Origin of the sequence: Bacillus sp. TH19 (assembly GCF_016651075.1) — a bacterium.
GTDB lineage: Bacteria > Bacillota > Bacilli > Bacillales > Bacillaceae_G > Bacillus_A > Bacillus_A mycoides.
On the sequence record NZ_JAEKEO010000007.1, the window covers coordinates 1,907,089 to 1,964,759 of the forward strand.

Sequence of the window (57,671 nt, forward strand, 5' to 3'; positions counted from 1 at the left end):
CGTACGATATCAAAGAAATCAAAAATTTTCTCGAGTTACAAATGGAAGGATTGAAGGGGATAAAAATACACACGATTATACAACGATTCCTCATACTCATGAATGGGGGTATGGAATTGAAGTTGGAAATACGACTCCTGCTGAGGGGAGTAATATGAATTATATTTCAATAGATAATATGGAAATTTTAAATTGTACTGGCGATGGTATAGCAATGGAAAGTACATGGGGACAAATTGGAGAATATGATTTTGCTGGTACATTTGAAGTGGGTGGGATTAGTGATGTCAATGGTGCCCTAATAGTAGATGATAATAAAATTAGATCGAATTTAAAAATAGATTTACATCATAGTAGCATTATAAAATGGGGATATTTCGGTTTGTATGGAGATGGCTATGGCGGAACTGGTTCAGAAATATACACAGAATTATATGATGTGTTATTTTATAGGGCTGATAATACTTTTGTAACGGCTGCTAAGAGAGTAAAGTTTTTTGAAGAAGTGAGTGTTCCAGAAGAAGCAGATTATGCGAAAATAGTTCTTCACCAAGGTACAGTACCTACAGAAAACGGTTGTAAAATAACTGTTAGAATTCCGGAATTCTCTAAAAATGTATTTATTGAGAAATGTAAAATACATGATTGTAGAAGGCTTGGGGTAAGCGTATCTGGAGCGAAACAAATTTATATTAGAGATTGTGAAATTTACAAAATGAAAGGTACAGCACCTCAGGGAGCAATAGATATTGAAGATGGATATCGATTAAATCAATATATAAACATTGAGCGTAATAACATATATGATAATCAGGGATATAACGTTGTTGTAGTCGGTGGTAGATATATTAATATCATTCAAAATAAATTAGCTAACAATTCATTAGTAGTAGGCGAAAATGTAGAGAAAGTGATTATAAGCAATAATCACTTAAGGGAAGTAAGTTGTGTTTTAAGCGGAGAAGTAACTTTTACGAATAATCAAATGTATGCTACTCGAGTCACGATAGATCAAGGAGATAAAGAAGCGCTTATTGGTAACTGTACTTTCCATAATAGCGCATTGTTAATGGGAAGAGATAAAGCATATTGTATTCAAGTCAACCAATGTGAATTTTTTAGTGATCGAGATTTATTTCATACTTTTTCACAATTGGGTGCAATAATTGGTTTCTCAGCAGAACCGCAAACTATATCAGATTGTGTTATTAAAGGAGGGGCTGTAGAGGGTACAAGTTTGACAGGCGTATCACCTGGTATGAAAAATGGATGGAGATTAAATAATATTTCTTTTATAGATACGAAACACCCGCAAGGAATCATTATGAATTTACCACCAGGAGTATATACGGGATGTAAATTTGAGAACAGTGGTACAATATCATTTGTTACAAACACTCCTCAAGCAGAATATGAATTTAATGGATGTTCATTTAGTTGGGATGCTTATAATCTGTTTACTGTTGAGTCCTCTCAACGGATAGCGATGCTAAAAGTGAAAAATAGTAATTTTAGAGGGGGAAGATGGGGCTCAGCATTTTTTTTATGGGACATTGGGGGAAGAATAGAATTTAATAATAATGCATTTGAATACCTTAATTCGGAATCGACAGACAGTATAATTAATTTTTGGAATGAAACATTTACGAGTGAGTTTATGTTAATAGAAAATAATATATTTAGGTCAAATAAAAGTATGATAGGCTTGAATGCAATTCAGATTTCATCCTCAATCACTTTGATTTTTAAAGATAATATTGTGGACACAGTAGTTATAAAGTTAAGGGATGAACATATAAAAAAGGATAATTATATTAATGGCGTCTTTGATCCGTACGTGTAAAGTTATAGGGACTAATGGAGTAACAGATCCTTTGCAAGTAAGTAGTGATAGCGCATGGAAATATTCACTTAGGCTAGCTATGTTTAAACTATTTGATGAGATAGAAGTAATGATAGATGACGTAATTAAACAAAACAAGAGGCAACTAACTTTAGTTGCCTCTTGTTTTGTTTAATTGCATATAAAGTTTTAAATGGTCCTTCGTGTTAGGGGTATTAAACGTAAATAAGTAAGGAGGATAGTACATGAAAAGAATTTTTGATGTATGTATTTCTTTATTGTTATTATTTGTATGTTTGCTTCCTATTCTTGTAGTAGCAATCTTAGTTAGGCTGAAATTAGGGTCCCCTGTATTATTTAAACAACAGCGCCCGGGACTACATGGACAACCGTTTAATCTTTATAAGTTTCGAACTATGTTGGATAAGAGGGATAGTAATGGGGAATTACTTTCAGATCAAGATAGGCTGACTACTTTTGGGGAAATCCTTAGAAAATATAGTTTAGATGAGTTACCGCAGCTTATAAATGTTGTAAGAGGTGATTTAAGTTTAGTAGGTCCACGCCCATTATTGATGGAATACCTACCTTTATATTCTAGTAAACAGGCTAGAAGGCATGATGTAAAACCAGGAATTACGGGATGGGCACAAATAAATGGGAGGAATTCGATTACTTGGGAAGAAAAGTTTGAATTAGATGTATGGTATGTAGAGAAGCGTTCTTTTTTATTAGATTTGAAAATAATTGTACTTACAATAACAAAAGTATTTAAAACAGAAGGGATAAATCATGTTGGGCATGTAACAATGGGGCGATTTACTGGAGAGAACATAGAGATAAAGGGGGAGGGGAAATGAAAATTTTGATAATTGGGTGTGGTGGTCATAGTAAGGTTGTGAAGGATATCATCTTATCAAATGAAGGATACGAGATAGTCGGTTATTTAGATGATCTATATACAGGTATAACTATTATTGATAACCTTTATTTTGGGGGAATTGAAGATGCACGGGAAATTATCAACAATTTTAATGATATAAAGCTTGTTATTGCTATAGGGAATAACAAAATGAGAAAGAAAATTTTCGGAATATTAAATCAACCGATCGGCATATATGCTACAGTAATTCATAAAACAGCAATTATAAGTCCTCATGCGCATATAGGGAACGGAACGGTAATTATGCCGAATGTGGTTGTTAATGCTGATACTATCATTGGTAACCATACGATAATAAATACGGGCTCAATAATAGAACATGATAATATAATTGATGATTTTGTTCACATTTCACCACATGCTACACTTACAGGTTCTATCACAATAGAAGAGGGGGCACATATAGGAGCATCAGCTACTATAATTCCAGGTGTTAAAATTGGGAATTGGTCTATTGTTGGAGCGGGCTCTGTTGTAATAAATGATTTTCCATCTAATTGTACTGTTGTTGGCATTCCTGCAAAAGTTATTAATGTAGTAAATTAAGAGGGGGATGAAGAATCGTGATAAAAAGTAAGGAGAAAATATATCTTTCTGCACCACACATGAGTGGAAATGAACAAAAATATATTCAAAATGCCTTTGACTCAAACTGGATTGCCCCTCTTGGTCCAAATGTAGATGAATTCGAAAGAGAACTTGCATCTTTTGTAGGAGTGAAAGGTGGGGCTGCAGTTAGTTCAGGCACGGCTGCTATTCATTTGGCTTTGAGATTATTAGATGTTAAAAAGGGAGATACAGTGTTTTGTTCAAGTTTTACTTTTGTAGCGAGTGCCAATCCGATTGTTTATTTGGGAGCTGAACCGGTGTTTATTGACTCGGAACCAGAAACATGGAATATGTCACCGCAAGCGCTAGCGCTTGCATTATATGATGCTAATAAAGCAGGGAAATTACCGAAAGCTGTCATTCTTGTTCATTTATATGGTCAGAGTGCTAAGTTAGATGAAATTCTTTCGCTTTGTAATCAATATGATGTTCCTATAATCGAGGATGCAGCAGAATCTCTAGGTTCTACATATAAAGGAAAAGCGAGCGGTACTTTCGGGAGGTTTGGGGTTTATTCATTTAATGGAAATAAAATCATTACAACTTCAGGTGGTGGAATGCTTATATCAGATGATGCGGAAGCATTAGTGAAAGCAAAATTTTTAGCGACGCAAGCAAAGGATCCAGCACTACATTATGAGCATAGTGAGATAGGTTACAATTATAGAATGAGTAATATATTAGCTGGTGTCGGGAGAGGGCAATTAGAAGTGTTAGAAGATAGAGTGAGGACTAGAAGGTGTATATTTAATCGGTATTATGAAGAATTATCTCACATACCTGGATTTTGTTTTATGCCGGAATTAGAAAATACTCGCTCGAATCGTTGGCTTACAACTATGATGATTGATGAAAAGGAATCTGGTATCTCTATTGAAAAATTATTGAAAACCTTAGCAGAAGAGAATATTGAAGCACGTCCTACTTGGAAGCCACTACATATGCAGCCACTTTTTAAAGAAAGTAAGTATTATTCTCATCAGAAAGATAATGATGTATCTAAAAGATTATTTGAAAAGGGGATTTGTCTTCCTTCGGGTTCTAATATGATGGATGAGGATCAACGGAGAGTTATTGAGGCTATTATAAATATTATATAACAGGGAATAATTCACAGAGAAACAAGTGGATTAATGTTCATTATAATGAATGTTAATGTTGTTAATTTGGTGTATATTTCCATTATTGTATTGACGTGAAAGTAATATAATGATAATTTAGATGTATCTATACCTAGGTTTATAAGTGGATTAGGATGTGTGGTTGATTGGGAGTTGAAATGTATATTTTTGTTCTTTAAAAAGAATTAAATCAAGGGAGAAAAGTTGCGTTAAATAAAAAAAGAACCTTTGCGGTAACTTGTTGTATATGGGGTGGGGAAAATGAGTGCTATAACAGGTATTATTCATTTTAATGAAGAAACTATATCTATTCAGCATGGCACACAGTTAATGAGTGACTTACAAAAGTACCCTGCTGATGATATTCAAATATGGCATAAAGAAAATGCCTTTCTGGGATGTCACGCACAGTGGATTACACCAGAATCTGTTGGTGAACAACTACCCTTTTATAATTACGAAAAGCAACTGGCAATTACAGCAGATGCTATTATTGATAATCGTAATGAGTTATTTGAAAAATTACAAGTGGATTATGCAGATAGAAAAAACATGACAGATAGTGAGTTGATTTTACTCTCTTATCAGAAATGGGGGGAAGCAGCTCCAAAATATTTGGTAGGCGATTTTGCCTTTATGATTTGGGATGAGAAAAAACAAACCCTTTTTGGAGCCAGAGATTTTTCGGGAAGCCGAACCCTTTATTTTTATCGTGGTGAGGAAAAGTTTGCTTTTTGCACTAATATAAACCCGTTATTTACTCTACCATATGTTGAGAAAAAATTGAATGAGCAGTGGCTTGCTGAATTTTTAGCCATCCCGGTGAATTTTGAATCGATAGATGCTTCTTCAACGGTATATAAAACTATTGAGCAAATCCCACCTTCCCATTCTGTTATTGTGAGAAATGGGAAAGTGAAGTTATCGAGATACAATACACCAATCGTTGGAGAAAGGCTTCAACTCAAATCAAACGAAGAGTATGAAGAAGCGTTTTTAGAAGTGTATCAAAATGCGATAAGATCACGTTTACGTACTCATCATCAAGTAGGGGCTCATTTGAGTGGAGGACTTGATTCTGGTTCTGTAGCTAGCTTTGCTGCACGGGATTTAAGAGCAGCAAATAAACGTCTACATACATATAGTTATGTCCCAGTAAAGGGTTTTGTAGATTGGACGCATAGAAGTAGAGTAGCTGATGAAAGACCTTTTATTCAATCGACTGTACAGCATGTAGGAAATATTAAGGAGCATTATTTGGATTTTGAAGGAAGAAGTCCTCTATCAGAAATAGATGAGTGGCTTGAAATTCTAGAGATGCCGTATAAATTCTTCGAGAATACTTTTTGGCTTAGGGGAATCTATGAGGAGGCACGGTTACAAGGAATTGGAGTACTCTTAAACGGACAGAGAGGCAACTGGACGGTGTCATGGGGCCCGGCTGTGGACTATCAAGCTATGCTTTTGAAAAAGATGAATTTACGTCGATTTTTGCAAGAACTATATTCGTATAGTAGAAATATTGGGGTAAAGAAATCACGAGTATTTTCAGTAGTGAAAAAAAAGGCATTTCCGTTTTTGAATCGAATATCTTCATCAAAAAATCAAATTGTTTTCCCAAGGTTTATTAATCCAGAATTTGCAAATAGAATGAATGTGTTCGATAAACTTCTAGAGCATGATGTTGATATAACAGGAACCTCTATAACAGATGTATATGAAATAAAAAAAAGGCAATTTGAACAGTTATATTATTGGAGCATAACTGGTGCATACGGATCCAAATTATCATTGCGTTATTCTTTATGGGATCGCGATCCAACGAATGATTTACGGGTTGTTCAATTTTGTTTAGCTGTTCCAGAAGAGCAATACGTTCAAAATGGTTTAGATCGGGCACTAATTCGAAGAGCAACGAAAAATTTCTTGCCTGATGAAGTAAGATTGAACCAGCGCACTCGGGGTGTTCAAGGTTCTGATGGTGTTTACCGTATGGCTCATCAATGGAGTGAATTTATTGAAGAGCTTGAGCAGCTTAGTAAGGATCCTATAATTTCAGAATTCTTGGATATAGGGGTTATTAGAACTGCGATTTCTAAGATTAAAGAAGAACCCCATCCAGAATATGCATTTGATTTGGATTTTCGAATTTTAATGCGTAGTTTAATAGTATATCGATTTATGAAAAAAATTATTTGAAGGGAGGTGACATCATGAAAAAGGATTGGACAATGCCTACACTGGAAGTGCTTGATATCAATATGACAATGGCTGGACCGGGTATTAAAATACCTGATGCTGCCCAACCAGATGTTGATGAAACGATTCACCATAGCTAATTTATCAATTAGGATGCACATTGTTATTCCCTTATACAGTAAAAGTATAAGGGTTTTTTATAAAAATTTTGAAAGCTATTTGGAGTGAGAGAGTTGATGGAAACTACAAATAAAAATGTATATAAAGTTTTTGGGTTAAGAGTTTTGAGTGAAATGAAGTTGCCGGAATTACCTCAAATTAATGAACAAGAAGAGAATGTAGAAATTGTAATTCGACTAACTGATTTATCTCAGAAGTGGAGTGAACTTGCTAGCGCAAAACAAAACTTTGTAGTTGATAAAAACGTAGTTATGATTCGTATTCCTGATACTGCTATATTTTCTATACAAGGAGGAAAGCAAATATTTGTTTCACCAATGAAGGAAGCTTGTGAAGATAAGATCCGTCTTTATATACTTGGAACTTGTATGGGTGCCTTACTAATTCAAAGGGGAATATTACCATTACATGGTAGTGCAATAAATATTGATGGGAAGGTTTATGCCTTTGTAGGTAATTCAGGAGCAGGTAAATCAACTCTTGCAGCGGCTTTTTTAAGTAAAGGATACAAAATTTTGAGTGATGATGTAATTGCTGTGACAGTTTCGTCAGATAAGACTCCAATTGTGATTCCATCTTATCCGCAACAAAAATTATGGGCGGAAAGTTTGAATGCTTTTGGAATGGGAACGGCAAGTTATAATCCATTGTTTGAGCGAGAAACAAAGTATGCTGTGCCTGTACAATCTCATTTTTTCTCTGAACCATTACCTCTTGCTGGTGTTATTGAGTTAACGAAAACAGAGGGTGAGAACGTTGAATTGATTCGAATTGAAGGACTTGAACGACTGCGTACATTGTTTTTTCACACGTTTCGTAAGTTTTTAATTACGCAATTAAAATTGACAGAGTGGCATTTCACTACTTCTACAAGTGTGATAAACCAGGTAGATATGTTTCATTTGAAACGTCCAAATAATAGGTTTACAGCGCATGAACTTGTATCAATTATATTAAAAACTATACATGGAGGAGTAATAGATGATGTATACAGAGAGAATTTCTCTAGAGTGTCAGATTGTGCAAAGTGAAGGGAATATTGTGAGTGATATGGATGGGGAAAAAGTAATGCTAAATGTTCAAAAAGGGAAATATTATAATTTGGGAGAAACAGGAGGAGAAATTTGGGAACTAATAAAAACTCCAATTATGGTTACTGAACTTGTCAGTACATTGTTGTCAAAGTACAACATTGAACGGGGTGATTGTGAAGAGCAAGTTCTTTCCTTTTTAGAGCGTTTATTTCAAGAAGGTTTAATTCAAATAAAAGATCAATCTAATAGATAGATTCGCAATTTCAAGAGAACTGTTAGGAAGGGATTAATGAATATTGTGAAAAGGTTAAGGGTATTTTTATCACTGAACATGGAAACAAAGCTTTTATTTTTAGAGGCTTTTATTTTTTTAGGATGGGCGCGTGTACTGAAAAGTATTACCTTTTCCAAAGTTGCACCTTCTTTAGGGGATTACATGAACGAAACATCAGTTGCTCAAATTCAGCCACACGGTGATACACTAAAGAAGGTGTCTGAAGCTATTTCTATTATGAGTCGTTATACTTTTTGGGAAAGTCAATGCCTTGTTAAAGCTATAGCTGGGATGAAAATGCTCGAAAAACGTCACATTGAGAGTACTCTTTATTTAGGAACTGCTAAGGATAGTCATGGTGAATTAATTGCGCATGCATGGTTACGGAGCGGTTCTTTTTATGTTACTGGATCGGAAGGAATGGAGAAATTCACTGTCGTTGGATCATTTGCAAAGAGGCTAAGTGAGAACACTATTAAAGGAGAGTAAAATGGAGAAAGATTTTGGTCTTAATGTAGAGTTCATGTCTAAGGAATTGAAACTTCTTTTTGCAATTTTGAAGTTACAAGATGACGAAACAATGCAAACTTACAGTAATGAATGGTTTTCGGATATTGATTGGGAAGTATTTCTTGAGCAAGCCGTGCATCATCGCGTTTATCCGGTGATATATCAAAAACTTAAACAGGTGGACAAGGAGCTGATTCCTTCACATATTGTACAAACCTTGACTAGAAAATATAAAAGAAATACATTTCAAATGCTTTATTTAAGTGCTGAAATAGAAAGAATAAATAAATTATGTAATGAAAATGAGATTCGTACGATTTTTCTAAAAGGGCCTGTACTATCTCAGGACTTATATGGAGATCTTTCTTTACGAACATCCTGTGATTTGGACGTTCTCATCCCTATTCAAAATTTAGAAAAAGCAGAAAAACTACTTTTAGAGCAAGGGTATGTGAAAGATGATTATATTCAAACGATATTAAGTGATTGGAAATGGAGGCATCACCATATAACATTTTTCCACCCAACAAGGCGGATCAAACTTGAAATTCATTGGAGATTAAATCCCGGACCGGGTAAGGAACCTGGGTTTGAAGAGCTTTGGAAGCGAAAGAGAAAAAGTGCACATACAAGTAATTCGGTATATATGTTAGGGAAGGAAGACTTATTTTTATTTCTTGTATCTCATGGTGCCAGACATGGTTGGTCCAGGCTACGTTGGTTAGTAGACATAAAAAAAATTGTCGATCAAGATCTTAATTGGAGTGAGATTCATAAATTAATGAGAAAATATCAAATGCTTCATTTAGGAGGACAAGCGTTAATTTTGGCATCTCAATTGCTAGGTGTACGACTAGATGAAAGAATGATGGAATTAGTAACTAAAAAACATTCAAAGCAGTTAGCGCAAGAAGCGCTGTTTTATTTCAAGCAAATGATAAACTTGCATACCGATCCTGTTCCTGAAGAAGTACTTGCTTATCATAGTAGGCATTTATTTTCACTGATGTCTAATCAGCAAAAAATTTTATTTATTATGAGCCAACTCTATCCTTATCCGATTGATGCAAAAACATTGCCGTTACCTAAATTCCTTCATTTTTTATATTTTCCTTTACGTCCGTTTCTATGTCTTTGGAGGAAAACAAAGAAGCTTGCTTTGTCATAGGGGGAACATCGATGAATCATATTATATATTTTATGAAGAAATTATATTCTTCTGCAGGGAAAATTCTGTATGTGAATTTGTTTGGTATGGTTTTAATAAGTTTACTTGAAGGGATAGGTATTATTTTATTAATTCCTATGATAAGTATGGCTGGAATAATTAATATAGGCGAGGAGGCTGCTTTTATTGCACCTGTTTATAGATTTTTGCAGGATTTCCCTAAAACAACAAGCCTAATTTCTATTTTAGGTATATATATACTAATAGTGTTAGGGCAAAATCTATTACAACGAAACATAACGCTAAGGGATGCGAGAACGCAACAAGCTTTTGTACGAGAATTAAGAATAGAAACATATAATATGATTCTAAAAGCGAAGTGGAGTTTTTTTTTAGAGAAAAGGAAAACAAATCTAATAAATATATTAACTACAGAATTAGCTCGCGTAAGTTATGGGGTTAATTTAATTTTACAATTGTTAGCTGTTATTCTGTTTACATTCATACAGGTGGGGCTTGCGTTTTTATTATCTCCCCAAATAACTATATTTGTTTTGGTCTTTGGCTTATTATTCTTAGTAGCTTCTCGTGCTTTTATAAAAAAAGCACGAATACTAGGCGGTAAGACCTCGAAATTAGCACAAGACTATCTTTCTGGTATAACAGATCATTTTAATGGAATTAAAGATATAAAGAGTAATACTTTGGAAGCATCACGTTTAGATTGGTTACAATCTATAACAGAAAAGATGAGTAATGAACAAATGGAGTATATGAGAATAAGGTCGAACTCTCAATTGTTTTATAAAGTTTCAATGGCTATTTTAATTGCATTTTTTATATTATTATCAGTAAGTATATTTAAAGCTCAACCTACCCAATTACTATTAATCATACTCATCTTTTCGAGACTATGGCCACGATTTATGACAATTCAGTCAAATTTAGAACAGCTTGCTGCAAGCATTCCTGCTTTTAAGTCATTATGGGACTTACAAGGGGAATGTAATGAAGCAATTGAAATGCAGGATATACATCAGCAAAAACATATAAAGCCGATTTGTATAGAGCAGGGTATTGAATGTAAGGGTATTTATTTTCGATATAATAAGAAGGAGCATTTGTATGCACTTCAAAATATTAATGTGAAAATACCAATCAATAGTATGACGGCTATTGTGGGACATTCGGGAGCTGGGAAGAGCACATTAATCGATGTTTTAATGGGATTGATTCAGCCAGAGAAAGGTCAAGTATTAATAGATGGAACTCCTCTTACAAGTGAAAATTTATTGTCATTGAGACGGGCTATTAGTTATGTGCCACAAGATCCTTTTTTATTTAATGCAAGCATAAGAGAAAATTTATTGATGATTGAGCCGAATGCGAGTGAAGAACAAATTTGGACTGCATTAGATTTTGCGGCGGCAGCTGAATTTGTACGAATGCTTCCAAAAGGGCTTGATACTCTCATTGGAGATCGTGGAGTGAGACTTTCAGGCGGTGAACGTCAACGACTTGTACTAGCTCGAGCTATTTTAAGACAACCATCCATTTTAGTATTAGATGAAGCTACGAGTGCATTAGATACTGAAAATGAAGTAAAAATTCAATCAGCAATAGAAAGGTTGAAAGGAACGATGACTATTGTTGTTATTGCGCATCGGTTATCTACGATCCGCAATGCAGATCAAGTTATTGTTTTAGGAAAAGGTGAGATTGTTCAAAAAGGTGAATTTAATCAATTGGCTAAAGAGAGAAAAGGTGTATTTCGAAATTTATTAGGGTCACAAATGGAAGTGGGTTCATAGAGGAGAAAGATTGAATGAAATCTTGTATTATTGTAATTCGAGTTGAATGATAGCCCGGATAATGGTCAGTTACAAAAGGTCTTATTCGGGCTTTTATATTTGTGTTTTCTAAATTTAGGGAATAAATATAATTCAGTACCTTGCAATAAACAATACTAAGTGGTATATTATGGATAAAACAGGTATCGTGTACTGAACAGTACTAAAATGAGAAAGGGGGATTGTCCTTGAACGTTCAGTTTAAAAAAGGTGTGTTAGAACTATGTGTTTTGGCACTAGTGAAACGTAAAGATAGTTACGGTTATGAACTTGTTCAGCAAATCTCTAATAAATTTTTAATATCGGAAGGTTCTGTATATCCGTTATTACGTCGTTTAACGAAAGAGGGATATTTTCAAACGTATTTAAAAGAATCGACGGAAGGACCGCCCCGTAAATATTATCAACTAACAGAGCAAGGGGAGATGCAACTTACGTTATTAGTAACAGAGTGGCGTGATTTTGCTAAAGGTGTTCAAGAAATTATTGAAGGGGTGGAATGGGATGAGTAAAGAGCAGTTTCTTAAAGAATTATCAAGTCATCTTAGAAAGTTACCAGAAGAAGAGAGACAAGATATTTTATTCGATTATGAAGAGCACTTTCAGTTTGGGGTAGAAGAAGGGAAAACTGAATCAGAAATAATAAAGGGTCTTGGCTCTCCGAAAGTAATTGCGAAAGACTTACTTGCGATGTATCGATTTGATGAAATGAAAAAAGATCCGTCGACTTCAAATGTGACAAGAGCTGTCATGGCAGCGGTTGGACTTAGTTTGTTTAATTTTATTATCGTGTTAGGCCCGTTAGTTGCAATTATAGCTTTTATATTTTTCTTTTGGGTCGGTGGTATTGCTAGTGTAGTGACACCATTTTTCGTTATTGTAAAAGTATTTATGGGCACTTTTATATGGTTGGATCTTTTCGTTAGTATAACGTTTGTCGGAGTAGGTTTGTTGTTATGTATTGTAGCTTATTATAGTACGAAGTGGTTTAAAAGATTATGTGTACGATATGTAGTCTGGAACTTCAAAATGATAAAAGGGGAGTAGATGATGAAAAAGATATTATTAGTAGCTATCGCTTGTATCATTATTGGAGTAATAGGGATTTCACAAACATATGAAAAAGCAGTACAAACTGCAGAAAAAGGAGATAAAGAGGACGTAATTAAAAACGAAACGCTAAAAAATGTAGAAGTTAAGTTAGATGCTGGAGATATTGTTGTCCAAAAATCTCCTGATTCCTCTTTTTATGTAAAGCAAAAAGGAGACGTAAGTAAACAGGAGATTCGTATTGCTGAAGATGGTGATACATTAAAAATCATAGGGGAAATAGAAAAAGGTGTTTCATTTGATTTTTCATTTTACAATTTCGGATTTCAAACGCCTACATTGACTATATTAGTACCTGAACGTTCTTATCAAGAGATAAAAGTAAATTCATCCGCTGGACAAATAGAAATAAGTAATGTGAAAAGTGACCGCGTAAGTGTTGAAACACTCGCCGGAGAAGTGGATTTGAAACATGTAACAGCAAAGAGTGTGGAGGGGTCTACAAAAGCTGGTGAGGTGAATTTTAAAAAAGTAATAGGGAAAGTAACAGCAAAAACGGCTAGTGGGGATATAGATATTATTGATCATGATTCTAAATATGATTTAGAGGTAAGTTCAACTGCTGGAGATGTAGATATTACTTTATTGGAAAAACCACAAGATGCAGTTATAACTGGGCAAACTGCTGCTGGAGACGTGACAATTTTTAATGAAGACAATAAAAATATAACGATTGGTAATGGTAGTAAAAAGATTAGCGGTAAAACCGCTGCTGGAGATGTTACTATTGAAACGCGTTAATAATTAATGAAACGCATTCTTTTGAATGAACAGAAATCTATCAAAATATAAAAAGAAGATAATTACCTATATAAATAAGGGAATTATCTTCTTTTTATTATTTTTAATGTAAATCACGATATACGCCAATTACTTTTCCAATAACTGACACTTGTTTTAAAATAATAGGTTCTAGTGAAGAGTTTTCCGGTTGTAGACGGAAATGATCTTTTTCTTTATAGAAACGTTTAACAGTTGCTTCGTTATCTTCTGTTAAAGCAACTACAATTTCACCGTTGTATGCAGACTGTTGTTGGCGAACAACAACTAAATCACCATCAAAGATACCGGCTTCAATCATGCTATCTCCAGAAATGCGTAGCATAAACACTTGATCTGCTCCAGCAACGATACTAGCTGGAAGTGGGAAGTGATCTTCTACACTTTCGACTGCTGTAATCGGTAAACCGGCAGTAACTTTTCCGATGATTGGAACTTGAATAACAGATTGTGTTTCCGTTCGGTTGTCACCTAAAATTTCAATTGCGCGTGGTTTTGTTGGATCGCGTCGAATATATCCCTTTTCTTCTAGTCGTGATAAATGTCCGTGCACTGTAGAACTAGAAGCAAGGCCGACTGCTTGACCGATTTCACGTACGGAAGGTGGATATCCTTTTTCTTGTACTTTTAGCTTAATAAAGTCGAGAATGTCTTGCTGGCGTTTCGTTAACTTTTCCATGTTTTCTAACACCTCGTTTTCTTTCATTTTTCTTATTATTAAGTATAACATGCGAAAAAACATTCTACAAACATAAGTTCGAACGAAAGGCAAATTTATGATACACTATAAGGAAAATATAGTGAGAAAGAAGGGTTCAAAATGAATGCAATTATTTATGCACGTGTGAGCACAACAAAAGAAGAACAGGAAACATCATTATTGCGTCAAAAAGATGAATTATTGCATTTAGCTGAGCGCTATCAAATGGATGTTACAAAGGTAATTGAGGAGCAGGCTAGCGGTTATACAATTGAACGTGATGGCATATTAGAAGTGCTAGATACAATTCGAGATGAACAAGTTGATGTACTACTTATACAAGATGAAACGCGTCTTGGTAGAGGAAATGCAAAGATTGCATTAATGCATTGTTTACATAAAGAGGGGATAAAAGTTTATACGCACACGCATAGTGGTGAATTACAGCTTTCAGATTCTGATTCGATGGTGCTAAATATAATTGGGATCGTTGAAGAGTATCAAAGAAAGATCCACAATTTAAAAATTAAACGTGGCATGCAAAGAGCAGTGGAGAAAGGATTTCGTCCAGAAAATAATTTGAAAAATCGTCATTTAAGCGTAGGACGTGAGAAAAAAGAAGTGCCAATTGAGGAAATTGTACGTTTGCGCCGGAATGAATTAACTTTTGAAGAAATTGCAGCAACACTTCGTGGTTTTGGTCATGATGTTTCAAAAGCAACTGTACATCGAAGGTATGTAGAATATACAAAGCAATTGCTTGATAAAGAGGAATAACTATTGTATGATAATAATCAGTTTTGAGTAGAAGGGGGATTCGAGATGCCAAGTCAAGAACTCATTGAACGCATTAACTTCTTAGCGAAAAAAGCAAAAGCTGAAGGCTTAACTGAAGAAGAACAACGTGAGCGCCAATCGCTTCGTGAACAATATTTAAAAGGATTTCGTCAAAATATGTTAAACGAATTAAAAGGAATTAAAGTCGTTAACGAAGAAGGCACGGACGTTACACCGGCGAAATTAAAAGCTTTAAAAAAGCAGGATAATGCAAAATTAAATTAAAAGATGGGCATAGCCCATCTTTTTTTATTTGTTAAAATTGTTATTTAATAACTTTCCAGTTTTCATTTTTCGTTGCTTCTATCCTTTTATGCTTCAATATATAGTTAGCGATAAGTTCAGACATATCTGTTGGTATGTCTTTTACTACTGGTTTATTTTGAAACATAAAGAAGTTCCCGCCACCGCTTGCACGATAATTATTCATAACAACGTCATATTCTTCATTCATATTAAGAGGAGTGCCTTTATACTGCAAAGACTCTACTCTCTCTCCAATTGGTTTTGAAATGTTTAATACATACGAAATCCCTTCCCACATATCGTAATTATAGTGTTGTGGTTTTGGTTCTATATAGGTAGGGTTTACGATGATGGTTCCATCTGCTTTTAATGTGAAATAAGAAGCAGAGAGTTCGAGAGCATCTTTTATATCCGCTCCAGTTATTCTAATTACTTTTAATGTATTTGGATAAATATAATTAGAAACGATGTCACGCATTGTTACATGTTTCGGGAAACCTGGAGATGTATTATGAAACAAACTTGTACAAGAAATTGAAACATTAGCTATATCCATCTGTATTTTATTTATGAATTCAATAAAAGGATGGTCTTGCAAACGTGTTTGCATAGCATCGGAAATTTGCATATCCCCATAAATTATTCCAATAGGTTTATCAAGCCAATTTTGTGTTTTCTCTTCATAATTGGCAACCAAGGAAAGAACATCTTGGTCTGCCGCAATTCCTTGTACGGGCAATAACTCTGAATAACTCTCTTTTTTCAACCATTTTTGTTCTGCTTTTTCGAATGTTACTGTTACTTTTCCAACTGAGTGTCCATTGCATCCGGTCTGTAAAATTGTTACACCATTAATCACGGTGTGAGCGATTTCTCGGTGTTGGTGGCCTGTTAGTAAAATATCTATGCCTTCAATTTCATGGCACATTGCATATCCTTGGTTTTCACCTGTTAAAACTTCAGTCGGTACTCCGGTTTGTAAATCACGTTCAAATCCCCCGTGATAGGCTACGACTAGTAAATCTGGTTTTTCATGTTTACGGATGTAAGAAACCCATTTTTTTGTTGTTTCAAATGCATCTTCAAATTGTAAATCTTTAATATGATGTGCTTGTTCCCAATGGGGGATGTAATGCGTTGTCACCCCTAAAATAGCAATTTTTATATTTGATTCAATATGTTTTATTATATATGGTTTCCCGAAATAAGGTTCTTTTCTGTTTTTATCTAAAATGTTTGCTGATAGATAAGGGGAATTTGCAGTAGCCACAGCATTATTTAATATATCCATTCCGTAATTAAATTCATGATTTCCGATAATTGCAATGTCATACTCTAAGTAGTTGGCTAATAAGGACATTGGGTTTTCCATATCTTTTTCGTATGTAGCGTAATGATAAGTAAATGGTGTTCCTTGAATGAAGTCCCCGTTATCAATCAGAAGAACGTTTGCATTTTGAGAACGTTCTTTTTTTATGAGAGTAGAAATTTTAGCTAAACCAATTTCTGCTTTGGAGTTATCTTGGTAGTGAATTGGATACACAGTACCATGTACATCGCTTGTTAATAAAATATTTAAAGTTACAATTTGATTTTGATTCAACGCCATTCACCTTTTCTATAGTTATCTTTCAATTAATCATATCAAATATATGAAAAGAATTTTAATGTGAATGTATAGAATGTGTAAAGATTCTGTAAATAAGCAATTATTTGTAAAAATATGTGATATATTTCTTCATGTTTATGGAAGGTTATTTTATAACAACGAAAAATGGGGGCATTAACATGTTGAAAAAAGTTTTTGCAATGAGCACAACAGTTGTACTAGCAGCGGGATTATTAAGTGGATGTGGAACGAAGGAATCAAGTGCAAGTAAAAATGAAGATACGAAAAAAGGTTATGTACCGAAGACACTAAATGTTCAATTTGTTCCTTCTCAAAATGCAGATACGTTAGAGGCGAAGGCAAAACCATTGGAAAAGCTATTAAGTGATAAATTAAACATTCCGGTAAAAGTTAGTATTTCAACGAATTACAATACAATTGTAGAAGCGATGGCATCTAAGCAAGTAGATGTAGGCTTTTTACCTCCAACAGCGTATGTGTTAGCGCATGAGAAAAAGGCTGCAAACGTAATTTTACAGGCGCAACGTTTTGGGGTAGATGATGAAACTGGAGCTCCGACAAAGGATTTAGTAGATGTTTATAAATCAGAGTTTGTTGTTAAGAAAGATTCTAATATTAATAGTGTAAAAGATTTAAAAGGTAAAAAAATTGGCTATCAAGATGTAACATCATCGGCGGGTTATGTATGGCCTGCGGCTGTATTGTTAAAAGAGGGAATCGATCCGCTAAAGGATGTGAAACCTGTTACATTAAAAGGTCATGATCAGTCACTTATTGCTCTTTTAAATGGTGATGTAGATGCAGCTGTTGTATTCCAAGATGCTCGCAATATTGTAAAAAAAGATTATCCGAATATATTCGATCAAACGAAAATAGTAAAATTTACGGAGGAAATTCCAAACGATACGATTTCTGTACGTTCTGATTTAGATGCAGAGTGGAGCAAGAAATTACAGGATGCTTTCATTGAAATAGGAAAGAATGAGGAAGGGCACAAAATCATTAAAGAAGTATACTCACATGAAGGATACGTTAAATCTGATGATAGTAAATTTGATATCGTTCGTGAATATGGAAAGAAAGTGAAAACGCAATAATACATATGGAAATGGCGACTAACTGGAAAGTGTGTGATTTCAGTTAGTTTGCCGTTTTTCAGTTATTGATAATACATAGAAGGTAGGTAAGATGTGTGATAGAGTTTCGAAATGTTTCCAAAGTGTATCCGAATGGTACAAAAGGATTGAATAATATAAACTTGAAAATTCAAAAAGGTGAGTTTGTTGTAATGGTTGGGCTATCCGGGGCTGGAAAATCTACACTTCTCAGATCGGTAAATCGCCTTCATGAGATTACAGAAGGAGAAATCATTATTGAAGGGGAGTCTATTACTGCTGCAAAAGGAAAAGGATTACGACGCATGCGCCGAGATATTGGTATGATTTTTCAAAGCTTTAACCTTGTGAAGCGATCAACGGTACTGAAGAATGTATTAGCTGGGCGGGTTGGATATCATTCTACATTGCGTACAACGTTAGGTCTGTTTCCGAAAGAGGACGTGGAGCTTGCATTCCAGGCGCTGAATAGAGTGAATATCTCAGAAAAAGCATATGCACGAGCTGATGAATTATCAGGGGGACAACAGCAACGTGTATCAATTGCTAGAGCATTGGCACAAGAAGCGAAAATCATATTGGCAGATGAGCCTGTTGCTTCGTTAGATCCTCTGACAACAAAGCAAGTAATGGATGATTTGAAGAAAATTAATGAAGATTTTGGAATTACGACAATTGTAAACTTACATTCTATTGATTTAGCGAGGCAATATGCTACTCGTATTATTGGATTACATGCTGGTGAAATTGTTTTTGATGGATTAGTAGAAGAGGCAACGGATGAAAAATTCGCTGAAATTTATGGGGACGTAGCTCAGAAAAGCGCATTATTAGAGGTGGCAGCTAAATGAATGAAGTGACGATATATTCGAAATCGATACCGAAGCCGCCGAGTAAATTGAAACATATGTTAACGGTTATTTTAGTTATTTTACTGTTGTGGGGTAGTAGTGTACAGGTCGACGCATCATTTTCAAAACTAGTAGTTGGTTTTCCAAATATGATGGATTTATTGAAGGAAATGGTGCCACCAGATTGGAGTTATTTTCAAATTATTACAACAGCAATGTTAGATACAATACGTATGGCGATTATTGGAACGACTTTAGGGGCGATTTTAGCCATTCCACTTGCACTATTTGCGGCAAGTAATGTATTTACTAGTGTATTTTTGTACAGTCCAGCTCGATTGATTTTAAATTTTATACGAACAATACCAGATTTATTATTAGCGGCTATTTTTGTAGCGATTTTTGGAATAGGACCACTTCCAGGTATTTTGGCTCTTACTTGTTTCTCCGTTGGACTCGTAGCGAAATTATTGTATGAGTCAATTGAATCAATTGATCCAGGTCCATTAGAAGCGATGACAGCTGTAGGAGCGAATAAGGTGCAATGGATAGTTTATGGGGTCATTCCGCAAGTGAAAGCGCACTTCGTCTCCTATGTACTTTATACATTTGAGGTGAATGTACGTGCAGCAGCTGTTCTAGGTTTAGTAGGAGCAGGTGGGATTGGATTATATTATGATCGCACACTTGGATTTTTACAATATCAACAAACTGCTTCTATTATTATTTATACCCTTGTTGTTGTATTGCTAATTGATTATATAAGTACAGTGTTGCGGGGGAAATTATAATGAGTAAAACGACAATAATCGTACCAAAACCGAAGAAACCGAGTATATATCGCTGGATTATTTTTATAGCACTTACAGTTATATATGTATGGGCCTTTTCAGGAGTCCCGCTAGAGGGAATAAAGAATACGGCGGGAGAAATTACAAAAGCAATTATGACAGGCGTATTGAACCCAGATTGGTCGTATGTATCTTTGCCAGATGGTGAAGATTTATTACACGGTTTAATTGATACGTTGGCAATTGCGATATTAGGTACATTTATTTCTGCTTTTTTATCTGTTCCATTTGCTTTTTGGGCGGCAACGAATATGAGTAGTGGAAAATTAACTTCAGGAACTGGGAAATTTGTACTTAGTTTTGTTCGTACATTTCCTGAATTAGTTATGGCTCTTTTATTTATAAAAGCTGTTGGTCCAGGCTCTTTTGCCGGAGTTCTAGCTTTAGGGTTACACTCTATCGGAATGTTAGGGAAACTATATTCGGAAGGAATTGAAAATATAGATAAGGGACCGACGGAAGCGTTAATAGCAACGGGTGCAAATCGGTTTCAAATACTTTGGTATGCCGTATTACCACAAGTGTTACCGGATTTTCTATCGTATACGTTATACAGGTTTGAAATTAATGTACGATCCGCTGCGATTTTAGGTGTTATTGGAGCAGGTGGTATTGGTACGCCATTAATTTTTGCACTTAGTTCACGTAATTGGTCTCGTGTGGGAATTATTTTATTAGGTATCATTTTAATGGTAATTATAATTGATTTTATTTCAAGTTCTATTCGTAAGCGGATTATTTAATTTGTTTTAAAAGCATCTAATTCAGATGCTTTTTTGTATTTTTAAAGGTTATCAAAAAGGAGATATATCAGAAATTAGTATATTTGTATAAATATACAGATAATTATATTTATTTTTAAAATAAAAACAATTAAAAAGTATGTCATATTGAATGCCCATACATTCCCTAAATCAATGTGTTTTTTATGGAAAATCAAAAAAACATCAACATATTTGTCGATACATGTTGTATAATCTTGCGTGGGAAGCTATCATATAAATGTATAAAACGTTTACTAACATACGCGAAGGGAAGAATAGCATGTCACATTCAATCGAACAACTTTCTATCAACACGATTCGCACATTATCCATTGATGCGATTGAAAAAGCAAACTCTGGTCACCCAGGAATGCCAATGGGTGCAGCACCAATGGCTTATACATTATGGACTCAATTTATGAAACACAATCCAAATAACCCAACGTGGTTTAACCGCGATCGTTTCGTATTATCTGCAGGTCATGGCTCAATGTTACTATACAGTCTACTTCATCTATCTGGTTATGACTTAACAATGGATGATTTAAAGAACTTCCGTCAATGGGGAAGCAAAACTCCAGGACATCCTGAGTATGGTCACACAGCAGGTGTAGACTCAACAACTGGTCCACTTGGACAAGGTATTGCAACTGCTGTAGGTATGGCAATGGCTGAAAGACATTTAGCGGCTAAATACAACCGTGATGCGTATAATGTAGTAGATCATCATACATACGCTATTTGTGGTGATGGAGATTTAATGGAAGGCGTTTCTGCTGAAGCATCTTCATTAGCTGCTCATTTACAATTAGGTCGTCTTGTTGTACTTTACGATTCAAACGATATTTCATTAGATGGCGATTTAAATCGTTCATTCTCTGAAAGTGTAGAAGATCGTTACAAAGCATACGGATGGCAAGTAATCCGTGTTGAGGATGGAAATGATATTGAAGCAATCGCAAAAGCAATTGAAGAAGCGAAAGCTGACGAAAAACGCCCAACGCTAATTGAAGTAAGAACGACAATTGGTTTCGGTTCTCCAAACAAATCAGGAAAATCAGCTTCACATGGTTCTCCACTTGGTGTAGACGAAACAAAATTAACGAAAGAAGCATACGCTTGGACTGCTGAACAAGACTTCCATGTAGCAGAAGAAGTATATGACAACTTCCGTAAAACAGTACAAGATGTTGGTGAAACGACACAAGCTGCGTGGAACACGATGCTCGGTGAATATGCACAAGCATATCCAGAATTAGCAAACGAACTGCAAGCAGCAATGAACGGTCTTCTTCCAGAAGGTTGGGAACAAAGCTTACCAACTTATGAATTAGGATCAAAAGCAGCAACACGTAATTCTTCAGGTGCTGTAATTAATGCAATTGCAGAGTCTGTACCATCATTCTTCGGTGGATCTGCTGACCTTGCTGGTTCTAACAAAACATACATGAATAACGAAAAAGACTTTACAAGAGCTGATTACAGCGGAAAAAACATTTGGTACGGTGTACGTGAGTTCGCAATGGGTGCAGCAATGAACGGTATCGCACTTCATGGCGGTTTAAAAACTTACGGTGGTACGTTCTTCGTATTCTCTGACTACTTACGTCCAGCAATTCGTCTTGCAGCATTAATGCAATTGCCTGTAACGTATGTATTTACACATGACAGTATTGCTGTTGGTGAAGATGGTCCAACACATGAACCAGTTGAGCAATTAGCAGCGCTTCGTGCAATGCCAAATGTATCTGTTATTCGTCCAGCAGACGGTAACGAATCAGTTGCAGCTTGGAGACTAGCTCTAGAATCTACAAAAACACCAACTGCATTAGTGTTAACTCGTCAAGATCTTCCAACATTAGAAGGTGCAAAAGACGATACTTATGAAAAAGTAGCAAAAGGTGCATATGTAGTTTCTGCAAGCAAGAAAGAAACTGCTGATGTAATCTTAATTGCAACTGGATCTGAAGTAAGCTTAGCAATCGAAGCGCAAAAAGCTCTAGCAGCAGACGGCGTTGATGCAGCTGTTGTTAGCATGCCATCTATGGATCGCTTCGAAGCTCAAACTGCTGAGTACAAAGAATCTGTACTACCAAAAGCAGTAACGAAACGTTTCGCAATTGAAATGGGTGCTACATTCGGATGGCACCGTTACGTAGGCCTTGATGGAGATGTACTAGGTATCGACACATTCGGTGCTTCTGCTCCTGGTGAGAAGATTATGGAAGAGTATGGATTTACTGTAGAGAACGTTGTTCGTAAAGTAAAAGAAATGCTTTAATGATTTTAGAAAAATCTCTCCAGCATGGGGAGATTTTTCTATGTAATTGAGTTTTTTCGACAGGAAAAGTTTTTTCTCTCTCCGTAGTCAGACAATCATTGCAAATCTTCTCTTATATAATGTAGGGAAAAGGTTGTCCAGATCGGGAGGGGAAAAATGAAAACGTATGAATTGTATTTAATTCAAGAGGATATTGCGAAAGCTTACTTTGGTCGTGAATATTTGTTTTTTGATTTATTTGCTCGATTTTCAGAATCTGGGTTCCTTTCGGAGAAGAAAGTATTATATAAACAAATGACGTATATTACGATGCCGTTACAAGTAATGAAAATTCATCATAAATTAGAACAAGCTTTGCGTGTTCTTGGTAAATATGAAAGAACAAATCATACTCATACGCTTTATACAGGAGCCGAATACGGAGAAATAATGGTGAAACCACAATATATTCGAATAAATACTTCTGGAAATGTATCCATGGAAACAACTTTCTTTGAGGTGCTTAGAAAGTGTGAGTTAACATTTTTAGCGATGGATTATGAAAATAAAAAGTACGGTTGGTTAAATCCTCTCAAACAAGTACGAACATATGTGTAAAAAATGTCGAATAGTATCTTGTCTTATTGAAAAGGTTTTAGTACACTGTAAGGTAGACAACATGAAGGAGGAAAAGATATGCCAATGTGGTTAGGTATTCTAGTGGGCGTAGTAGCACTAGTAGCAGGCGTGGCGTTAGGATTTTTCATTGCCCGCAAATACATGATGAATTACTTACAAAAAAATCCACCAATTAACGAACAAATGTTAAAAATGATGATGATGCAAATGGGACAAAAACCTTCCCAAAAGAAAATCAATCAAATGATGAGCGCGATGAACAAGCAACAAACAAAATAAGCGCAAAAGGGCACTCTTACCGAGTGCCTTTTTCTTTTGGTTATAAAACATATTTAAAACTTTTAAATATTCTGTATTTTTGTTACACTGAAAACATCGCTCATTTTAAGGGAGGAGGATAAATATGAAAGTGTTTTTTAATTTAGCTTGGTTTTTTAAGCAAGAAAAACGAGCGTACATAATCGGAATTATTATGTTATTTGGTGTCGCGCTTCTTGAACTTGTAGCGCCAAGAGTACTAGGGATTGTAGTAGATGAAATTAATAGTGGAACATTAACGTCTGAAAAATTGTTGAACTGGGTTATTCTATTAGTAGTTGTAGGAATTATGATGTATATATTACGTTATTTATGGCGTATTATGATTTTTGGATCTTCTTTAAAACTAGCTCGTCAACTGCGAAAGAATCTATATGAACATTTTACTAAGATGAGCCCATCCTTTTATCAATCACGTCGCACAGGCGATTTGATGGCACATGCGACAAATGATATTCAGGCGATTCAGCAAACTGCGGGGGCAGGTGTTTTAACACTCGTTGATTCATTAGCTGTTGGAGGATGTGTACTCGTAGCGATGGGATTTACAATTAGTTGGAAGTTAACGTTATTAAGTTTAATTCCGATGCCAATTGTAGCTATTTCTACAAATTATTATGGAACTTTATTGCATAGAAGATTTCATAAGGCACAGCAATCGTTTTCTGAAATCAATGATAAAGTACAAGAAAGTATGAGTGGGATGAAGGTAATTCGCTCACTTGGACAAGAGAAAGAGGATTTACAAGCGTTTCGGAAAAAATCTGAAGATGTCGTACATAAAAATATGCTAGTTGCACGTATTGACTCGTTATTCGATCCAACGATTTCCCTAATTGTCGGATTTTCATTTTTGATCGCAATTTGTTACGGATCATTATTAGTCGTACGAGGTGAATTAACTGTAGGGGAATTAGTAACATTTACAACGTACTTAGGGACACTTGTATGGCCAATGTTAGCTTTTGGATGGCTATTTAATATTATGGAGCGTGGACGTGCTTCGTATGATCGTGTGGAGAAAATATTTTCACAAACTTCAGATGTAGTGAATAAGGAAAATGCTATACATGCTATAGCAAGTGGTGATGTTTCGTTTGCTGTTGATTCGTTTTCTTATAAAAAGAATGAACTATTAAACTTAAAAGATATTTACTTTAACTTAAGAAAAGGTGAAACGTTAGGAGTTGTAGGGCGTACCGGTGCAGGGAAGACGACGTTATTAAAATGTTTAATTCGAGAGTATGATCATTTTAATGGTGAATTAAAAGTTGGGGAGCGGGATATTCGAGATTTAACACTTCAAGGTGTGCGTTCTGCAATTTCATATGTACCGCAAGATCACTTTTTATTTTCAGCGAGTATTGGGGAGAACATTGCTTTTGGAAAGGCCGATGCTACATATAAAGAAATTAGCCGAGCTGCTGATATTGCTTGTATTCATAATGATATATTTCAATTTCCAGAAGGGTATGACACTGTAGTAGGTGAAAGGGGCGTTTCACTATCAGGAGGTCAAAAACAGAGAATCTCTATTGCGCGTGCATTATTAACAAATGCTGAAATTTTAATATTAGATGATTGTTTATCAGCCGTAGATGCAAAAACAGAAGAAACTATTTTAACTGCATTGAAACGAGAAAGGGCAGAGAAAACGACGATTATTACTGCCCATCGTTTAAGTGCTATTCAGCATGCAAATCTTATTCTTGTTATTGATGAAGGTAGGGTTATGCAGCGGGGGACACATGAGCAATTAATGAAAGAAAATGGTTGGTATAAAGAAATGTACGAAAGCCAGCAGTTAGAGGCATTAGTAGAGAAAGGAGGCGTATGATGGCTGAGAAAAAACGGAGTGATTTAAGAAGGTTGCTTTCTTATATGAGGCCCTATAAAGGGTTATTGGCGTTAGCATTTTTATTTCTAGTTGGTGCAACTGTAACTGAAATGATGGGTCCTTTTTTAATTAAGCAATTTCTTGATGAACACTTAGTGCCAGGTAACTTTGAACAATCAGCACTTGTAACCCTATTTGTAGTGTATATTATTGCTCATTTATTAATAGTATTATTTACTTATTTAGACTTATTGTACTTTCAAAATATCGCTTTTAAGATTGTCCAAGATATGCGAGTTGAAGTGTATGAACATGTTCAAAAATTGTCATTAAGCTTCTTTGATCGTACGCCGATTGGTACGCTCGTATCTCGCATAACGAATGATACAGAAGCGATTAAGGATTTTTATGTTAGTGTACTATCAACATTCGTGAAAAATGTAGTCTTTTTAGTAGGGATTTTAGTAGCGATGTTTTTATTAGATGTAAAATTAGCGCTATTTTCGCTCATATTAATTCCGGTAATGTTTGCAATTATGGTGTTGTATCAACGGAAAAGTGCAGCTTTTTATTTAGAGGTACGTAATCAGCTGAGTATATTAAATGCAAAGTTAAATGAGTCCATTCAAGGTATGAATATTGTTCAGGTGTTCCGGCAAGAAAAGCGGATGAGAAAAGAATTTGAAGAAGTGAACAATAAACATTTTAGTGCTGGACGTCGTACTTTGAAATTAGATGCATTACTTTTACGTCCAGCAACAGATCTTGTTCATATTGTGGCAATTGCGTTAGTACTTGGTTTATTCGGAATCGATGCTTTAAAGAGTCCTGTTGAAGTAGGGGTTTTATATGCTTTCGTTAACTATATTCATCGTTTCTTCCAGCCGGTAAATGAGATGATGATGAAACTATCTTTCTTTCAGCAAGCGCTTGTTTCATCATCGCGTGTATTTCATTTAATGGATGATAAAGATTTAGCTCCTGTTCAAATGGGGAGTGAACAGCCACGAGTAGCTAACGGGGAAATTCAGTTTAAAGATGTTACTTTTTCATATGATGGAAAGCGTGACGTTTTAAAAAATGTATCTTTTCACGTAAAGTCAGGGCAAACGGTTGCTTTCGTAGGGCATACTGGTAGCGGAAAGAGTACGATTATGAATTTATTAATGAGATTTTACAATATTAAATCAGGAAATATAGTAATAGATGGAGTAGATTTAGAGAAGTTCGAAGAACAAGAAATTCGAAAGAAAATTGGTCTTGTGCTGCAAGATGCATTTTTATTTGCTGGAAATGTAAAGCAAAATATTCGTATGTATAATGAAGAGATTACGGATGAAGAGATAGAGGAAGCGGCAAAGTTTGTGCAAGCGAATACGTTTATTGAAAAATTACCAGAGCAGTATGATACAGAAGTTGTCGAAAGAGGAGCTGCATTTTCTAGTGGTCAAAGGCAATTAATTGCTTTCGCTAGAACGATAGCAACCAATCCGAAAGTATTAGTGTTAGATGAAGCGACGGCAAATATTGATACAGAAACAGAGGAGGCTATCCAAACGGCATTGCAGCAAATGCGAAAAGGTAGAACAACGATAGCGATTGCGCACAGATTGTCTACAATCCAAGATGCGGATCAAATATTTGTTATGCATGAAGGGGAAATTGTAGAAAGTGGAACGCATCAAGAGTTACTTAGTAAACAAGGACTTTACTACAATATGTACTTGCTACAAAATAAAGGGAGTTTGCAACAGGCCTTGTAGAATTACAAGGTCTTTTTTCTATTCTCTCAGATATTAAAATGTAATAAAATTTTCGAAATATGTGAGAGGTTTGTCGTGTCCTTTAACTAGAGTTGTACATATTGTATATAGAATAACAAAATTTGATAGGAGCTTTTATATGCAAAATAGATCCAGTTCAAATATTACGTTTATTGATGTGTCTCATTGGGAAGGAAACATTAATTGGAATGCTGTGAAGTCATCTGGCATTCCAGCGGCGTACGCAAAAGCGACGGAAGGTGTGAACTATATTGACCCCACTTTCGTTCAAAATGTACAAGCTGCGAGAAATGCGAATGTATTAATTGGTGCATATCATTTTGCTCATCCAGAACAAAATGATGCAATTTCAGAAGCGAAATATTTTGTGAGTATATTACAGAGTAATCAGACGGACTTAATTCCTGTTTTAGATTTAGAATCGCCAACGGATACTAGCAATAGTAGTTTAACGGGTGCGACTATATCGAATTGGGCAAGAAGTTTCGTAAATTATGTGAAACAAGCTACTGGGAAAGATGTAATGTTATATACAGGAATTTGGTATATTAATGAATTTGGAATTAGCGGGTTAAGTGACATTCCACTTTGGATTTCCAAATATTCTAGTATACCGCCTGCTGATGCTGGTGGATGGACAGAGTGGACAGCTTGGCAGTACACAGATTCTGGGCAAATTTCAGGTGTAGGAAATTGTGACGTATCAGTAGCTGTTTCATTAGAAGCTTTACAAGGAAATGGAGCAAGTAGTGGAGGGAATGTTTCCACGCCTAATAATGCGACTCCAGTATACGGAGTTGCTGTAATTAATGGAGATAATGTGAATTTACGAAGTGGACCATCTTTACAGTCTAGTGTAATTCGCCAATTGAATCGTGGCGAATCATATGAAGTTTGGGGAGAACAAAATGGATGGCTCTGCTTAGGGACAAATCAGTGGGTATATAATGATTCAAGTTATATTCAGTATAAACATTATGTAGCAACTATTACTGGCGATAATGTGAATCTGCGAGATGCTCCATCATTAAACGGGAATGTTATAAGACAGTTACATCATGGTGAATCATATCGAGTATGGAGTAAGCAAGATGGATGGCTTTGCTTAGGGACAAATCAATGGGTATACTATAATTCAAGTTATATTCAGTATGGTGTACAATAAAGTGAATCTAAAAGGTATCTCGACTGAGGTGCCTTTTATGAAAAATATATAATTTTTACAAAGTATATATTGATAACATAGTATGATGTAATTGATATATGTTTAAAAATAATCGGAAATGAAATAAAGGAGTAATAATATGGAGTATGTGCTAATAGGTGGGGTTTTAATATTATTAGCTGTAGTGTTTGTACTGTTTTATAAAAATAAACAGTTAGAATCAGAGAGTCAGCAAGTAGAGTTTGAAAAGAAACAAGCGATTGAAACGTATGAAAATGAGATTGCAGCTACGATTACAGGGCATAAAGAACAACAGGATACTTTAAAGAATATGGAACAGAAAAAATATAATGATTTACAAGTGAATACAGCTAGAGAACTTGAAAATATGCGTATGATGAAAAATCAATTGGCTGTTCAACATAGTAAAGAACGTAGTGAAATGCAAGATAAGCATAGTAGTGAAATACATATGTTTCAAAATTTAATTGCGGATTTACGAGAATATACCAAAAATGGTGCTGAAATGAATGCGCATGAAACATTACATTATATGAAGCGAGGTTTCGTTGAGCAAGGAATAATACTAGAAGAAGAGTTTCATATTATACCGAACGTTTTTATGATACGCAATAAATATAGAGATAAACGTGACATAAATGATAATCGAATTCATCACCTTATCTTATGTAAAACTGGTATTTATCTACTTGAGACGAAAGAATGGACCGGGAAATTAATCCATGGCTTAACGAGAGAAAATGCGGGTATATATTCATTTATGATTGAGGAAATTGGTAAGTATCAACATGAAATTGAAAAAGAAGAGACATTTGAATTTATTACGGATGGAACTTCATTAACTTTGCAAGTAAGAAATGAAGGGAATCCAGCGTATAAAGCGAAAATGCTATCTCAAACTTTATATAATTGTTTGGAAGAAATGCAAGTAGATATTGTAAAGGAAAAAGTAAAACCAATTGTATATTTTGAAAATGAGAGTGGAAAAGAAGTTATTGATCTTTCTAATGAAGAATTGCCGAGATTTAAAGATAGAGAGCAAATTGTAACGTTTTTCAGAAATGAAGTTTTAACAAGTAAAGTAATATATACAGCACGAGAACTACAAAAGATTAGAGATATGATTGGCAAGATGAATTATGTTGCGAAGTGAAAAATAAAGTAAAACTTTAATTAGTGGGGGTTTATGGGCAACCCGACTTCTACCCTTTACAGCCGAATTTTGAGGTGGGAGTCTAACTGCCCGCAAATAGCGGGATAAAGTAGGTGTTATTTGGGTGGAGAAAGGTAAAAGCTCTATATTGTGGGGAATGTTGTACATTTATATTTGTTTGCATATATTAATGTACATTGCGTTTATTTTCGTTATTGATATGGTTCATGTGTCATTGAGTGTAATGAGTATTTTGGTGGTAGTAAGGCCTTTTATTTTATTAGTTATTATTCAAAAGTCTATTTTACATGTTTCGGCAAGACGTGATAAAGGTAAGAAACAACTGTTCACTATAATGATGGTAGGTCTCATTCCATTGCTAGTATGCACCGTACAATTAAGTATAAATAAATACACTTCAAATTTTAATCAGGATCGGTGGTTAAATTATGAAGAAAAACGAGTACATATGGTAGATGACCTATTACAGGAGCATAAATTGATAGGGAAATCAAACGAGGAAATTACAAAATTGTTAGGGGCCCCTACGAAAACAAGCAGTTTGGAAACGGGAATTACTACACTATACTATCTTGGGAATGAACGTGGTTTCATTCCTATAGATAGTGAATGTCTTGTTTTGCAATTTGATAAAGATGGTAGAGTTATAGAGTATAAGGTACAACGAGATTGAAATAGTGAGAGGAGAAGCTATATCTTTTATAGCTTCTTTTCTATATTCCAATATAGAAAAATTAGGCAAATAGTAGTCATTCCTATCTATACGAATGAGATAGAGTTTGTTATATTGTAAAGGGTTATTTAGTTTAGAAGTCTGCTAGATAGCCTTAAATATTTTAGATTAGGGAGGGAAGTTAACACGAATTAAGATATAAACGTGTTAAATAATTAGTATGAAAAAAGAATTTTATAATGTTTTAGCTGCATCAATTGTATTTAGTATGGTAACGATTCCGAGTTTTTCCTATGCAGACACAGTAGAAAAGACCGTAACAATTTCAACAGACGAGCAAGCATTAAAAAGTATTGAAAGCCATATGAAAGATGAAGATGGACGTGGAGAGAGCAAAGGAATAACAAATGAAGTACAAGGAGATTTTTTTGTACATATAATAGGTTCAGCATCTTTATTTGATTCTGCTGAGTTACAAAAAGCGACAGGTGTTCAGCTTTCTAATCAAGTAGTGAAAGCCGAAAAACAAAAAGGAAACGCTTACTATATACAAACAGAATCTGGAGCTGGGTGGATACAAAGTAGTGAAGGAAATGTAGAGGTTAAGGAAGTTTATCACTTGGCAAACGAAAAGTTAGTAATTAATGAAGAGACAGCTACATATTCCGCACCATTTAATTCATATAAAGACGAGAAAGTGTTACAACCGCAAACAATTATTGCAATTGGACAAGTTGGAGAGTGGTTCCAAGTCCAAATAGATAATGAGGTGAAATGGATTTATTCACCTTCAGCAAAATTTGAGGGTACAAAAGCATCTCTTATTCAAAGCACAACTCCAACTCGTACGAAACGTGCAGCGGTTATGTATACTGCACCAATAGAAGAGAAAACAGCGGATATTTACGGTGTACCATTAAAGGAAATGATTGTACCAACAGGTAATGAAAATATTCGTCCAGGTTATGCGATGAAACCAAAATACATTACAATTCATGAGACAGATAATTATAGTGTTGGAGCAAATGCTAGAAACCATGCACAATATTTATACAGTCAAGCAACAGGAACGACTGACCGTTCAGCATCTTGGCATTTTACAGTAGATGATAAAGAAATTTATCAACATCTACCATTAAATGAAAATGGTTGGCATGCTGGAGATGGATCAGAAGGAACCGGTAACAGAGAATCAATTGCAATTGAAATTGCTGTCAATCAAGATGGTGATTATAATAAAGCTGTGGAAAATGCTCGCAAACTAGCAGCCTATTTAATGGGGGAATTAAATATTCCTTTAGAAAATGTGAAAAAACATCAATTTTGGAGCGGAAAGAATTGTCCGGCCATTATGATAAGGAATAATGCGTGGGAGCCATTTTTACAGGGAACGAAAGCTTATTATGATGCGAATCATAAAGATGATATAACTGGCGGTTGGTATGAAGCAGATATTCGTGAATTAGATAAAAGAGGTATTATGGTTGGAGATGGAAAGGGTTCTTACTGGCCAGAACGTCTTGTAACACGTGGTGAATTTGCGAATTTAGTTTCAAGATCATTGCAATTACCAGAGGGGAAATCGAATTTCAAAGATTTAAGCACAGCTCATCCATCGCTAGTAGATGGTATTAATCGTGCAGCTAGTGCTGGGATTATAAGTGGACGAGGAAATGATATATTTGCTCCGAATGATACGATTAAACGTGATGAAGCTGTCATTATGATTGATCGTGCATTGCAATACAAAAATATTAAAGGTAACTTAGTTCCATTACCATTTACGGATCAAAATTTAGCGTATGATAAACAGGCGGTTCAACGTGTTTATGGGTTAGGTATCGTAAAAGGGAATGAGAATAATGAGTTTATGCCAAAAGGTTCTGCAACACGTGGGGAATCGGCAGCATTTATTAATAGAATGTTAAAAGTAATAGAGAGTAAATAATGGAAAGGCATTCGCTTTGGCGAGTGCTTTTTATTTTTCAATATGTTATAGAAAGGGGATGTGAATTTTGGCTGGAATAAGGAATGAAAGTGGAGGTGATGCATATATTTAGATGCATTGGGTAATTTTTTGTAATTTCGTATAAAATGAAAAGGAGGTAGGGCGGTGAAATCAATACCGACTGATGTCCTGAGTAAGGAATTGATGGAAAGAGAAGGGGTTATATCTATTACAGTGATGGAATTTGAAAAGATAGAAGTGGCCGGAGTAGTTGTTTCTGGTCCAGCTGTTATTTTGATTAATCAAGAGTAAGTACATATTATTAATATAGAAAAGTAGAAAGAGCATCCATTTAGGATGCTTTTTGTTTGTATAGAGGTGCGCATGTGATAGATAATTGGAATATTGGAGGGGGAATATGTGGCAATTATTATAACAATGCTATTAATGGGAGTTTTATTAGGGTTTGTCGGAGCAGGAGGAGCTGGATTTATCATCGCGATACTCACTTTAGTATTCCATATCCCTATTCACGTTGCTCTTGCAACATCTCTAACTGCCATGGCATTTACGACATTATCTGGGGTAGTAAGTCATTATAGAGAAGGGAATGTTGTATTTGTAATAGGCGGAATTGTTGGGGGATTTGGAGCGATTGGTTCCTTTATTGGTTCGAAGTTTGGTTCGCTAATACCAGCGAATCTTCTACATTGGTTTACAGCGGGAATGTTATTTTTATCTGCAATTTTTATGTTTATTCGGTTGATTATGTTTCAAAAAAGATCACAGTCGTCTTTAAAAGGGCATAAAGAACTTTCGAAAGATAACTTGATTAAATGTATATTCCTCGGATTGGTGACTGGAATTTTAGCAGGTGCATTTGGTATTGGCTCAGCACCTTTTATCCAACTCGGATTAATGGTTCTATTAGGTTTAACAATCCGTCAATCTGTAGGGACGACAATGCTCGCTATATTACCAGTCGCAATTGGAGGTGGGTTTGGATATAGTTCGGAAGGGTATTTAGATTATGTATTATTAGTACAAGTTTTAATGGGGACAATGTTAGGAGCATATATAGGAGCTAAGTTTACAAATTATGCACCTCGCATGCTTCTAAGGTTTTCGATGATTATGACACCAATATTAGCTGGATGTATGTTGTTAGTAGAGTAAAGAAAACTATTAATATATTTTACGAATGAATTATATAAGTAATTCATATTTCTCATATAAAAGGATTTGCTTTAATATAATGAGTATAAAGTTCGAGTATTCGAAGTATTACTTGAATTATATCCCTATCCCTTTTCTAAAAATGCGAACAAGTTTTGCCCTATTCTATTCAATAGTTTATTGTATAGAAATATATTGTTCGATGACCATTATGGAACGCACATAATGGGTAAATCCCGATCCTTAAAGAGGATGCCCCTAATCTTCATGTGAAAATATGATCGGATAAGAAAGCTGGCCAATTTATGGTCAGCTTTCTTTTTGTTCAATGAGTAAGTCTTCTTTAATTTCTGTTTGCAGTAATAAAGTTTTTCCGAAGCGACGTTTACATTCAGCTCGTACTTTTTGAATGGCTAGTAGCTGAGAAGTAGCAGGCACTGTGACAATGGCTTGCCGAGGTTTTCGGTTTTCTTCACAAAAAACACATTCCACAACATATTTAGAAATCATAATTTCACCCTTCCGGTTTGAATTTCTAAGAAGGGACTGCTCATGAAGTTGATGTAAACTTTCGGCATCTTTTTACTTATTTCCTCTTTTTTTTCAAAGGGGAAATAAAAAAGAAGGTGAATTTTAGTAGGGGAGGGATGTATATGGAGAGATGGATAGGTACGGCAGCTATTTGTATGAATGAAAGAAATGAAATTTTAATGGTATTGCAAGGAAAAGAAGGGGAAGAAAAAAGGTGGTCTGTCCCAAGTGGAGGACTTGAAAAGGGAGAAACACTAGAAGAATGTTGTATCAGGGAAGTTTGGGAGGAAACAGGCTACAATGTGGAGGTTGTAAATAAAATATACGAAAAAGAAGGTATTACATACGGGATTCCGGTGTATGTTCATTATTACTTTGTTAAAAAAATAGGCGGTAATATGAAAATCCAAGATCCGGATGAGTTAATACATGAGATTGATTGGAAAGGGATACATGAAGTTGGGAAATTATCGTTAGCTTTTCCGGAGGATTACGAGCTAATATACCGATATATAAATAAAAAAGCAAGTGTGTAAATACTTGCTTTTTTATTGTATCCAAGATAAGAAAAGTGGAACGATAACTAAACTAGCTCCAGCTGTTAAAAGCATTGATAAACTTGCAATTGTACCTTCTACAGGACCGATTTCAAATGCTTTTGATGTTCCGGTCCCATTCGCGCTAGTACCTAGCATTATACCTTTTGCGAGCGCTGTTTTAATACGGCATATGCGTATGAGTGTAGGGCCGAATAACGCTCCAGTTAAGGCAGTTAATACAACGAAAACTGCTGTTAATTGTGACATGCCGCCAATCATTTCTGAAATAGCCATTGCAATAGGTGTTGTTACAATGTGCGGTGCTAAACTTTGTTCTATTGTAGAGTCAATTTGAAAAAAATTAGCTAGTAGTGCGGAAGTAATAACAGATAGAAAAGAACCGACAATGACATTAATTAAAATAGCAGTGCCGTGTTTTTTTAATAGATCAAAATGTTTATAGATTGGCCATGCGAAAGCAACTGTTGCAGGTTTTAATAATTCTGTTAGCCAATGACTACCAGATTCGTAGGTTCCGTATGGTGTATCTAATCCAAGTAATAAAGCGATTAAAATGATTGGGCATACAAGAAGGGGAGAAAGCAAACTCCAATTCCAGCGTTGATACATTTTTTTAGATACCCAATATGTGAATAGTGTTAATAGTAAACAAAGAAAGCCGATCATTGTGTTGATCCTTTCCGCTTTAATAGCAATTCTGTTAAAAGTCCTGTTACGAGAGTGACACAAAGTGTACTAATCACGATAATTAAAATGAGATCGATTCCATACTGTGATAATGTATCTTTGTAACGAATGACAGCGACTGCAGAAGGGATGAAAAATAAAATAAGTTCTTTTAATAAAAAGTCTGCACCGTCTTGTATCCATTCTTTTTTCACTATATTAAATTTTAATGAGATTAACAATAAAAAAATACCGATTATACTTCCTGGAACTGGGAGGTGTGCCTGTTTTGCAATCCATTCACCTGTCCAAGCGAAACAAAATAATAATAAAATTTGTCCGCTTAACTTCCACCATTTCATACAGTAACCACCTCTTTGTTTTTTACATAAAAATTGTAAAAAAGAATTAACAATTTCTACTATACGTTCATTCGAAATATTTGTCTAATATATAAATTATATGTTATTAATATATTAGATGTATTAATCGAAAGTGAAAAGGGTGTCCAAAATGGAATTAAGGCATTTGCAATATTTTGTTGTAGTGGCAGAGGAATTACACTTTGGACGAGCAGCTGCTCGTTTACAAATGACACAACCACCGCTTAGTCAACAAATTCAGCAATTAGAAAAAGAAATGGGAGTTATGTTATTTTCAAGAACGAAGAGAAAGGTTGAATTAACAGAAGCAGGAGAAATGTTTTTAAAAGAAGTAAAAAAAGCGTTTGAACAAATTGAAAAAGCAGTAGAAGTTGCACAAAGTGCTCAAAGGGGAGAAGTTGGATCACTTTCAATTGGTTTTGTAGGTGCGGCGATATATGATATTTTACCGTCAATCGTCAGAGAGTATAGAAAGAAATTTCCGAGAGTTTCTGTAGCATTACATGAATTGTCCACACCGGATCAGGTGCATGCACTTCATGATAATCGAATTGATATTGGATTTTTACGTCCGCCAATACCAACGCAATTACTTGAGTTAGAACCAATTCAAAAACTTTCATGTACGTTATGTTTACCGAAGGCACATCCTCTTGCTGAAAAGGACGAAATACATATCGAAGATTTAAGGGATGAACCGTTCGTATTTATTACGAGACCAGTATGGCCAGCGTTATATGATACAATTTTATCGCTTTGCCGTGATGTAGGTTTTAGTCCGCACATTGTACAAGAAGCAACGGAGTATCAAACTGTTATGGGGCTTGTAGCGGCAGGTATTGGGATTACGGTAATACCTGTATCCGCAAATAAATTGTATAAAACAGAAGTTGTATATAAAGAGTTATGTGATTCTAATTTTGTTGCAGAAATGTCAGTGGCTTATAAAAAAATGAATAACAATCCAGAGTTGTTAGAGTTTTTGAAAATTGCAAGAGAGAAAAAAAGGATTGAAGTGGAAGATGCGAAGGCTGAATAGTTGATGAAGTTACAAGGTAGTCATGATAATTAAGTTATATAAAGATTCACCTCGTTAAACAAAAAACGGAAATGTAACTAAAGTGCATTTCCGTTTTTTGTTTTTTTGTTCAATGCTAAAGAGGTAAATATGTTTGGTTTCTAGGACTAAAGGCTTAGTAAAGATTCCGATTGAAGTGCGATGTTTAAAATGTCATATTCTTATACACTAGTAATATAGAATGCGTATGTTATGAAGTAAGGTAGGGGGAAATTATGTCTTTATTTCGGTTAGCGAGAAAAAATATACAAATATTTGCTACCAAAAGGTTAAAACAATTTATGTGGATTGCTATGAATACAATGATTTGTTTTTTTATGATATCATTCCGATTTAATGAAGCTGTAATAAGTAAAGCGGAATATACACCTATGTTTGTAAAGTGGTTTTATGCTATGTTTCTATTTATAGTTTTTGTGTGTATTTTCGTTACATATAAAATGACAACCTCTCTTTTACAGGTAAGAAGAGAGGAGTTTAAATCGTATGAAGTAGTGAAGATGACAAGAAAAGAAATGTTATGTTTATTATGTCAGGAGCAATTATTAACTTACGGAGGAGCTTTTGTTTTCGGATTAATTCATGGTATGTTATTTTTGAAATTATTTATTATTATTTTTATGAAAGCAGTAGGAATCCAAGGGATAACCAATGCACCGATTACGATGTATGCGGTAGTGATAACAGCAGTTGTTATGATAACCGTCATTATAATATCAATGTGGCAATGTTGTAGGTTTACACAAAGGTTAAAGGGTGAAAAGTCATATGAAACGAGGAGAAAGGCATGAGAAATCATGGCTTTTTCTTCATTTTACACATGTTATTAATCATGATACAGTGGGAAGAACTGAAAAAAAGAGTTAAGAAGAAAGGTTGTATGGAATGATAAATGAGCAAGCGATCGTAAAAGTTGATCGATTAACAAAGCGAATTGGTTCAAAGACGTTAGTAGAAAATATTAGTTTTGAAGTGAAAAAAGGTGAAGTAGTTGGCTTATTAGGACCAAATGGTGCTGGAAAAACGACATTAATGCGAATGATGGTCGGAATGATCCGTATGACAGAAGGGGAAGTATGGATTGATGGTCAATCTGTAAAACAGCAATTTGAAAAAACTGCTGCGAAAATTGGTGCTGTAATTGAGACACCAGAATTTTATCCTTTCTTAAGCGGCTATGAAAATTTAACATATTTCGGACGAATGAATGGGAATGTGACTGAAGAGCGTATCGATGAAGTAGTGCAATTGTTAGGAATGGGACAAGTAATTGACCGTAAAGTAAAAGCATATTCACTCGGTATGAGACAGCGTTTAGGAATTGCTCAGGCACTTATACATAATCCAGATGTATTAATACTAGACGAACCGACGAACGGATTAGATCCTAGTGGTATACATGAAATGCGGATGTACATAAAGAAAATTGCGCATGAACAAGGAAAAGCTGTCCTTGTTTCTAGTCACTTACTCTCAGAAGTTGAATTAATGTGTGACAGGGTTATTATTATTCAGCATGGAGAATATGTCGCAACACAAAATATTCAAAGTGATAAAAAGGAAGAAACAGAAGAAATACATATACGTGTAGATGATGCGAATAAAGCGGCAGAGGTTTTAGAATACGATGTTTTAGTAAAAGAAAACGAATTAATTATAAACGTGAAAGATGAAGAAGTTCCAAATATTCTTCGTACATTGATGGAGAAAAACATTCAAGTTTATCGTGTATATGAAGAAAGAAAAACGCTAGAAGAGCAGTTTTTAGAATTAACAGGAGGAAAAGATATTGTTTAATTTAGTTTATAACGAGCTGTATAAAATATTTAAGCGAAAGCGAACGATTATTCCTTTTGCAGTTATTGCGGTATTAATTATTGGATTAGGATGGGTTACGGTAAAATATTTAGAGCCAGAAACAAAAGGGTGGAAAGCGGATTATACAGAACGCACTGTAGAAATTGAGAAAAAGCTCGGCATGAAAAAAGCGGATATTTTAACAGAAAAGTCAGGAGACGAGCTTGTAAAGGAATACCAGCTTAAAATGAAGCATTTAGATACGAATACAGCGCCAGCAAGTAGTTCTCCGCTTTCATTTATGAGAGATACAGGTTTTATCGTATTTCCAATTTTACTTCCGTTTATTCTCGTATATGCGAGTACGATTTTTGCGAATGAATATAGCTGGGGAACATATAAATTTTTAACAATTCGTCCAGCGAGCCGATTTAAAATTTTAACATCTAAGTTTTTGGCAATCGTTATATTTGCGGCATTATTATTTATATTTAATATGATTTTTTCCGTATTATGCGGGTTGATTATTTATAAATTCCAACAACCAGCTTGGGCTGAATTTGTCGTTCAAAATGGAAATATAATAAAACAAAATATTTTCGTAGAAGCAAGTAAATATTATATTTTATCTTGGTTACCAACTCTTGTGTATGCTGCATTTGCCTTTATGATTTCCGTTTTAACGAGATCGAGCGGAGGTGCAATCGGGATTTCTTTATTTCTTGCATTATCAGGGGGAATAGCGCTAATTCCGGCAGCAAGATATGAATGGGCGAAATATTTATTACCAGCGAATACAGATTTATATGGGCTTTTAAAGGGTGGAAGCTTTATTGATGGAGTAACATTCCCATTTGCTTCTTGTATGCTTCTTCTATACTTAGCTGTATTTTTAGGGGTTTCCTATACTGTATTTATAAAACGAGATTTAACAGCATAAGCAAAAGCCGTTAAGGGTAACTTAACGGCTTTTTGTTTGTAATAATTGATGAATAGCTTCTTCGGCTAATAGGGCGAAATACTCTGCGCTAATAGGCAATGCTTTTTCATCTACTGTAAAAGCTGGATGATGCCATTCGTTTTTACCACTTGTTCCCATAAAGACGAATGAACCTGGTATTTCTTGTTGGTAAAAAGAAAAGTCTTCTCCTGCCATTGATGGTGTAGGAGAGATAACGTTTAGATTCATTTTCTCTGCAATATGAATAGAAAAATCAGTGAGTACTTTATCGTTTTGAACAGCAGGAGGACCTGGATAAAATCGGAATTCTGTTTTTACACCTAGTGCATCAGAAACGCCTTTAATGATACGTTTCATTAATGCCGGAATCTTTTCACGTGTTTCAGCTTGGAATGTACGGACAGTTCCTTCTAATATTGCTTTTTCGGGAATAACGTTCCACGTATTCCCTGAATGAATGTTTGTTACACTTACGACAGCGTTATGAGAAGAACTAATATTTCGGCTTACAATCGTTTGAAGTGCCATAACGATTTGAGATGATGCAACGATAGGATCGACGCCGGCATCAGGCACAGCTGCATGTGTACCAACACCATGGATTTCAATTTCAAATCGATCAACTCCGGCCATTAGTGGCCCATCTTTAATGCCGATTGTACCTACTGGTAAATCAGGTTTATTATGCATACCGAAAATAGCTTGCACGCCACGTAAATGCCCAGCTTCAATAACTTTGCAAGCGCCATTACTACTTTCTTCAGCTGGCTGGAATATAAGGCGGACAGTTCCGTTAAGAGAAGATTCTTTTTCCTTTAATAAATAGGCTGCACCAATAATAGCAGCTGTATGAAAATCATGCCCACAAGCATGCATTTTACCTTGTATTTTTGAAGTGTATGGAAGGTCTGTTTCTTCTTGGATAGGAAGGGCATCGATATCAGCACGAAGCGCTACAACCGGTCCTTTTTTATTACCAGAAATTTCAGCGATAACTCCTGTTTCTAAATTGGAATCAATAATAGTGATATTGGCCTTGTCTAACCAATTTTTTATCGCTTTTGTCGTTTCAAATTCTTCGTATGATAGTTCTGGATTTTCATGTAAATGCCGACGAATGGAAATAAGTTTTTCTGTTAATTGATCAGGAATAGATGCCACTTATTATGCCCTCTTTCTTAAATGAAGTATTTGTATTAATTATACAATAATAAAAGAGAGGATTCTCAAATGAAAATCCTCTCTCGTTTTATGCGGCAACTTTTTTATGAGTATGCTGTTTTTTATAACGTCCACGCATTGCGTATGCAATTTGCGGAATTGCGATACCGATTAAAATAAGTGATACACCGATCCATTGTGAAGATAGTACAGCTTCTTTTAAAACGAATACAGACATAATTGTTGTAACTGGCAGTTCTGCTGCACCAAGAATAGTTGCTAATCCAGAACCGATTTTTGGAATGCCAATTGTAAAGGCAATAGATGGAATAACGATACTAAAGATTCCTAATCCTAAGCCGTATTTCCAAAGGCCTTGAGAGATCGCCCCGTTAAAAATAAATGTTGGCGGGAATACGATCATGACTAAAGTTAAAGCGCCAGCCATTAAAAGGACACCACGTGGTAAAGAAGGTACTTCAACGGCAACTTTCCCGCTTACGAAAATGTATGTTGCAAATGTAACAGCAGATAATAAGCCTAAAATGATTCCAGTCGTATCGAAATCACCAGCTGATGTTTCTAATAACCCACTTGATAAAAATGTACCTGCAAGTAAGAAGATTACTGAAATAACTTTTTCTCTTGAAGGTAATGTTTTTGTTGCGACTGCTTCAATGATAATCCCAACCCAAACGAACTGGAATAAAAGTATAATTGCAATAGAAGCTGGTACAGTTTTTAAAGAAGCGTAATAAAAAATTCCAGTAAAACTTGCAGACGTTCCTGCGACGAATAAAATTAACATTTGTTTTAGTGGAACACGATGTCTAGAAAATAGAAGTGTAATAGCAAGTAAAATAATCCAACCGAACAAATACTGGCTACCAATTACCTCTCCAAGTGAAAACCCTTCTGCATATGCAAGTTTAACAAAAATAGCTAAAACCCCATAACTACACGCTCCTAATAAAACTAAAAGAGAATAACGAAGCATGAAAAATTCCTCCCATCTATATGAAATTGTTCCGTAACGGACATATATAACTAGAGGGAAGTATACAAAATTAAAAATGAAGGGTCAAATGAAAGAAAAGTGCAAAATTTTATAGAATAATAATAAAAGTATGATATTTATGCATAATCTTGAAATTAATAATAATTAAAGTATTGTAAAATCAGCTTTATGTTGTATAAAGACAGCATTTGAAAAAAATTTTAAGGCCAATAGGTGTGAAGTCAATTGTAATGTGCTAATCATTTGAGAAACTGTGGAACCTTTGTTATGTTAGTAACAATTAGAAAGAGTTTCATAATTCAATTGAGATTTTTCTATATAATAGAAGGGAATGAAAACGTTTTATTAGAAAATGTGTGAAAGGGTAGTTTTTCTTATTGTCATGTTGGAAAAGTGAATTCATGAAATGTCCATAGTATTTTCAATTGTTTTTGCTACAATATTGAAGAGGAGAGGAGTGGAATAATGCAAGATATTAGTATTTTTTTAGCGTTTGGAGCTGGGTTCTTATCATTTATATCCCCATGTTGCTTACCGCTTTATCCGGCATTTTTATCATACATAACAGGTATGTCGGTTTCTGAATTGAAAGAAGAAAATGCAATGCTTCGCAAAAGAAGTATGATACATACGGCGTTTTTCTTACTTGGTTTTTCAATTATTTTTATTGCAATTGGATTTGGTACAAGTTTTATTGGAGGCATCTTTACAAATTATAAAGATTTAATTAGACAGTTAGGCGGTATATTTATCATCGTGTTCGGTCTTATTATTGTCGGTGTATTTAAGCCGAAGTTTTTAATGCAAGACCGTAAATTTACGTTTAAAAATCGTCCGAGTGGCTATTTTGGATCCGTTCTAATTGGGTTGGCCTTTGCTGCTGGATGGACACCTTGTACTGGGCCTATATTAGTGTCTGTCATTGGATTAGCTGCAACAAATCCAGAATCGGCAATGATTTATATGATTGCTTACATACTTGGATTTGCTATCCCGTTTTTCGTACTTTCATTCTTTATTACGAAAATGTCTTGGATTAAAAGAAATAGTATGAAATTCATGAAGATTGGAGGATACGTTATGATTGTCATGGGTATCTTCCTATATTTTAACTGGATGACGAAAATTATCGTATATTTCTCAAGTTTATTTGGTGGTTTTACCGGTTTTTAGTATTATTCTGTGAAAATGTTGGAAATACTAACGGAAAAGCATATAATAAAATTATATTTTGCATATAGCCACAAAAAAGGATGAGAAAATATGAACATAGTTCTGTTATCAAGTATCGTTGCTGTTTGTATGGCTGTCGGTGCGATGTTTATTCGTTTAAAAGCAGCTAAGAAACCTGCAACATTGAAAAAAATTATACTTCCCCCATTTTTTATGAGCACGGGAGCGTTGATGTTTGTTTTTCCTGAATTTCGATTAACTCCAGCAGAAATGTTAGAAGCAATTGGCGTCGGTTTGTTTTTCTCTATTTTTCTTATTAAAACATCTAAATTTGAAATTAGAGGACAAGAGATTTATTTGAAGCGTTCAAAAGCATTTGTTTTTATACTAATTGGATTACTTGTCGTGCGGATTGTATTTAAAACATACTTAAGTCAATCTCTTGATTTAGGACAACTTAGTGGCATGTTCTTCTTACTTGCGTTTGCAATGATCGTTTCATGGAGAATTGCAATGTACCGTTCCTTTACGAAATTACAAAAGGAAATGGAAAAAGAAGACGGTTTTTATAATGAAAAAGATATGAAGTTAACGTGAAAATTGTACATGTATAAAATAAAAAATACAGCGTCTTTGACGCTGTATTTTTTATTGGTATTGTTAGCACCTTCTGTCCCAACCACGACGTATAAAATGTAACTTGTCGAAAATAGGAAAATAAAAAATGAAGATTATTTTGCAAGTAAAGATTTGTAATTTGAATAATCAATCTTTTTTTCTTGTAGTTTTTTAACTAAAAATTTATGATCACGCTTTGGTGTGGCGATGATATATCCTTTAATAATTAAATCTTGTGTAATTTTAGAGGCATTTTCTTGTAATGCTAGTTCTCCGATTTTGCCAGCAATTTTTGACTTAGCAACATCGCGAAATAATTCCGGAACGGGACTTACTAGTTCTTCTAACAATTGTTTTTGTTCGTCAGCCCATAAGTGTCTTGTTTTATTAATATAGTGATCTTCCCAATCCAAAATGGACATACCGTCTTCTTTCGGCAATCGTTTTAGGAATTTTCTGAACATGAAATATCCACCAATGGACATAAGCCCTAATAATACAACAGTCCAAACGACTATAAACCAACTAAACCATCCTTCAAGCAATTGTATGCCCTCCTTTAACGAAAGCAATATTTTGTATTTTATTTATATTATAAGCAATGAGATTCATAGAAAGCAAGAACGCTTGATCATTTTGACCAAGCGTTGTGATTTAAACGAAGTATAGTTGTTCAACACATAAAATATCATTGTCATTTTCTACATATTCAATGATGAGTGTGCCAACTTTACGATCTTTATCTTCAGTTGTGAAAATAGAGTAAGAAGTAAAACGTGTTGTTGATAGGCCGCTTATATGTGTAGGTAAAGGAATGTAGTCGTTATCGCGGAAGAATTCCATCAGTTCAATATCTTCAAATTCTTTTCGGTCAACTTGTTTGTTTGTATAGCGGCGTTGAAGTTGTTTTAAAGATGCATTCCAAGAAATTGCTTTTGTGTCGTATACCATTGTTCTATCTCCTTACTGTATGTAATTATTAAGAACATACGTTCTAATCTAGTATACTCTTTTTATAAGAAAAGGGAAAGCAAAAATAATGTAAGCTTGGATTTCCAAGCTTACATTATTTTGCGTCCGTCATAATCTCTATTTTTTATTATAAGTTAGATAAGAATAAGAAACAAGATGATATATATCTTGTTGATAGTTTTCAAAATTCTGTTTATTATTCATGTAATACAGTACAAGGGAATGAGAGGGATGACATACGTAATTTCACTCCAAGGACCGATGGCAAGTGGGAAAACAACATTGGCAAAAAGGTTAGAGCAATATGAGCTTTCAATTATATACGAAAATCCATATCCAATTGTAGAAAAAGAAAAGAATTACATTTAGATATGAACTCAAAAGAGGGGTTTATTACAAATCAAAAAATGTTTATTGAAGCAAAAATAAAAGAGTTTCAAAATGTGAAAAGCTCAGTCGTGATTTTTGATCGTGGACCAGAAGATATTGAATTTTATACACTCTTTTATCCGAAGATGATAGGGAAAGAGTGGGGTATAGAAACAGAATTAAAAGGTGAATTGTATAAATTAAGAGAATGCCGTTCGGATGCAATTTTTTATTTAGATGTTTCGAAAGAGAGTTTGTATGATAGGAGAAATAATGATAGGACAAGAAATCGAAGTACATTTGAGGAACAATTTAAATTAGTAGAAGTTGAAAAAGAATGGTATAAACAATTTCCCGTAACTTATGTGGACACTAATATATTATCAGTGGACGAATTAGAGGCATATTTTATAGGGTGGCTAAGGGAGAAAAGGCTATGAAAAAAATATTATTATTCGTATATCCGACATTTGCAGAGTTTGAAATAACGGTAGCAACAGCATTGCTGAAAAAGAAATATGAAATCATTACAGCGAGTTTAACAAAAGAAATGATTATAAGTGAAACAGGCTTACAAGTACAGCCGCATATAGAATTAAGTGAAGTGCGTGTAGAAGAATATGAGGGGATTATCATTCCGGACGGAGATGAAATACATATGAAAGAGGCGAAACTGCTTTTTTCAGTTATTCGTCAATTTTCTGAGCAAGGAAAATTAGTGGCAGCGATTTGTGCTGGACCGTATGCGTTAGCAAGGGCAGGTTTACTAAAAGAAATCTCTTATACAGTGACTATAGATTATCAAAAATTAGATTGTTTTCCAGTAGAAAATTTTGTGTATACAGAAGTTGTACAGCACGCAAATATTATTACAGCACAAGGACATGCATTTGTGCCATTTGGACTAGCGATTGCCTCCTATTTTGGAGTAGTGAATGAACATAATACAAATTTTTATAGTGGAAAGGGCAATATAATGATGGAGAATCTTTTACCGGAAAACGTGTAAAAGCTAGCGAATGCTAGCTCTTTTCTTGTTTACATCGATAAATAACTAACGTTTTCGGATCGCGCCATATACCGTTATGAAATGATAAATCATTTTCTATTTCTTCTTTTAGCCATTCCTTCATTTCGGTGTGAAGGGACATATTATCAGGTATATTCAGCGACGGGAACATGCTAGAAATATAGTTAACGATTGGAGTGGCATGATGAAAAACAAGTGCATTATGAATAATTGTTTCTTCAACAGTTGAAAAAACAGAGTGTAATAGATCTTTACCATTTTCTAAACAAAATGGAGCTACTGACGGTGATGTTTTTGGTAAATCAAATGTGACTAACATTTTGTTACACATTTCATCTATACGAGGTAATGAAACTTTAGAATTTGTTGTAGCTAAAAGGGCGCCGCCAGGACGAATTATCTTATGGAATCCTTGAATAGTTTTTTCGACATCTTTCATGTGGTATAACATATGCCTTGCGATTAGCAGGTCATAACAATTAGCTTCGAAAGGAAGTTTACTAGCGTCACCGAGTTTCCATTCAATCATATTATTCGTTATAGCAGCTTCAGAAAGCATAGTTTCGGATTGATCAAAACCAGTTAGATGTCCTTTATGACCATTAGTTTGCAAAAGGGAAAGAAATTTTCCGTTAGCACACCCGACCTCTAATATTTTTTCTTCCTCTTGGAGTTGTAAATGTTCAATGACGACTTCATCTACATTCACTTATTTTTCTTCGTAATGTTTATGCGTATCGATACGTGTTTGTAAATGGTTACTTACGTTGTATTGGCGTTTTACATCATTCATTTTTTCACATTCCACCTTTATGCAAAATTGCTGAATCGCATGTGTCAATACATCTGTTTTATTTAAACCTTCGTAATGGAGTGCGTCTTCAAACCTTGTAAGTAATTTTTCTTCAATTCGAAAATGAATATCTTTTCGCTTCGCCACTGAAATTTCGCCCCTTTGCATCTGTTAGTGAGACTATAGCACGTCTGAAAAAAATCTGTAAATAAATTGTGTACACAAGTACAAGTATGAGAGGGATAAAAAATTGCTTGAATAATATTTTAAACTATTGACGATTTAACCGTTTTCATATATTCTTAAATTAAGTAATATTCAAATAATTCAAAAGAAATGAGAGAGTCACATGCTTCTTCAAGGAACACATCGAATTGGTCGTATGGCCATGCTGTTGGCACTTGCGGATGAGAATGAAAGTCCCGTATTATCTATTCCGAAAGGTTGGAAATATTGTACTGGGAAAGTTGGTTCTATGAATTCGCAAAAAGTAGTAGCAGCAATGGAAACAGCGGCTAAGAGCAACCGAGTTATTGAAACAGATGTTTACAGAGAAACACATGCACTTTATCATGCAATTATGGAAGCTTTGTACGGAGTGACGAGAGGTCAAATTCAGTTAGCAGACGTTCTTCGTACAGTAGGACTTCGCTTTGCGATTGTGCGCGGTACACCATACGACGGAAAAAAAGAAGGCGAATGGGTTGCTGTTGCACTTTATGGAACGATTGGTGCACCTGTAAAAGGATCTGAGCATGAGGCGATTGGTTTAGGAATTAATCACATATGATTTGCCCATAGTCTATTAGTTAGAAGGGGGCCTTATTTTTTAGGACAGAAGTCTGTCTTAAAAAGATAAGGTCCCCTTTTGCCTTTATAAGGAGGAAAAAGAATGATTACGTTAACAGGACACACATTGACAGTTGAAGAAATGAAGAGGTTGTTACTTGAAGGTGAAGGTGTAACAGCTTGCCCAACTAGTATGCAAAAAGTGGCAGAGTGCCGCGAAGTTGTCGAGAAAATTGTAGAGGACGGAAAAGTCGTTTACGGTATTACAACTGGATTTGGAAAGTTTAGTGATGTACTTATTCAAAAAGATGATGTAAAAGCACTTCAACACAACTTAATTCAGTCACATGCGTGCGGAATAGGCGATCCATTCCCTGAAGAAGTATCACGCGGTATGTTGATTTTACGAGCTAATACGATGTTAAAAGGAGTATCGGGTGTTAGACCACTTGTTGTAAACATGCTTCTTGAGTTTGTAAATCGTAAAATTCATCCAGTCGTTCCGCAACAAGGATCACTAGGAGCGAGCGGTGATTTAGCACCTTTATCTCATCTTGCTCTCGTTTTATTAGGTGAAGGTGAAGTGTTCTACAAAGGAAAACGAGTTCATGCGATGGTTGCTCTTACAGAAGAAGGACTTGAACCTATTGAACTTGAAGCAAAAGAAGGTCTTGCGTTAATCAATGGTACGCAGGCAATGACAGCGCAAGGGGTTCTTTCTTATATAGAAGCTGAAGCAAGTGCTTATCAATCAGAATTAATTGCATCGATGACAATGGAAGGATTACGCGGCATTATTGATGCATTCGATGAAAATGTTCATAAAGCGCGTGGTTATAAAGAGCAAGTCGAAGTGGCAAGCAGAATTCGTGATATTCTTCATGATAGTAAACTTGTGACAAAACAAGGAGAACTTCGTGTACAAGATGCATATTCACTTCGTTGTATCCCGCAAGTTCACGGTGCTTCTTGGCAAGTTTTAAATTATGTGAAAGAAAAATTAGAAATTGAAATGAATGCAGCAACAGATAATCCACTTATTTTTGATGGCGGTGAAAAAGTAATCTCTGGTGGTAATTTCCACGGACAACCAATTGCATTTGCAATGGACTTCTTAAAAGTAGGGATGGCGGAGCTTGCAAATATTTCAGAGCGCCGTATTGAACGCCTAGTAAATCCGCAATTAAATGACTTACCACCATTTTTAAGTCCAGAACCAGGACTTCAATCAGGTGCCATGATTATGCAATATGCAGCGGCTTCACTCGTTTCAGAAAATAAAACGTTAGCTCATCCAGCGAGTGTAGATTCAATTCCGTCTTCAGCTAACCAAGAAGATCACGTAAGTATGGGAACAATAGCTTCACGTCATGCGCATCAAATTATTCAAAATGCAAGACGCGTTCTTGCAATTGAGATGATCTGTGCGATGCAAGCAGCAGAATATCGCGGAATTGAAAACATGAGTACAGTTACAAAAACGTTCTATCATCAAGGTCGTCAGCAAGTGCCATCTATTACAAATGACCGTATATTCTCAACGGATATTGAAAATATCGCGCATTGGTTAAAAACGAATTATTCAATAAAGGAAAGATTGGATGTAAATGCAGCACTATAAAACGAGAAAAGGGAGAGATTGAAATGGAAAAAGTACAACAAACAATTCGTGCGGCAAGAGGTACTGAGTTACAAACGAAAGGATGGGTTCAAGAAGCTGCACTTCGAATGTTAATGAACAATTTAGATCCTGAAGTAGCTGAAAAACCAGAAGAATTAGTTGTATATGGCGGAATTGGCCGTGCAGCTCGTAATTGGGAAAGCTACCATGCAATTGTTGATTCATTAAAAACGTTAGAAAACGATGAAACGTTACTTGTTCAATCAGGAAAACCGGTAGCAATTTTTAAATCACATGAAGATGCGCCTCGCGTTCTTTTAGCGAACTCAAACTTAGTACCGAAGTGGGCGAACTGGGATCACTTCCGTGAACTAGAGAAAAAAGGTCTTATGATGTACGGACAAATGACAGCGGGTAGCTGGATTTACATTGGGACACAAGGGATTTTACAAGGAACATATGAAACATTTGGTGAAGCGGCACGTCAACATTTCGATGGTTCATTAAAAGGTACTGTAACGATTACTGCTGGTTTAGGTGGCATGGGTGGCGCACAACCGCTTGCTGTAACGATGAACGGCGGTGTTGTAATTGCTATTGATGTAGATAAGCGTAGTATCGATCGTCGTATTGAAAAGAGATATTGTGATAAGTATACAGAATCATTAGAAGAAGCATTGGCTATTGCAAACGAATATAAAGAGAAGAAAGAGCCTATTTCAATTGGATTATTAGGTAATGCAGCAGAAATTTTACCTGAGTTAGTAAACCGTAATATTATCCCTGACTTAGTTACGGATCAAACTTCTGCCCATGATCCATTAAACGGTTATATTCCAGTAGGTTACACAGTAGAAGAAGCAGCGAAGCTTCGTGAAGAAGATCCAGAACGTTACGTACAATTATCAAAAGAAAGTATGAAAAAACATGTAGAAGCAATGCTTGCAATGCAAGAAAAAGGCGCGATTACATTTGATTACGGAAATAACATTCGCCAAGTTGCTTTCGATGAAGGATTAAAAAATGCTTTCGATTTCCCGGGATTCGTTCCAGCATTTATCCGTCCATTATTCTGTGAAGGAAAAGGACCATTCCGCTGGGTAGCACTTTCTGGTGATCCAGAAGATATTTATAAAACAGACGAAGTTATTTTACGCGAGTTCGCGGATAATGAGCATTTATGTAATTGGATTCGTATGGCACGTCAGCAAGTTGAGTTCCAAGGTCTTCCATCACGTATTTGTTGGCTTGGTTATGGCGAGCGTGCGAAATTTGGCCGCATTATTAATGAAATGGTGGCTAATGGTGAATTATCAGCACCGATCGTTATCGGCCGTGACCATTTAGATTGTGGATCAGTAGCATCTCCAAACCGTGAAACAGAATCTATGAAAGACGGTAGTGATGCAGTAGCAGACTGGCCAATTTTAAATGCATTAATTAACAGTGTAAACGGTGCAAGCTGGGTGTCTGTTCATCACGGTGGTGGCGTTGGTATGGGTTATTCACTTCACGCTGGAATGGTTATCGTTGCAGATGGAACAGAAGCAGCGGCAAAACGTATTGAACGCGTATTAACTTCTGACCCTGGTATGGGTGTTGTTCGTCACGTTGATGCTGGCTATGACTTAGCGGTTCAAACTGCGAAAGAAAAAGGCGTTAACATCCCAATGATGAAATAAGGAGGAAGAAACATGCTGGACACTTTACTAATAAATATCGGTCAATTACTAACAATGGATCAAGAAGATGGCTTGTTAAGACGGGAAGCGATGAATACGCTTCCTGTTATTGAAAACGGTGCGGTTGGAATTGAAAATGGTGTAGTTACTTTCGTTGGAACAGCGGAAGAAGCTAAAGGATTACAAGCGAAAGAGGTTATTGATTGCGACGGGAAAATGGTTTCTCCTGGTCTTGTTGATCCGCATACTCATCTTGTATTTGGTGGATCTCGTGAAAATGAAATCGCGCTAAAACTACAAGGAGTTCCGTACTTGGAAATTTTAGAACAAGGTGGAGGTATTCTTTCAACTGTAAATGCAACGAAACAAGCGTCGAAAGAAGAACTTGTTCAAAAAGCTAAATTCCATTTAGACCGTATGCTATCTTTTGGAGTTACAACTGTAGAAGCGAAGAGTGGTTACGGATTGGATGATGAGACAGAATGGAAACAATTAGAGGCAACTGCACAATTACAAAAAGAGCATTCAATTGATTTAGTTTCAACATTTTTAGGTGCTCATGCAGTTCCGAAAGAGTATAAAGGAAGATCGAAAGAATTTTTACAATGGATGCTAGATTTATTACCGGAAATGAAAGAGAAGCAATTAGCTGAGTTCGTTGATATTTTCTGCGAAACAGGTGTGTTCTCTGTAGAAGAATCAAAAGAATTTTTATTAAAAGCGAAAGAGCTTGGCTTTGATGTGAAAATTCATGCAGATGAAATCGACCCTCTTGGTGGTGCGGAAGCAGCGGCTGAAATTGGTGCAGCATCAGCGGACCATTTAGTTGGCGCTTCTGATAAAGGAATTGAAATGCTTGCGAATTCTAATACAGTAGCAACTTTATTACCAGGAACAACTTTCTATTTAAATAAAGAAAGCTTCGCACGCGGCCGCAAAATGATTGATGAAGGTGTTGCAGTTGCTTTAGCTACAGACTTTAACCCAGGTAGCTGTCCAACTGAAAACATTCAGCTTATTATGAGCATTGCGATGCTGAAACTGAAAATGACACCAGAAGAAGTTTGGAATGCGGTAACAGTGAACTCATCTTATGCCATTAATCGAGGCGATGTAGCTGGGAAAATTAGAGTTGGTCGTAAGGCGGATTTAGTTTTATGGGATGCTTATAATTACGCTTATGTACCGTACCATTACGGCGTAAGTCATGTAAATACAGTATGGAAGAATGGGAATATCGCATATACAAGAGGTGAACAATCGTGGAGCACGGCCACTATTTAAAGAAAAATGCAAAGTTTATCGATCGTGAAGTGACGAAGTGGAGCGAAATGATTAAAAATTGGGAGGAAGGTGTGGAAATATTCGGTGCTGCCTTAATTGGAGCGCCCCTTTCTAAACCATCTATTAGCCATTCAGGAGCATGTTTTGCACCAAAAACAATTCGTTCAATGTTGGATGCATATAGCACGTACGCAATTACAGAAGAACACGATATGAAAGAAAGTGTTCTTCATGATTGTGGTGATATTACGATGCATGTGACAGATATAAAAGAGAGTCATAACCGAATTGCGAAAACAGTTGGTCACTTGACGAAAGTAAATCCGAAAATGATACCAATCGTTCTTGGTGGTGACCACTCGATTAGTTTTCCGAGTATAACTGGTTTTGCAAATAGTAAAGGGAAGGTCGGTATTATTCAATTTGATGCCCATCATGATTTACGTAATTTAGATGATGGTGGTCCATCAAATGGTACACCGTTCCGTAGTTTGCTAGAAAATGATGTGATTACAGGAAAACAGCTCGTTCAAATTGGGATTCGTAATTTTTCAAATGCACGAGCGTACCATGAATATGCAAAAGAGCATGGCGTGACAGTGTATACAATGAAAGATGTAAGAGAGCGAAAAATAAAAGATCTTATTTCAGAAAGTATTGAAGTATTAAGAAAACAAGATGTGACTTCTATTTATATTTCTCTTGATATGGACGTACTAGACCAAGCGTTTGCGCCGGGCTGTCCAGCAATTGGCCCTGGTGGGATGGATAGTACAACTTTACTTGATGCAATTGAATTCCTTGGTAAAGAGCCACTCGTTCAAGGGATGGATATAGTAGAAATTGATCCAACTCTTGATTTTAGGGATATGACGAGTAGAGTAGCTGCGCAAGTGATTATGAGTTTTCTTTTAGCGCGAGAAACGATTAGTAAACAGGTTAGTATATAAGCGAAGGATCGTGTGTGAAGTTTTGAAGCAACCGTTTTTGTCATTATATAAAAATACATCGCTACTTATATGTAGTGATGTGTTTTTTTTGTTTTACAAGGTATATAAAATTGGAGAAAATGGGTGTAGAAATGTAACAAAATCGCGGGTTTTTTAGTGTTTCTGTACAGCTTGAATTTTTATGTGTAAATAAATTGACATAGAAAATAATTTTGTGATATTATAAAAATTTTGCTAAAAAAATAAATGTGTGTTAAGATTGAGAAGGTTACCATATATGGAGGTGGATTATTTGTTTCAAATTGGCGATAACATCGTTTATCCAATGCACGGAGCAGGTATAATTAAAGCCATAGAAGAAAAGGAAATCTCAGGAGAAAAAAGACAGTATTATGTTATAAAAATGTCGGCTAGTAATATGGAAGTAATGATTCCTATGGGGAAAATATTGAGTTCAAATATACGACCAGTTACAGATATAAAGGCATTAACAAACATAATAGATATTTTTCAGCATGGGGAATCAGATAGATTACTTACGTGGAAACAAAGGTATAAATTAAACACTGATAAAATAAAAACGGGTAAAATACAAGAAGGTGCTGAAGTTGTACGTGATTTATTACGTATGCAGAAAGAAAAAGCACTTAATGCAAGCGAAAAGAAAATGTTAGATAACGCACATGAATTTTTGATTAGTGAGCTGGGATTAATTGAAGGTATCACAGAAAATCAAATAAAAAGCTTTTGTTAAGATTCATTGTAGATAATGTATTACATCCCAAAAAAGATCTTGAATTTTTTGGGAATATAATTATAGAAAATCAATCATTTCAAAGACATTCAACTCTTTCAAACCACTTTTAGAGCATTAACCTCTTTTGTTATTACTACAATTTAATCCATTTTTATTTTTTAATTTCTTTTACGAATGTTCGAAGTTTAATTAAATAACTCGATAAAATAGTTACTTGATTTTTGCAATCCTGATTCACACTGGCACGGACGAGGAGCCGTAAGGATGAAAGAGAGGTAGGGCTTTCATTGTTTTAGGTATATAAGTTATTATTTTTAGAAGAATACTGAACCACTCCCACTTCTATTGTTAAGAGATTTTCCATATGTGAGGAGATAATAATTGTTTATTTTCTTTATTTAAAAGAGATAAACGAATTGTTAGCCTTATATGGTCAACTAAAAAAGGTTTCCTACTTAGGAAACCTTTTTAATTTTATTTATTTCATTTCAGGATATTTTTGTTTTGTTAGTTATCGGGAAAAAGTAAACAAATGTTACTCCATTACGATAATAGGTTTAATCGTTTTTCCTGTTTTAGAATCTTCAAATGCTTGAGCAATTTCTTCAAAAGAATAGAATTGTACAAACTTATCGAATGGGAATAGTCCTTTTTGATAGAAATTAATTAATTTTGGAATGAATAGTTGCGCTACTGCATCACCTTCAACTACCCCTTTAATTGTAATAGCTTTTACGACAATTTCATTTGTTACGTTTAAAGTTAAATCCTTTTTACCAACAGCAACAGTTGCCATTGTACCTTTTACTCGTAAGCATTGAATGGATTGCAGTGTAACAGTATTTACGCCAGTTGTTTCAAATGAGTAATTAGCTCCACCGTTTGTAATTTCTTTAATTTTGGCAACTGGATCTTCGTTTAAGCTATTAATCGTGTGTGTAGCGCCTAATTCTTTCGCTAATTCTAAACGACTATCATGAATATCAATGGCAATGATTGTAGTACATCCAGCAATTTTAGCTGCCATTAAGCCACTAAGGCCAACAGCACCGGTTCCAAATACAACTAGGCTACTACCTGGTTTTGGCTGTAATGAATTTAGGATCGTACCGCTACCAGTCATAATTCCACAACCAAGTGGTCCTAACAAACGTATATCAACATCTTTTGGTACTTTTACAGTATTATTCTCATTAACAACGGCATGGTATGCGAATGAAGATTGGCCGAAGAATTGAGAAATGTCATTATTGTTAAGATCGTGTATAGGTGTTACATGGCGTTTGTTTTTTCCAGAGAAGTTTAATTCAATCATATTTTCGCAAGCAGCAGCATTACCATCTAAGCAATTTTCACAATGACCACAGTAAGAAAATCCAAGTACAACATGGTCACCAGGTGTAACCGATGTTACATTACTTCCCACTTTTTCCACGATACCAGAACCTTCATGTCCTAAAACAACTGGTTTTGGTGTTGGCATTGTACCGTCTAAAACTGTTGCATCTGTATGACATATACCCGAAGCGATAATTTTTACTAATACTTCATCGTCTTTAATCTCGTCTAAGTATACTTCTTGCATATTAAAATCTTTTTCGGGTGTAGAAACGGTAGCTTTTGTTTTCATTGTTATCCTTCTTTCTAAAAATTAAATAAGAAAAAATACTTTCAACTATCTAGGAGTCTTTTATTAGTTCCTAAAATTTCGTTGGTATAATTAAAAAACAAATGAATTATTGAAACCTCGTTAGTGTAAGTTTGAACATAGTACATTGGAAACAGGTTCTTTTTGGTTAGTAAATAGTTAAATAATTAATTACCGATATATTCTATAGTAATAAAACTAGAAAAAAGAAAACATCCACTTAATAAGTATTTTCCTCATCCACTTACTGGGCATTAGAATAAACAGTAGATTCCTGAATTTCAGAATCCTTAAAGTTAAAAACGGTTAGTTTTATTATACGAATATTCCTACGTAAGAGCGTATAAATTGACGTTACTATCTAAAAGTAAGTATGATGCGATTATAGTTAGATTTTTTTAGGGGGAAGAAAAATGACAAGTTCAAATAATAAAGCGGCAAGTATTTATGAAGGAACAAATATAAACGCTTGGGGGTCTTTTGAAAATATTGAAGAAACGAAGTTATTTCATCCGATTCAAATTGGATCTTGGTCTCTTCGTAATCGCATAGCGATGGCACCGATGACGAGATGTTTTGCAAATAATGAGACTGGGGTAGTTGGTACTGATGTAGTAGAGTATTATCAAAAACGTGCTGCTGATGGGATTGGATTAATTATTACAGAAGGAATTGTCATTAGCCCGAGAGCAAAAGGGAATCCGGGAGTACCAGGTATTTATACACAAGCGCAAATTGATTCTTGGAAACCTGTTACAGAGGCAGTACATAAAGAAGGCGGAACGATTATTGCTCAAATATGGCATGTTGGACGTATGAGTCATCACGAAATAATTGGTGGTCAAATGCCGCAAGCACCGTCTGCTATTGCTGCGGAGGGTAATGTTCCGCGTTTTCGTAAACCGTTTGATACACCAGAAGCAATGACAATAGAAGAAATAAAAGAAGTTGTCGATCAATATGCACAGGCTGCAAAAAACGCAATCGAAGCTGGATTTGATGGTGTAGAAATTCACGGTGCACACGGATATTTAATTGACCAATTTACTTATGAATTTGCGAATAAACGTACTGATAAATACGGCGGTGACTTAAAACAAAGGTTAACGTTTATGAAAGAAGTTGTTCAGGCTGTAATTGAAGCAGTTGGAGCTGATAAAACGCTTCTTCGCTTCTCTGCCTTTAAAGGTGATAATCCTACTTATATGTGGGAACATCCTGAACTTGCAATTGAAACGTTTGTAAATATGTTTAAAGAAGTTGGATTAACGATGATTCACCCTTCAACGATGAATTATACGCAAGTTATTGCTGACGGTAAGAATTTTCATCAATTAGTAAGAAAGTATTGGGATAGTACTATCGTAGGAGTAGGTAATTTGAATCCGAAAGAGGCAGAAGAAGCACTGCAAGAAGGAACAATTGATGTAGCGGCGTTCGGAAGACCATTAATCGCTAATCCAGATTTTGTTCAGCGAATTAAAAATGCTGAAAATTTGGTTGAATATGACGCGAAAGAGCATCTTGCTACATTAATTTGAATAAAGATAAAAGGAGAACACATCAGGTGTTCTCCTTTTATTATGGATTTTCATAGGAGGAAGCGGGATGAGTGAAACGCTACTCGTTATTATTAGTATATTGCTCTTATTGATGCTACTATTAATCATTTTTTTTATTATTACATTTTTTATTAAAAAACGGACGCATCATTCTATATTAAAGTTACATCCATACTTAGGAAGGATGCGTTATTTACTTGAAAAGATAGGACCGGAATTTAGGCAATATTGGTTTGATCATGATACGGATGGAAAGCCCTTTTCACGTTATGATTTTCAAAGTGTAATGTTTCTAGCAAAATACCGTTCAGAAATACTCGGTTTTGGATCAAAACGAGATTTTGATGCATCTGGATATTATATCGCTAATACATTATTTCCGAAATTAACAGATGAATTAAGTGTGAATGTAACGAAAGAACGTGAAGGGAAAAAGTATGTGATTCATAAAGAAGGGTTATTTTCACGAAGAGAAAAATTGACAGCGGATACAACGAATCTTTGGTTATATGAAGAAGATGATGCAATTATCGTCGGTGAAAACCGCAAATATCCGTGGAAACTGTATGGCATGTTTGGCGCATCAGCAACTTCTTACGGTGCGATTGGCGAAAATTATATTTTGGCAAGTGGATTTGGCGCGAAGATGGCTGGCGGT

58 protein-coding genes and 2 pseudogenes (2 of these 60 only partly in view) are annotated in these 57,671 nt (G+C 35.2%); 49 read left to right on the top strand and 11 right to left on the bottom strand.

Going from position 1 to position 57,671, the window contains the following annotated elements:
• From JFU54_RS13670 to JFU54_RS13740, 15 genes are all read left to right on the top strand, one after another.
• Nucleotides 1-1,843, top strand: the 3' portion of a protein-coding gene (locus tag JFU54_RS13670) for a right-handed parallel beta-helix repeat-containing protein (protein ID WP_002137802.1). The gene continues 488 nt to the left of window position 1, outside the view; only the last 1,843 of its 2,331 coding nucleotides appear in the window; its start codon lies off the left edge, out of view; its stop codon occupies nt 1,841-1,843.
• On the top strand, nt 1,818-2,018 hold the full coding sequence (locus tag JFU54_RS13675; RefSeq protein WP_002137801.1) for a hypothetical protein: 201 nt from the start codon (nt 1,818-1,820) through the stop codon (nt 2,016-2,018). Before JFU54_RS13670 ends, JFU54_RS13675 begins: the two co-directional genes overlap by 26 nt.
• A gap of 70 nt (nt 2,019-2,088) precedes the next feature.
• Nucleotides 2,089-2,703 carry a sugar transferase gene (locus tag JFU54_RS13680; protein WP_012261444.1) on the top strand — a complete coding sequence of 205 codons (615 nt, stop codon included), beginning with the start codon at nt 2,089-2,091 and terminating at the stop codon, nt 2,701-2,703.
• Entirely contained in the window at nt 2,700-3,332 is a 633-nt protein-coding gene (locus JFU54_RS13685) for an acetyltransferase (RefSeq protein WP_201064762.1), read from the top strand. The genes JFU54_RS13680 and JFU54_RS13685 overlap by 4 nt, the downstream gene beginning before the upstream one ends.
• A 59-nt stretch (nt 3,333-3,391) precedes the next feature.
• Nucleotides 3,392-4,495 carry an aminotransferase class I/II-fold pyridoxal phosphate-dependent enzyme gene (locus JFU54_RS13690; RefSeq protein WP_049772870.1) on the top strand — a complete coding sequence of 368 codons (1,104 nt, stop codon included), beginning with the start codon at nt 3,392-3,394 and terminating at the stop codon, nt 4,493-4,495.
• 282 nt (nt 4,496-4,777) lie between these two features.
• Nucleotides 4,778-6,715 (top strand): lasso peptide isopeptide bond-forming cyclase, encoded by a 1,938-nt coding sequence (locus tag JFU54_RS13695; RefSeq protein ID WP_012261441.1) that lies wholly within the window; start codon nt 4,778-4,780, stop codon nt 6,713-6,715.
• Nucleotides 6,716-6,729: 14 nt separating this feature from the next.
• On the top strand, nt 6,730-6,855 hold the full coding sequence (locus JFU54_RS13700; RefSeq protein ID WP_040963111.1) for a paeninodin family lasso peptide: 126 nt from the start codon (nt 6,730-6,732) through the stop codon (nt 6,853-6,855).
• A gap of 93 nt (nt 6,856-6,948) precedes the next feature.
• The gene (locus tag JFU54_RS13705; RefSeq protein WP_061689950.1) at nt 6,949-7,926 is read left to right on the top strand and encodes an aldolase; all 978 of its coding nucleotides are present in this window, start codon (nt 6,949-6,951) and stop codon (nt 7,924-7,926) included.
• Nucleotides 7,877-8,182, top strand: coding sequence for a lasso peptide biosynthesis PqqD family chaperone (locus tag JFU54_RS13710; RefSeq protein ID WP_012261439.1), 306 nt, complete (start codon nt 7,877-7,879; stop codon nt 8,180-8,182). The genes JFU54_RS13705 and JFU54_RS13710 overlap by 50 nt, the downstream gene beginning before the upstream one ends.
• A 36-nt stretch (nt 8,183-8,218) precedes the next feature.
• A complete protein-coding gene (locus JFU54_RS13715) occupies nt 8,219-8,692 on the top strand; it encodes a lasso peptide biosynthesis B2 protein (RefSeq protein WP_061689952.1) in 474 nt (157 codons plus the stop codon).
• A gap of 1 nt (nt 8,693) precedes the next feature.
• Nucleotides 8,694-9,881, top strand: coding sequence for a nucleotidyltransferase domain-containing protein (locus JFU54_RS13720; protein ID WP_201064765.1), 1,188 nt, complete (start codon nt 8,694-8,696; stop codon nt 9,879-9,881).
• An 11-nt stretch (nt 9,882-9,892) separates the two neighbouring features.
• Complete coding sequence (locus JFU54_RS13725) at nt 9,893-11,692, top strand: ABC transporter ATP-binding protein (protein WP_012261436.1); 1,800 nt, start codon at nt 9,893-9,895, stop codon at nt 11,690-11,692.
• A 227-nt stretch (nt 11,693-11,919) separates the two neighbouring features.
• The gene (locus tag JFU54_RS13730; RefSeq protein ID WP_002185126.1) at nt 11,920-12,243 is read left to right on the top strand and encodes a PadR family transcriptional regulator; all 324 of its coding nucleotides are present in this window, start codon (nt 11,920-11,922) and stop codon (nt 12,241-12,243) included.
• Nucleotides 12,236-12,778 carry a DUF1700 domain-containing protein gene (locus JFU54_RS13735; protein WP_201064767.1) on the top strand — a complete coding sequence of 181 codons (543 nt, stop codon included), beginning with the start codon at nt 12,236-12,238 and terminating at the stop codon, nt 12,776-12,778. Before JFU54_RS13730 ends, JFU54_RS13735 begins: the two co-directional genes overlap by 8 nt.
• Nucleotides 12,779-13,582: a DUF4097 family beta strand repeat-containing protein gene (locus JFU54_RS13740; protein ID WP_002014437.1), complete on the top strand. Its 804-nt coding sequence runs from the start codon at nt 12,779-12,781 to the stop codon at nt 13,580-13,582.
• A gap of 103 nt (nt 13,583-13,685) precedes the next feature.
• On the opposite strand, the gene lexA is transcribed toward JFU54_RS13740, so the two are convergent.
• Nucleotides 13,686-14,300 (bottom strand): transcriptional repressor LexA, encoded by a 615-nt coding sequence (gene lexA / locus JFU54_RS13745; RefSeq protein WP_002087894.1) that lies wholly within the window; start codon nt 14,298-14,300, stop codon nt 13,686-13,688.
• A gap of 141 nt (nt 14,301-14,441) precedes the next feature.
• On the opposite strand from lexA, the gene JFU54_RS13750 reads away from it, so the two are divergent.
• Both JFU54_RS13750 and JFU54_RS13755 read left to right on the top strand, forming a co-directional pair.
• Entirely contained in the window at nt 14,442-15,098 is a 657-nt protein-coding gene (locus JFU54_RS13750; RefSeq protein WP_002014433.1) for a YneB family resolvase-like protein, read from the top strand.
• A 45-nt stretch (nt 15,099-15,143) separates the two neighbouring features.
• The gene (locus tag JFU54_RS13755; protein ID WP_002014431.1) at nt 15,144-15,383 is read left to right on the top strand and encodes a DUF896 domain-containing protein; all 240 of its coding nucleotides are present in this window, start codon (nt 15,144-15,146) and stop codon (nt 15,381-15,383) included.
• 40 nt (nt 15,384-15,423) lie between these two features.
• Here JFU54_RS13755 and JFU54_RS13760 read toward each other — a convergent pair whose 3' ends face one another.
• Nucleotides 15,424-17,007, bottom strand: coding sequence for a bifunctional metallophosphatase/5'-nucleotidase (locus JFU54_RS13760; protein WP_201064769.1), 1,584 nt, complete (start codon nt 17,005-17,007; stop codon nt 15,424-15,426).
• Between the two features lie 185 nt (nt 17,008-17,192).
• Here JFU54_RS13760 and JFU54_RS13765 point away from each other — a divergent pair, with 185 nt between their 5' ends.
• The 15 genes from JFU54_RS13765 to JFU54_RS13835 all read left to right on the top strand — a co-directional run bounded on the left by JFU54_RS13765 (nt 17,193) and on the right by JFU54_RS13835 (nt 33,610).
• Entirely contained in the window at nt 17,193-18,131 is a 939-nt protein-coding gene (locus JFU54_RS13765; RefSeq protein ID WP_133116705.1) for a phosphate/phosphite/phosphonate ABC transporter substrate-binding protein, read from the top strand.
• Nucleotides 18,132-18,226: 95 nt separating this feature from the next.
• Nucleotides 18,227-19,000 (top strand): phosphonate ABC transporter ATP-binding protein, encoded by a 774-nt coding sequence (phnC, locus tag JFU54_RS13770; RefSeq protein ID WP_002033479.1) that lies wholly within the window; start codon nt 18,227-18,229, stop codon nt 18,998-19,000.
• Complete coding sequence (phnE, locus tag JFU54_RS13775) at nt 18,997-19,791, top strand: phosphonate ABC transporter, permease protein PhnE (protein ID WP_002087885.1); 795 nt, start codon at nt 18,997-18,999, stop codon at nt 19,789-19,791. The genes phnC and phnE (JFU54_RS13775) overlap by 4 nt, the downstream gene beginning before the upstream one ends.
• Complete coding sequence (gene phnE / locus JFU54_RS13780; RefSeq protein ID WP_002066554.1) at nt 19,791-20,594, top strand: phosphonate ABC transporter, permease protein PhnE; 804 nt, start codon at nt 19,791-19,793, stop codon at nt 20,592-20,594. The genes phnE (JFU54_RS13775) and phnE (JFU54_RS13780) overlap by 1 nt, the downstream gene beginning before the upstream one ends.
• Before the next feature lie 301 nt (nt 20,595-20,895).
• Nucleotides 20,896-22,896 carry a transketolase gene (gene tkt / locus JFU54_RS13785; RefSeq protein WP_002033482.1) on the top strand — a complete coding sequence of 667 codons (2,001 nt, stop codon included), beginning with the start codon at nt 20,896-20,898 and terminating at the stop codon, nt 22,894-22,896.
• A gap of 156 nt (nt 22,897-23,052) precedes the next feature.
• On the top strand, nt 23,053-23,493 hold the full coding sequence (sirA, locus tag JFU54_RS13790) for a sporulation inhibitor of replication protein SirA (protein WP_002014415.1): 441 nt from the start codon (nt 23,053-23,055) through the stop codon (nt 23,491-23,493).
• Between the two features lie 78 nt (nt 23,494-23,571).
• On the top strand, nt 23,572-23,793 hold the full coding sequence (locus tag JFU54_RS13795) for a YneF family protein (protein WP_001132292.1): 222 nt from the start codon (nt 23,572-23,574) through the stop codon (nt 23,791-23,793).
• 124 nt (nt 23,794-23,917) lie between these two features.
• Nucleotides 23,918-25,669: an ABC transporter transmembrane domain-containing protein gene (locus tag JFU54_RS13800; protein WP_201064776.1), complete on the top strand. Its 1,752-nt coding sequence runs from the start codon at nt 23,918-23,920 to the stop codon at nt 25,667-25,669.
• Nucleotides 25,669-27,432, top strand: coding sequence for an ABC transporter ATP-binding protein (locus tag JFU54_RS13805; RefSeq protein ID WP_201064777.1), 1,764 nt, complete (start codon nt 25,669-25,671; stop codon nt 27,430-27,432). The genes JFU54_RS13800 and JFU54_RS13805 overlap by 1 nt, the downstream gene beginning before the upstream one ends.
• Before the next feature lie 139 nt (nt 27,433-27,571).
• The gene (locus JFU54_RS13810; protein WP_201064778.1) at nt 27,572-28,618 is read left to right on the top strand and encodes a GH25 family lysozyme; all 1,047 of its coding nucleotides are present in this window, start codon (nt 27,572-27,574) and stop codon (nt 28,616-28,618) included.
• A gap of 139 nt (nt 28,619-28,757) precedes the next feature.
• A complete protein-coding gene (locus tag JFU54_RS13815) occupies nt 28,758-29,792 on the top strand; it encodes a nuclease-related domain-containing protein (protein ID WP_113769569.1) in 1,035 nt (344 codons plus the stop codon).
• 124 nt (nt 29,793-29,916) lie between these two features.
• The gene (locus JFU54_RS13820; RefSeq protein WP_201064779.1) at nt 29,917-30,486 is read left to right on the top strand and encodes a hypothetical protein; all 570 of its coding nucleotides are present in this window, start codon (nt 29,917-29,919) and stop codon (nt 30,484-30,486) included.
• A 220-nt stretch (nt 30,487-30,706) separates the two neighbouring features.
• A complete protein-coding gene (locus tag JFU54_RS13825; RefSeq protein ID WP_002142754.1) occupies nt 30,707-32,434 on the top strand; it encodes an S-layer homology domain-containing protein in 1,728 nt (575 codons plus the stop codon).
• Between the two features lie 165 nt (nt 32,435-32,599).
• Entirely contained in the window at nt 32,600-32,746 is a 147-nt protein-coding gene (locus JFU54_RS13830; RefSeq protein WP_002033491.1) for a BC1881 family protein, read from the top strand.
• A 108-nt stretch (nt 32,747-32,854) separates the two neighbouring features.
• Entirely contained in the window at nt 32,855-33,610 is a 756-nt protein-coding gene (locus tag JFU54_RS13835) for a sulfite exporter TauE/SafE family protein (RefSeq protein WP_201064781.1), read from the top strand.
• A 309-nt stretch (nt 33,611-33,919) separates the two neighbouring features.
• On the opposite strand, the gene JFU54_RS13840 is transcribed toward JFU54_RS13835, so the two are convergent.
• Nucleotides 33,920-34,120, bottom strand: coding sequence for a DUF3903 domain-containing protein (locus tag JFU54_RS13840; RefSeq protein WP_002137765.1), 201 nt, complete (start codon nt 34,118-34,120; stop codon nt 33,920-33,922).
• A gap of 143 nt (nt 34,121-34,263) precedes the next feature.
• Between JFU54_RS13840 and JFU54_RS13845 the strand changes: the two genes are divergently transcribed.
• Nucleotides 34,264-34,677, top strand: coding sequence for an NUDIX hydrolase (locus JFU54_RS13845; RefSeq protein WP_002142750.1), 414 nt, complete (start codon nt 34,264-34,266; stop codon nt 34,675-34,677).
• A gap of 12 nt (nt 34,678-34,689) precedes the next feature.
• On the opposite strand, the gene JFU54_RS13850 is transcribed toward JFU54_RS13845, so the two are convergent.
• Together JFU54_RS13850 and JFU54_RS13855 are read right to left on the bottom strand one after the other, a co-directional pair.
• Nucleotides 34,690-35,367, bottom strand: a complete 678-nt coding sequence (locus JFU54_RS13850; protein WP_201064783.1) for an LrgB family protein — start codon at nt 35,365-35,367, stop codon at nt 34,690-34,692.
• Nucleotides 35,364-35,729 (bottom strand): CidA/LrgA family holin-like protein, encoded by a 366-nt coding sequence (locus JFU54_RS13855; protein ID WP_000872360.1) that lies wholly within the window; start codon nt 35,727-35,729, stop codon nt 35,364-35,366. Before JFU54_RS13855 ends, JFU54_RS13850 begins: the two co-directional genes overlap by 4 nt.
• Nucleotides 35,730-35,880: 151 nt before the next feature.
• Here JFU54_RS13855 and alsR point away from each other — a divergent pair, with 151 nt between their 5' ends.
• From alsR to JFU54_RS13875, 4 genes are all read left to right on the top strand, one after another.
• Nucleotides 35,881-36,789, top strand: coding sequence for an acetoin biosynthesis transcriptional regulator AlsR (alsR, locus tag JFU54_RS13860; RefSeq protein ID WP_002033496.1), 909 nt, complete (start codon nt 35,881-35,883; stop codon nt 36,787-36,789).
• Nucleotides 36,790-37,043: 254 nt separating this feature from the next.
• A complete protein-coding gene (locus tag JFU54_RS13865) occupies nt 37,044-37,619 on the top strand; it encodes an FtsX-like permease family protein (RefSeq protein WP_002142748.1) in 576 nt (191 codons plus the stop codon).
• A gap of 94 nt (nt 37,620-37,713) precedes the next feature.
• Nucleotides 37,714-38,625: an ABC transporter ATP-binding protein gene (locus tag JFU54_RS13870; protein ID WP_002014392.1), complete on the top strand. Its 912-nt coding sequence runs from the start codon at nt 37,714-37,716 to the stop codon at nt 38,623-38,625.
• On the top strand, nt 38,618-39,565 hold the full coding sequence (locus JFU54_RS13875) for an ABC transporter permease (RefSeq protein WP_201064784.1): 948 nt from the start codon (nt 38,618-38,620) through the stop codon (nt 39,563-39,565). The genes JFU54_RS13870 and JFU54_RS13875 overlap by 8 nt, the downstream gene beginning before the upstream one ends.
• 21 nt (nt 39,566-39,586) lie before the next feature.
• Here JFU54_RS13875 and JFU54_RS13880 read toward each other — a convergent pair whose 3' ends face one another.
• Entirely contained in the window at nt 39,587-40,747 is a 1,161-nt protein-coding gene (locus JFU54_RS13880) for a M20 peptidase aminoacylase family protein (protein WP_201064785.1), read from the bottom strand.
• 88 nt (nt 40,748-40,835) lie between these two features.
• Nucleotides 40,836-41,744, bottom strand: coding sequence for an EamA family transporter (locus JFU54_RS13885; RefSeq protein ID WP_002137757.1), 909 nt, complete (start codon nt 41,742-41,744; stop codon nt 40,836-40,838).
• Between the two features lie 486 nt (nt 41,745-42,230).
• Here JFU54_RS13885 and ccdA point away from each other — a divergent pair, with 486 nt between their 5' ends.
• Nucleotides 42,231-42,938, top strand: a complete 708-nt coding sequence (gene ccdA, locus JFU54_RS13890; protein WP_001152684.1) for a cytochrome c-type biogenesis protein CcdA — start codon at nt 42,231-42,233, stop codon at nt 42,936-42,938.
• A gap of 90 nt (nt 42,939-43,028) precedes the next feature.
• Complete coding sequence (locus tag JFU54_RS13895; RefSeq protein ID WP_002014224.1) at nt 43,029-43,535, top strand: CcdC family protein; 507 nt, start codon at nt 43,029-43,031, stop codon at nt 43,533-43,535.
• 134 nt (nt 43,536-43,669) lie between these two features.
• On the opposite strand, the gene JFU54_RS13900 is transcribed toward JFU54_RS13895, so the two are convergent.
• Complete coding sequence (locus JFU54_RS13900; RefSeq protein ID WP_016100821.1) at nt 43,670-44,101, bottom strand: DUF2621 domain-containing protein; 432 nt, start codon at nt 44,099-44,101, stop codon at nt 43,670-43,672.
• 109 nt (nt 44,102-44,210) lie between these two features.
• Nucleotides 44,211-44,507 carry a hypothetical protein gene (locus tag JFU54_RS13905; protein ID WP_002033506.1) on the bottom strand — a complete coding sequence of 99 codons (297 nt, stop codon included), beginning with the start codon at nt 44,505-44,507 and terminating at the stop codon, nt 44,211-44,213.
• Between the two features lie 252 nt (nt 44,508-44,759).
• Here JFU54_RS13905 and JFU54_RS13910 point away from each other — a divergent pair.
• Nucleotides 44,760-45,337, top strand: a pseudogene (locus JFU54_RS13910) (AAA family ATPase).
• Nucleotides 45,334-45,906: a DJ-1/PfpI family protein gene (locus tag JFU54_RS13915; RefSeq protein WP_033709344.1), complete on the top strand. Its 573-nt coding sequence runs from the start codon at nt 45,334-45,336 to the stop codon at nt 45,904-45,906. Before JFU54_RS13910 ends, JFU54_RS13915 begins: the two are co-directional and overlap by 4 nt.
• Nucleotides 45,907-45,919: 13 nt before the next feature.
• Here the strand turns inward: JFU54_RS13915 and JFU54_RS13920 are convergent.
• Nucleotides 45,920-46,867 (bottom strand): annotated as a pseudogene (locus JFU54_RS13920) (class I SAM-dependent methyltransferase).
• Nucleotides 46,868-47,069: 202 nt separating this feature from the next.
• Between JFU54_RS13920 and hutP the strand changes: the two are divergent.
• The 6 genes from hutP to JFU54_RS13950 all read left to right on the top strand — a co-directional run bounded on the left by hutP (nt 47,070) and on the right by JFU54_RS13950 (nt 53,800).
• Nucleotides 47,070-47,510, top strand: a complete 441-nt coding sequence (gene hutP / locus JFU54_RS13925; RefSeq protein WP_000926519.1) for a histidine utilization transcription antiterminator HutP — start codon at nt 47,070-47,072, stop codon at nt 47,508-47,510.
• A gap of 102 nt (nt 47,511-47,612) precedes the next feature.
• On the top strand, nt 47,613-49,130 hold the full coding sequence (gene hutH / locus JFU54_RS13930; protein WP_002033511.1) for a histidine ammonia-lyase: 1,518 nt from the start codon (nt 47,613-47,615) through the stop codon (nt 49,128-49,130).
• Nucleotides 49,131-49,153: 23 nt separating this feature from the next.
• The gene (gene hutU, locus JFU54_RS13935) at nt 49,154-50,812 is read left to right on the top strand and encodes a urocanate hydratase (protein ID WP_002033512.1); all 1,659 of its coding nucleotides are present in this window, start codon (nt 49,154-49,156) and stop codon (nt 50,810-50,812) included.
• A 12-nt stretch (nt 50,813-50,824) separates the two neighbouring features.
• Nucleotides 50,825-52,096: an imidazolonepropionase gene (gene hutI, locus JFU54_RS13940; protein ID WP_012261421.1), complete on the top strand. Its 1,272-nt coding sequence runs from the start codon at nt 50,825-50,827 to the stop codon at nt 52,094-52,096.
• On the top strand, nt 52,075-53,046 hold the full coding sequence (hutG, locus tag JFU54_RS13945; RefSeq protein WP_002128542.1) for a formimidoylglutamase: 972 nt from the start codon (nt 52,075-52,077) through the stop codon (nt 53,044-53,046). Before hutI ends, hutG begins: the two co-directional genes overlap by 22 nt.
• Before the next feature lie 292 nt (nt 53,047-53,338).
• Nucleotides 53,339-53,800 carry a CarD family transcriptional regulator gene (locus JFU54_RS13950; RefSeq protein WP_170935206.1) on the top strand — a complete coding sequence of 154 codons (462 nt, stop codon included), beginning with the start codon at nt 53,339-53,341 and terminating at the stop codon, nt 53,798-53,800.
• Nucleotides 53,801-54,338: 538 nt separating this feature from the next.
• On the opposite strand, the gene JFU54_RS13955 is transcribed toward JFU54_RS13950, so the two are convergent.
• Nucleotides 54,339-55,433, bottom strand: coding sequence for an NAD(P)-dependent alcohol dehydrogenase (locus tag JFU54_RS13955; protein WP_201064786.1), 1,095 nt, complete (start codon nt 55,431-55,433; stop codon nt 54,339-54,341).
• 431 nt (nt 55,434-55,864) lie between these two features.
• On the opposite strand from JFU54_RS13955, the gene JFU54_RS13960 reads away from it, so the two are divergent.
• Together JFU54_RS13960 and JFU54_RS13965 are read left to right on the top strand one after the other, a co-directional pair.
• The gene (locus tag JFU54_RS13960; RefSeq protein ID WP_002142739.1) at nt 55,865-56,992 is read left to right on the top strand and encodes an alkene reductase; all 1,128 of its coding nucleotides are present in this window, start codon (nt 55,865-55,867) and stop codon (nt 56,990-56,992) included.
• Between the two features lie 67 nt (nt 56,993-57,059).
• Nucleotides 57,060-57,671, top strand: partial view of an FMN-binding glutamate synthase family protein gene (locus JFU54_RS13965; protein WP_201064787.1) — the beginning only. Its footprint extends 957 nt past the window's final position; 612 of the gene's 1,569 nt are visible here — the first part of the coding sequence; it begins with the start codon at nt 57,060-57,062; its stop codon lies off the right edge, out of view.

What these genes read in the sequence shown, in the direction of transcription:
- JFU54_RS13675 (WP_002137801.1), top strand. Translation starts at nt 1,818, where the DNA reads ATGGCGTCTTTGATCCGTACGTGTAAAGTTATAGGGACTAATGGAGTA.
- JFU54_RS13795 (WP_001132292.1), top strand. Translation starts at nt 23,572, where the DNA reads ATGCCAATGTGGTTAGGTATTCTAGTGGGCGTAGTAGCACTAGTAGCA.
- JFU54_RS13800 (WP_201064776.1), top strand. Translation starts at nt 23,918, where the DNA reads ATGAAAGTGTTTTTTAATTTAGCTTGGTTTTTTAAGCAAGAAAAACGA.
- JFU54_RS13765 (WP_133116705.1), top strand. Translation starts at nt 17,193, where the DNA reads ATGTTGAAAAAAGTTTTTGCAATGAGCACAACAGTTGTACTAGCAGCG.
- JFU54_RS13915 (WP_033709344.1), top strand. Translation starts at nt 45,334, where the DNA reads ATGAAAAAAATATTATTATTCGTATATCCGACATTTGCAGAGTTTGAA.
- JFU54_RS13840 (WP_002137765.1), bottom strand. Translation starts at nt 34,120, where the DNA reads ATGATTTCTAAATATGTTGTGGAATGTGTTTTTTGTGAAGAAAACCGA.
- phnE (WP_002087885.1), top strand. Translation starts at nt 18,997, where the DNA reads ATGAATGAAGTGACGATATATTCGAAATCGATACCGAAGCCGCCGAGT.
- JFU54_RS13855 (WP_000872360.1), bottom strand. Translation starts at nt 35,729, where the DNA reads ATGAAATGGTGGAAGTTAAGCGGACAAATTTTATTATTATTTTGTTTC.
- hutU (WP_002033512.1), top strand. Translation starts at nt 49,154, where the DNA reads ATGGAAAAAGTACAACAAACAATTCGTGCGGCAAGAGGTACTGAGTTA.
- JFU54_RS13690 (WP_049772870.1), top strand. Translation starts at nt 3,392, where the DNA reads ATGAGTGGAAATGAACAAAAATATATTCAAAATGCCTTTGACTCAAAC.
- ccdA (WP_001152684.1), top strand. Translation starts at nt 42,231, where the DNA reads ATGCAAGATATTAGTATTTTTTTAGCGTTTGGAGCTGGGTTCTTATCA.
- lexA (WP_002087894.1), bottom strand. Translation starts at nt 14,300, where the DNA reads ATGGAAAAGTTAACGAAACGCCAGCAAGACATTCTCGACTTTATTAAG.
- JFU54_RS13715 (WP_061689952.1), top strand. Translation starts at nt 8,219, where the DNA reads ATGAATATTGTGAAAAGGTTAAGGGTATTTTTATCACTGAACATGGAA.
- JFU54_RS13825 (WP_002142754.1), top strand. Translation starts at nt 30,707, where the DNA reads ATGAAAAAAGAATTTTATAATGTTTTAGCTGCATCAATTGTATTTAGT.
- JFU54_RS13695 (WP_012261441.1), top strand. Translation starts at nt 4,778, where the DNA reads ATGAGTGCTATAACAGGTATTATTCATTTTAATGAAGAAACTATATCT.
- JFU54_RS13845 (WP_002142750.1), top strand. Translation starts at nt 34,264, where the DNA reads ATGGAGAGATGGATAGGTACGGCAGCTATTTGTATGAATGAAAGAAAT.
- JFU54_RS13740 (WP_002014437.1), top strand. Translation starts at nt 12,779, where the DNA reads ATGATGAAAAAGATATTATTAGTAGCTATCGCTTGTATCATTATTGGA.
- JFU54_RS13680 (WP_012261444.1), top strand. Translation starts at nt 2,089, where the DNA reads ATGAAAAGAATTTTTGATGTATGTATTTCTTTATTGTTATTATTTGTA.
- JFU54_RS13870 (WP_002014392.1), top strand. Translation starts at nt 37,714, where the DNA reads ATGATAAATGAGCAAGCGATCGTAAAAGTTGATCGATTAACAAAGCGA.
- hutP (WP_000926519.1), top strand. Translation starts at nt 47,070, where the DNA reads ATGCTTCTTCAAGGAACACATCGAATTGGTCGTATGGCCATGCTGTTG.
- alsR (WP_002033496.1), top strand. Translation starts at nt 35,881, where the DNA reads ATGGAATTAAGGCATTTGCAATATTTTGTTGTAGTGGCAGAGGAATTA.
- JFU54_RS13905 (WP_002033506.1), bottom strand. Translation starts at nt 44,507, where the DNA reads ATGGTATACGACACAAAAGCAATTTCTTGGAATGCATCTTTAAAACAA.
- JFU54_RS13710 (WP_012261439.1), top strand. Translation starts at nt 7,877, where the DNA reads ATGATGTATACAGAGAGAATTTCTCTAGAGTGTCAGATTGTGCAAAGT.
- JFU54_RS13815 (WP_113769569.1), top strand. Translation starts at nt 28,758, where the DNA reads ATGGAGTATGTGCTAATAGGTGGGGTTTTAATATTATTAGCTGTAGTG.
- sirA (WP_002014415.1), top strand. Translation starts at nt 23,053, where the DNA reads ATGAAAACGTATGAATTGTATTTAATTCAAGAGGATATTGCGAAAGCT.
- JFU54_RS13960 (WP_002142739.1), top strand. Translation starts at nt 55,865, where the DNA reads ATGACAAGTTCAAATAATAAAGCGGCAAGTATTTATGAAGGAACAAAT.
- JFU54_RS13865 (WP_002142748.1), top strand. Translation starts at nt 37,044, where the DNA reads ATGTCTTTATTTCGGTTAGCGAGAAAAAATATACAAATATTTGCTACC.
- JFU54_RS13895 (WP_002014224.1), top strand. Translation starts at nt 43,029, where the DNA reads ATGAACATAGTTCTGTTATCAAGTATCGTTGCTGTTTGTATGGCTGTC.
- tkt (WP_002033482.1), top strand. Translation starts at nt 20,896, where the DNA reads ATGTCACATTCAATCGAACAACTTTCTATCAACACGATTCGCACATTA.
- JFU54_RS13805 (WP_201064777.1), top strand. Translation starts at nt 25,669, where the DNA reads ATGGCTGAGAAAAAACGGAGTGATTTAAGAAGGTTGCTTTCTTATATG.
- JFU54_RS13735 (WP_201064767.1), top strand. Translation starts at nt 12,236, where the DNA reads ATGAGTAAAGAGCAGTTTCTTAAAGAATTATCAAGTCATCTTAGAAAG.
- JFU54_RS13810 (WP_201064778.1), top strand. Translation starts at nt 27,572, where the DNA reads ATGCAAAATAGATCCAGTTCAAATATTACGTTTATTGATGTGTCTCAT.
- JFU54_RS13755 (WP_002014431.1), top strand. Translation starts at nt 15,144, where the DNA reads ATGCCAAGTCAAGAACTCATTGAACGCATTAACTTCTTAGCGAAAAAA.
- JFU54_RS13885 (WP_002137757.1), bottom strand. Translation starts at nt 41,744, where the DNA reads ATGCTTCGTTATTCTCTTTTAGTTTTATTAGGAGCGTGTAGTTATGGG.
- phnE (WP_002066554.1), top strand. Translation starts at nt 19,791, where the DNA reads ATGAGTAAAACGACAATAATCGTACCAAAACCGAAGAAACCGAGTATA.
- JFU54_RS13685 (WP_201064762.1), top strand. Translation starts at nt 2,700, where the DNA reads ATGAAAATTTTGATAATTGGGTGTGGTGGTCATAGTAAGGTTGTGAAG.
- JFU54_RS13725 (WP_012261436.1), top strand. Translation starts at nt 9,893, where the DNA reads ATGAATCATATTATATATTTTATGAAGAAATTATATTCTTCTGCAGGG.
- JFU54_RS13955 (WP_201064786.1), bottom strand. Translation starts at nt 55,433, where the DNA reads ATGAAAACAAAAGCTACCGTTTCTACACCCGAAAAAGATTTTAATATG.
- JFU54_RS13850 (WP_201064783.1), bottom strand. Translation starts at nt 35,367, where the DNA reads ATGATCGGCTTTCTTTGTTTACTATTAACACTATTCACATATTGGGTA.
- JFU54_RS13750 (WP_002014433.1), top strand. Translation starts at nt 14,442, where the DNA reads ATGAATGCAATTATTTATGCACGTGTGAGCACAACAAAAGAAGAACAG.
- JFU54_RS13700 (WP_040963111.1), top strand. Translation starts at nt 6,730, where the DNA reads ATGAAAAAGGATTGGACAATGCCTACACTGGAAGTGCTTGATATCAAT.
- JFU54_RS13720 (WP_201064765.1), top strand. Translation starts at nt 8,694, where the DNA reads ATGGAGAAAGATTTTGGTCTTAATGTAGAGTTCATGTCTAAGGAATTG.
- hutH (WP_002033511.1), top strand. Translation starts at nt 47,613, where the DNA reads ATGATTACGTTAACAGGACACACATTGACAGTTGAAGAAATGAAGAGG.
- hutI (WP_012261421.1), top strand. Translation starts at nt 50,825, where the DNA reads ATGCTGGACACTTTACTAATAAATATCGGTCAATTACTAACAATGGAT.